The sequence below is a fragment of the Pseudomonas sp. P135 genome, assembly GCF_020312125.1.
Taxonomy (GTDB): Bacteria; Pseudomonadota; Gammaproteobacteria; order Pseudomonadales; family Pseudomonadaceae; genus Aquipseudomonas; species Aquipseudomonas fragariae.
Window position 1 is genome coordinate 169,139 of record NZ_JAGPYR010000004.1, and the last position, 56,215, is coordinate 225,353.

General features: G+C 59.8%; 51 protein-coding genes and 1 pseudogene (2 of these 52 cut by a window edge). 14 read left to right on the forward strand and 38 right to left on the reverse strand.

Translation table 11 applies throughout. From position 1 onward, the window contains the following. Positions 1-923, reverse strand: partial view of a phosphate acetyltransferase gene (gene pta, locus KBY08_RS07715; RefSeq protein ID WP_003408730.1) — the beginning only. It extends 1,168 nt beyond the left edge of the window; the window shows 923 of its 2,091 coding nt (coding positions 1-923); the start codon lies at positions 921-923; its stop codon lies off the left edge, out of view. A gap of 77 nt (positions 924-1,000) precedes the next feature. Continuing rightward, a pseudogene (locus tag KBY08_RS07720) lies at positions 1,001-1,306 on the reverse strand (DUF3565 domain-containing protein). Between the two features lie 14 nt (positions 1,307-1,320). Between KBY08_RS07720 and KBY08_RS07725 the strand changes: the two are divergent. The 3 genes from KBY08_RS07725 to KBY08_RS07735 all read left to right on the forward strand — a co-directional run bounded on the left by KBY08_RS07725 (position 1,321) and on the right by KBY08_RS07735 (position 3,687). Then, a complete protein-coding gene (locus KBY08_RS07725) occupies positions 1,321-1,806 on the forward strand; it encodes an FKBP-type peptidyl-prolyl cis-trans isomerase (RefSeq protein WP_004406868.1) in 486 nt (161 codons plus the stop codon). A 131-nt stretch (positions 1,807-1,937) separates the two neighbouring features. Continuing rightward, positions 1,938-2,426 carry a glutathione peroxidase gene (locus KBY08_RS07730; protein WP_004406866.1) on the forward strand — a complete coding sequence of 163 codons (489 nt, stop codon included), beginning with the start codon at positions 1,938-1,940 and terminating at the stop codon, positions 2,424-2,426. 157 nt (positions 2,427-2,583) lie between these two features. Continuing rightward, positions 2,584-3,687: an NADH:flavin oxidoreductase gene (locus KBY08_RS07735; protein ID WP_111522473.1), complete on the forward strand. Its 1,104-nt coding sequence runs from the start codon at positions 2,584-2,586 to the stop codon at positions 3,685-3,687. Here KBY08_RS07735 and KBY08_RS07740 read toward each other — a convergent pair. The 4 genes from KBY08_RS07740 to cysZ all read right to left on the reverse strand — a co-directional run bounded on the left by KBY08_RS07740 (position 3,656) and on the right by cysZ (position 6,995). Further along, a complete protein-coding gene (locus KBY08_RS07740; RefSeq protein ID WP_024640127.1) occupies positions 3,656-4,876 on the reverse strand; it encodes a glycosyltransferase family 4 protein in 1,221 nt (406 codons plus the stop codon). The two genes, KBY08_RS07735 and KBY08_RS07740, sit on opposite strands and share 32 nt — an antisense overlap. 180 nt (positions 4,877-5,056) lie before the next feature. Next, positions 5,057-5,353: a hypothetical protein gene (locus tag KBY08_RS07745; protein ID WP_111522474.1), complete on the reverse strand. Its 297-nt coding sequence runs from the start codon at positions 5,351-5,353 to the stop codon at positions 5,057-5,059. Between the two features lie 340 nt (positions 5,354-5,693). Then, complete coding sequence (locus tag KBY08_RS07750) at positions 5,694-6,038, reverse strand: hypothetical protein (protein WP_024640126.1); 345 nt, start codon at positions 6,036-6,038, stop codon at positions 5,694-5,696. A gap of 195 nt (positions 6,039-6,233) precedes the next feature. Then, positions 6,234-6,995 carry a sulfate transporter CysZ gene (gene cysZ / locus KBY08_RS07755; RefSeq protein ID WP_111522475.1) on the reverse strand — a complete coding sequence of 254 codons (762 nt, stop codon included), beginning with the start codon at positions 6,993-6,995 and terminating at the stop codon, positions 6,234-6,236. Positions 6,996-7,370: 375 nt separating this feature from the next. On the opposite strand from cysZ, the gene trxB reads away from it, so the two are divergent. Further along, entirely contained in the window at positions 7,371-8,333 is a 963-nt protein-coding gene (gene trxB, locus KBY08_RS07760; RefSeq protein WP_024660894.1) for a thioredoxin-disulfide reductase, read from the forward strand. Positions 8,334-8,447: 114 nt separating this feature from the next. Here trxB and KBY08_RS07765 read toward each other — a convergent pair whose 3' ends face one another. From KBY08_RS07765 to KBY08_RS07795, 7 genes are all read right to left on the reverse strand, one after another. Continuing rightward, positions 8,448-8,789, reverse strand: coding sequence for a HopJ type III effector protein (locus tag KBY08_RS07765; RefSeq protein ID WP_004406855.1), 342 nt, complete (start codon positions 8,787-8,789; stop codon positions 8,448-8,450). Beyond that, complete coding sequence (locus KBY08_RS07770) at positions 8,782-9,081, reverse strand: DUF1244 domain-containing protein (RefSeq protein ID WP_024660895.1); 300 nt, start codon at positions 9,079-9,081, stop codon at positions 8,782-8,784. The genes KBY08_RS07765 and KBY08_RS07770 overlap by 8 nt, the downstream gene beginning before the upstream one ends. Before the next feature lie 43 nt (positions 9,082-9,124). Continuing rightward, the gene (gene folX / locus KBY08_RS07775) at positions 9,125-9,496 is read right to left on the reverse strand and encodes a dihydroneopterin triphosphate 2'-epimerase (protein ID WP_003316983.1); all 372 of its coding nucleotides are present in this window, start codon (positions 9,494-9,496) and stop codon (positions 9,125-9,127) included. Further along, positions 9,496-10,059, reverse strand: coding sequence for a GTP cyclohydrolase I FolE (gene folE / locus KBY08_RS07780; protein ID WP_003346200.1), 564 nt, complete (start codon positions 10,057-10,059; stop codon positions 9,496-9,498). The genes folX and folE overlap by 1 nt, the downstream gene beginning before the upstream one ends. A gap of 21 nt (positions 10,060-10,080) precedes the next feature. Then, complete coding sequence (folM, locus tag KBY08_RS07785; RefSeq protein ID WP_032656248.1) at positions 10,081-10,791, reverse strand: dihydromonapterin reductase; 711 nt, start codon at positions 10,789-10,791, stop codon at positions 10,081-10,083. Between the two features lie 234 nt (positions 10,792-11,025). Further along, positions 11,026-11,592 (reverse strand): antibiotic biosynthesis monooxygenase, encoded by a 567-nt coding sequence (locus KBY08_RS07790; RefSeq protein ID WP_003346204.1) that lies wholly within the window; start codon positions 11,590-11,592, stop codon positions 11,026-11,028. Positions 11,593-11,743: 151 nt separating this feature from the next. Then, a complete protein-coding gene (locus tag KBY08_RS07795) occupies positions 11,744-12,349 on the reverse strand; it encodes a hypothetical protein (RefSeq protein ID WP_004406840.1) in 606 nt (201 codons plus the stop codon). A gap of 206 nt (positions 12,350-12,555) precedes the next feature. Between KBY08_RS07795 and KBY08_RS07800 the strand changes: the two genes are divergently transcribed. From KBY08_RS07800 to KBY08_RS07810, 3 genes are all read left to right on the forward strand, one after another. Beyond that, the gene (locus tag KBY08_RS07800) at positions 12,556-13,008 is read left to right on the forward strand and encodes a flavodoxin (RefSeq protein WP_024652336.1); all 453 of its coding nucleotides are present in this window, start codon (positions 12,556-12,558) and stop codon (positions 13,006-13,008) included. A 111-nt stretch (positions 13,009-13,119) separates the two neighbouring features. Next, positions 13,120-14,031 carry an SDR family oxidoreductase gene (locus KBY08_RS07805; RefSeq protein WP_103754074.1) on the forward strand — a complete coding sequence of 304 codons (912 nt, stop codon included), beginning with the start codon at positions 13,120-13,122 and terminating at the stop codon, positions 14,029-14,031. Positions 14,032-14,244: 213 nt separating this feature from the next. Continuing rightward, positions 14,245-14,802, forward strand: coding sequence for a hypothetical protein (locus KBY08_RS07810; RefSeq protein ID WP_011266774.1), 558 nt, complete (start codon positions 14,245-14,247; stop codon positions 14,800-14,802). 229 nt (positions 14,803-15,031) lie between these two features. Here KBY08_RS07810 and KBY08_RS07815 read toward each other — a convergent pair whose 3' ends face one another. The 7 genes from KBY08_RS07815 to KBY08_RS07845 all read right to left on the reverse strand — a co-directional run bounded on the left by KBY08_RS07815 (position 15,032) and on the right by KBY08_RS07845 (position 25,519). Next, a complete protein-coding gene (locus tag KBY08_RS07815; RefSeq protein ID WP_054091414.1) occupies positions 15,032-15,835 on the reverse strand; it encodes a SirB1 family protein in 804 nt (267 codons plus the stop codon). Positions 15,836-15,916: 81 nt separating this feature from the next. Next, complete coding sequence (locus KBY08_RS07820; RefSeq protein WP_024643039.1) at positions 15,917-16,789, reverse strand: hypothetical protein; 873 nt, start codon at positions 16,787-16,789, stop codon at positions 15,917-15,919. 31 nt (positions 16,790-16,820) lie between these two features. Continuing rightward, positions 16,821-18,785, reverse strand: coding sequence for a bacteriophage N4 adsorption protein A (locus tag KBY08_RS07825; RefSeq protein WP_060409735.1), 1,965 nt, complete (start codon positions 18,783-18,785; stop codon positions 16,821-16,823). Continuing rightward, positions 18,782-20,902 (reverse strand): glycosyl transferase family protein, encoded by a 2,121-nt coding sequence (locus KBY08_RS07830; RefSeq protein ID WP_011266778.1) that lies wholly within the window; start codon positions 20,900-20,902, stop codon positions 18,782-18,784. The genes KBY08_RS07825 and KBY08_RS07830 overlap by 4 nt, the downstream gene beginning before the upstream one ends. A gap of 12 nt (positions 20,903-20,914) precedes the next feature. Beyond that, a complete protein-coding gene (locus KBY08_RS07835) occupies positions 20,915-23,131 on the reverse strand; it encodes a cellulose biosynthesis cyclic di-GMP-binding regulatory protein BcsB (RefSeq protein ID WP_060409736.1) in 2,217 nt (738 codons plus the stop codon). Positions 23,132-23,298: 167 nt separating this feature from the next. Continuing rightward, the gene (wecB, locus tag KBY08_RS07840; protein WP_024652341.1) at positions 23,299-24,549 is read right to left on the reverse strand and encodes a non-hydrolyzing UDP-N-acetylglucosamine 2-epimerase; all 1,251 of its coding nucleotides are present in this window, start codon (positions 24,547-24,549) and stop codon (positions 23,299-23,301) included. 703 nt (positions 24,550-25,252) lie between these two features. Beyond that, positions 25,253-25,519 carry a YebG family protein gene (locus KBY08_RS07845; protein WP_004406827.1) on the reverse strand — a complete coding sequence of 89 codons (267 nt, stop codon included), beginning with the start codon at positions 25,517-25,519 and terminating at the stop codon, positions 25,253-25,255. Between the two features lie 411 nt (positions 25,520-25,930). Here KBY08_RS07845 and KBY08_RS07850 point away from each other — a divergent pair, with 411 nt between their 5' ends. Next, on the forward strand, positions 25,931-26,419 hold the full coding sequence (locus tag KBY08_RS07850) for a phosphate-starvation-inducible protein PsiE (RefSeq protein ID WP_003316964.1): 489 nt from the start codon (positions 25,931-25,933) through the stop codon (positions 26,417-26,419). A 61-nt stretch (positions 26,420-26,480) separates the two neighbouring features. On the opposite strand, the gene KBY08_RS07855 is transcribed toward KBY08_RS07850, so the two are convergent. The 7 genes from KBY08_RS07855 to KBY08_RS07885 form a co-directional block, all read right to left on the reverse strand. Continuing rightward, positions 26,481-26,813: a YXWGXW repeat-containing protein gene (locus KBY08_RS07855; protein WP_011266780.1), complete on the reverse strand. Its 333-nt coding sequence runs from the start codon at positions 26,811-26,813 to the stop codon at positions 26,481-26,483. Between the two features lie 264 nt (positions 26,814-27,077). Further along, positions 27,078-27,410, reverse strand: a complete 333-nt coding sequence (locus KBY08_RS07860) for a DUF3509 domain-containing protein (RefSeq protein WP_011266781.1) — start codon at positions 27,408-27,410, stop codon at positions 27,078-27,080. 898 nt (positions 27,411-28,308) lie between these two features. After that, the gene (locus KBY08_RS07865) at positions 28,309-28,737 is read right to left on the reverse strand and encodes an HPF/RaiA family ribosome-associated protein (RefSeq protein ID WP_003365451.1); all 429 of its coding nucleotides are present in this window, start codon (positions 28,735-28,737) and stop codon (positions 28,309-28,311) included. A 273-nt stretch (positions 28,738-29,010) separates the two neighbouring features. Continuing rightward, positions 29,011-31,359: a TonB-dependent Fe(3+) dicitrate receptor FecA gene (gene fecA, locus KBY08_RS07870; RefSeq protein ID WP_054091417.1), complete on the reverse strand. Its 2,349-nt coding sequence runs from the start codon at positions 31,357-31,359 to the stop codon at positions 29,011-29,013. A 717-nt stretch (positions 31,360-32,076) separates the two neighbouring features. Continuing rightward, positions 32,077-33,054, reverse strand: a complete 978-nt coding sequence (locus tag KBY08_RS07875; RefSeq protein ID WP_058822488.1) for a FecR domain-containing protein — start codon at positions 33,052-33,054, stop codon at positions 32,077-32,079. After that, entirely contained in the window at positions 33,051-33,554 is a 504-nt protein-coding gene (locus KBY08_RS07880; RefSeq protein ID WP_004406806.1) for a sigma-70 family RNA polymerase sigma factor, read from the reverse strand. Before KBY08_RS07880 ends, KBY08_RS07875 begins: the two co-directional genes overlap by 4 nt. A gap of 210 nt (positions 33,555-33,764) precedes the next feature. Next, positions 33,765-34,640, reverse strand: a complete 876-nt coding sequence (locus tag KBY08_RS07885; RefSeq protein ID WP_024661102.1) for an AraC family transcriptional regulator — start codon at positions 34,638-34,640, stop codon at positions 33,765-33,767. A gap of 136 nt (positions 34,641-34,776) precedes the next feature. On the opposite strand from KBY08_RS07885, the gene KBY08_RS07890 reads away from it, so the two are divergent. Continuing rightward, entirely contained in the window at positions 34,777-35,679 is a 903-nt protein-coding gene (locus KBY08_RS07890) for a DMT family transporter (RefSeq protein ID WP_024661101.1), read from the forward strand. A gap of 46 nt (positions 35,680-35,725) precedes the next feature. On the opposite strand, the gene KBY08_RS07895 is transcribed toward KBY08_RS07890, so the two are convergent. Further along, on the reverse strand, positions 35,726-36,700 hold the full coding sequence (locus tag KBY08_RS07895) for a 2-hydroxyacid dehydrogenase (protein ID WP_004406787.1): 975 nt from the start codon (positions 36,698-36,700) through the stop codon (positions 35,726-35,728). An 87-nt stretch (positions 36,701-36,787) separates the two neighbouring features. Further along, positions 36,788-37,735 (reverse strand): LysR family transcriptional regulator, encoded by a 948-nt coding sequence (locus tag KBY08_RS07900; RefSeq protein ID WP_004406777.1) that lies wholly within the window; start codon positions 37,733-37,735, stop codon positions 36,788-36,790. A 183-nt stretch (positions 37,736-37,918) separates the two neighbouring features. Here KBY08_RS07900 and KBY08_RS07905 point away from each other — a divergent pair, with 183 nt between their 5' ends. Genes KBY08_RS07905 through KBY08_RS07920 form a run of 4 tightly spaced genes read left to right on the forward strand, consistent with a single transcriptional unit; the run spans position 37,919 to position 42,665 of the window. After that, positions 37,919-39,403, forward strand: coding sequence for an efflux transporter outer membrane subunit (locus KBY08_RS07905; protein ID WP_057457034.1), 1,485 nt, complete (start codon positions 37,919-37,921; stop codon positions 39,401-39,403). Further along, the gene (locus KBY08_RS07910; RefSeq protein WP_111522065.1) at positions 39,400-41,589 is read left to right on the forward strand and encodes an FUSC family protein; all 2,190 of its coding nucleotides are present in this window, start codon (positions 39,400-39,402) and stop codon (positions 41,587-41,589) included. Before KBY08_RS07905 ends, KBY08_RS07910 begins: the two co-directional genes overlap by 4 nt. Further along, complete coding sequence (locus KBY08_RS07915) at positions 41,576-41,779, forward strand: DUF1656 domain-containing protein (protein ID WP_004406774.1); 204 nt, start codon at positions 41,576-41,578, stop codon at positions 41,777-41,779. The genes KBY08_RS07910 and KBY08_RS07915 overlap by 14 nt, the downstream gene beginning before the upstream one ends. Before the next feature lie 25 nt (positions 41,780-41,804). After that, positions 41,805-42,665 carry an HlyD family secretion protein gene (locus KBY08_RS07920; protein ID WP_111522064.1) on the forward strand — a complete coding sequence of 287 codons (861 nt, stop codon included), beginning with the start codon at positions 41,805-41,807 and terminating at the stop codon, positions 42,663-42,665. Between the two features lie 71 nt (positions 42,666-42,736). On the opposite strand, the gene KBY08_RS07925 is transcribed toward KBY08_RS07920, so the two are convergent. Together KBY08_RS07925 and KBY08_RS07930 are read right to left on the reverse strand one after the other, a co-directional pair. Continuing rightward, positions 42,737-43,555: an SDR family oxidoreductase gene (locus tag KBY08_RS07925; RefSeq protein WP_111522063.1), complete on the reverse strand. Its 819-nt coding sequence runs from the start codon at positions 43,553-43,555 to the stop codon at positions 42,737-42,739. Between the two features lie 15 nt (positions 43,556-43,570). Then, the gene (locus tag KBY08_RS07930) at positions 43,571-44,035 is read right to left on the reverse strand and encodes a hypothetical protein (RefSeq protein ID WP_004406770.1); all 465 of its coding nucleotides are present in this window, start codon (positions 44,033-44,035) and stop codon (positions 43,571-43,573) included. Positions 44,036-44,246: 211 nt separating this feature from the next. On the opposite strand from KBY08_RS07930, the gene KBY08_RS07935 reads away from it, so the two are divergent. Continuing rightward, positions 44,247-47,030 carry an RHS repeat-associated core domain-containing protein gene (locus KBY08_RS07935; protein ID WP_225651101.1) on the forward strand — a complete coding sequence of 928 codons (2,784 nt, stop codon included), beginning with the start codon at positions 44,247-44,249 and terminating at the stop codon, positions 47,028-47,030. A 158-nt stretch (positions 47,031-47,188) separates the two neighbouring features. On the opposite strand, the gene KBY08_RS07940 is transcribed toward KBY08_RS07935, so the two are convergent. The 7 genes from KBY08_RS07940 to algG all read right to left on the reverse strand — a co-directional run. Then, entirely contained in the window at positions 47,189-48,640 is a 1,452-nt protein-coding gene (locus tag KBY08_RS07940; RefSeq protein ID WP_003415201.1) for a mannose-1-phosphate guanylyltransferase/mannose-6-phosphate isomerase, read from the reverse strand. Positions 48,641-48,759: 119 nt separating this feature from the next. Beyond that, complete coding sequence (locus tag KBY08_RS07945; protein WP_024640264.1) at positions 48,760-49,428, reverse strand: alginate O-acetyltransferase AlgF; 669 nt, start codon at positions 49,426-49,428, stop codon at positions 48,760-48,762. A 12-nt stretch (positions 49,429-49,440) separates the two neighbouring features. Next, on the reverse strand, positions 49,441-50,616 hold the full coding sequence (locus tag KBY08_RS07950) for an alginate O-acetyltransferase (RefSeq protein WP_011266794.1): 1,176 nt from the start codon (positions 50,614-50,616) through the stop codon (positions 49,441-49,443). 10 nt (positions 50,617-50,626) lie between these two features. Next, a complete protein-coding gene (locus tag KBY08_RS07955) occupies positions 50,627-52,183 on the reverse strand; it encodes an MBOAT family O-acyltransferase (protein ID WP_024643139.1) in 1,557 nt (518 codons plus the stop codon). Between the two features lie 190 nt (positions 52,184-52,373). Next, a complete protein-coding gene (locus tag KBY08_RS07960) occupies positions 52,374-53,510 on the reverse strand; it encodes a mannuronate-specific alginate lyase (RefSeq protein WP_004406765.1) in 1,137 nt (378 codons plus the stop codon). A gap of 8 nt (positions 53,511-53,518) precedes the next feature. Further along, positions 53,519-54,958, reverse strand: a complete 1,440-nt coding sequence (locus KBY08_RS07965; protein WP_003408874.1) for an alginate O-acetyltransferase AlgX-related protein — start codon at positions 54,956-54,958, stop codon at positions 53,519-53,521. Between the two features lie 14 nt (positions 54,959-54,972). After that, positions 54,973-56,215, reverse strand: partial view of a mannuronan 5-epimerase AlgG gene (gene algG / locus KBY08_RS07970; protein WP_024661230.1) — the 3' portion only. Its footprint extends 368 nt past the window's final position; the window shows 1,243 of its 1,611 coding nt (coding positions 369-1,611); the start codon falls outside the window, past its right edge; it ends in the stop codon at positions 54,973-54,975.

Below are 56,215 nucleotides of genomic sequence, written 5' to 3' on the forward strand. Positions count from 1 at the left end.
GCCTGCAGTGCGCCGCGGCACAGCTCCATGATGCGTGGGTCGGGCACGGTATCGCTGGTCAGCAGCAGGCCGGCCAGCGGTACACCGTTGATTGCCGCAAGGCTCACCGCCAGGATGATGTCGTCGCGGTCGCCCGGCGTCACCACCAGCACACCCGGCTTGAGCAGTGGAACCGTGTTGAGCACGGTCCGCGCACAAATGATGATTCTGGTCATGCGGCGCTGATCGTAGTCGCCTGCGTTCAGCACCTGCGCGCCGAGCAGCTCGGCCACATCGCGGGTACGCGGCGCGTTGAGTTCGGCGCGATACGGAATGCAGCCCAGCAGGCGAAAGTCGCCGCTGCGCAGCAAGGGGGAGTGCTCTTTCAGGCGCGAGGCGAAGACTTCCATGCTTTCTTCGGTGCGCACCTTGTTGAGTATCACGCCCAGCACCTTGGGATCCTTGGGGCCGCCAAACAGCTGGGCCTGCAATTCGACCCTGCCCGACAGGTCGGCGAGCACTTCGTTTTCCGGAGCAGAGACCAGAATGACTTCGGCATCCAGGCTCTTGGCCAAATGCAGATTGACCCGTGCGGCATAGCTCGCGCTGCGGGTCGGGACCATGCCTTCGACGACCAGCACGTCCTTGCCGACAGCTGCCTGCTGATAAAGATTGATGATCTCTTCGAGCAGTTCATCCAGTTGACCATCACCGAGCATGCGCTCCACATGCGCCAGTCCCAGAGGCTTGGGCGGCTTGAGGCCATGGGTGCGAGCCATCAGTTCGGTCGAGCGCTCGGGGCCCAGATCGCCGGGATGTGGCTGGGCGATCGGTTTGAAAAAGCCTACTTTCAAACCAGCGCGCTCCAGCGTGCGCACCAGTCCCAGGCTGATGGAGGTCAACCCCACGCCAAAGTCAGTGGGGGCGATAAAAAAAGTCTGCATACTGGCTTCTCGATTGAGCAGTGCAAGGGGCGCAGCAGATATGGAACAGCGGCCGGCCAAAAAAGTCAGGAAATCGTCTAACGCGAGTTCTCGGTGGCAAGACTATCGTTATCTGCGGCGTTCGCACACCAGCCGCAACGAAAGGCTTTACCGGTCATCTGTTGACGCTGTGCAGGGTCCAGTACCCAGGCGCGTGACTGCCAGGGAGGCTGATGACGCAGGTGCTGAGTGTGGCCGCAGGACAGTAGCGCAATCCAGTGCCCTTCTTCATCCTGGCTGAAACCGATAACGGTTGAACTTTCCAATCAGGGCCGTCCGTCAGAGTTGCGTTCGCTTTCGGGCGATTGCTTGGTTAAACTTGCCCGTTCTTCAATCTTAAGCAAAAGGTCTTGTCCCCATGCCGATCGCCGCCAATAAGGCTGTCTCCATTGACTATACCCTGACCAACGACGCTGGTGAGGTCATCGACAGTTCTGCCGGTGGTGCGCCGCTGGTTTACCTGCAAGGTGCAGGCAACATCATCCCGGGCCTGGAAAAGGCACTGGAAGGCAAGGAAGTAGGCGAGCAGGTGAAAGTCGCCGTCGAGCCCGAAGACGCCTACGGCGAGTACTCGGCCGAACTGGTCAGCACCCTGAGCAGCAGCATGTTCGAAGGCGTCGACAAGCTTGAAGTCGGCATGCAGTTTCACGCTTCCGGCCCGGATGGCGGCATGCAGATCGTGACCATCCGTGATCTGGATGGCGACGACGTCACTGTTGACGGCAACCATCCGCTCGCGGGTCAGCGCCTGAACTTCGACGTGAAGGTTGTGGCCATCCGTGATGCCAGTGAAGAAGAAATGGCTCACGGCCATGTTCACGGCGAAGGCGGTCATCAACACTGATTTGTGCTGCTAAGCTCAGGCACTGAAAAGGCGCCCTGGCTGTTCTGCGATGACGACTTTCGTTACGCGTGCGGTCACGGTGCCTTTTTTCGGGTTGTAGCCTGGGGCGACTTGTTTCAAAAGGGGTTCTCATGAGTGCTTTTCACGACATCAAATTGAAAGCGCTGGGTGGCCAGGAACTGCCGCTGGCGAATTTCAGAAAAAAAGTGGTTCTGGTAGTCAACGTCGCGTCCAAATGCGGGCTGACACCGCAGTACGCGGCACTTGAAAACCTCTATCAGCAGTACAAGGACCAGGGCCTGGAGATACTGGGTCTGCCGTGCAACCAGTTTGCCGGGCAGGAACCGGGTACCGAGCAAGAGATCGCCGAATTTTGCCAACTCAACTATGGCGTGACGTTTACGCTGGGTGAAAAACTCGACGTCAACGGCCCCAACCGGCACTCGCTTTACCGTTTGCTGGCGGGCGAGGGTGCCGAGTTTCCCGGGGATATCACCTGGAACTTCGAAAAGTTTCTGGTTGGCAAGAACGGCGGTGTAAGCGCACGTTTTTCTCCGCGTACCACTCCGGATGATCCTGCGGTGATCCAGGCCATCGAAAAGGCCCTGGCGCAAAGCTGATCGTAGAGCCGGGGTAGCATTTAGCATTCGCCCGGCTTTCTTGCGCGCTCGTCGCTTCTGAACTCAAATCAGCCAGATCAATAGTACTGGGCCGCCGCTGACGCCCGGCGATATTCTGCGCGCCTGATGGCAATCGACCATTTCACAGGAGTTGCGCATGTCGGCAGAAGCCTTGTTCACGCCTTTCCGTCTGGGCAGCCTGGAGCTGTCCTCGCGTGTGGTCATGGCCCCCATGACCCGCTCGTTCTCGCCAGGGCACGTGCCCAACTCGAAGGTCGTCGAGTACTACCGGCGGCGCGCTGCTGCAGGCGTCGGGCTGATTATCACCGAAGGTACGACGGTCAATCACAAGGCCTCCAACGGTTATCCGAACGTCCCGCAGTTTTTCGGCGAAGCGCCGCTGGCCGGCTGGCGCAAGGTGGTCGAGGCGGTGCATGCGGAGGGCGGCAAGATCGTCCCGCAACTCTGGCACGTCGGCGCAGTTCGCCGTCTTGGCACCGAGCCGGACGGCAGCGTGCCTGCCTACGGGCCGATGGAGAAGGTCAAGGACGGTCAGGTGCTGGTGCATGGCATGAGCAAGCAGGACATCGACGAGGTCGTAGCGGCCTTTGCCCAGGCTGCCGCCGATGCCAGGGCGATTGGCATGGACGGTGTCGAAATTCATGGGGCTCACGGTTACCTGGTCGATCAGTTCTTTTGGGAGGGCAGCAATCAGCGTAGCGACGAGTACGGCGGCAGCCTCGCCAACCGCTCACGGTTTGCTCTCGAACTGATCAAGGCCGTGCGCGGCGCAGTAGGCCCGGACTACCCGATCATTTTCCGTTTCTCACAATGGAAACAGCAGGATTACACCGCGCGCCTGGTGCAAACGCCCGAGGCGCTGGGCGAGTTCCTGCAGCCTCTGGCTGATGCAGGTGTGGATATCTTTCATTGCTCTACCCGGCGTTTCTGGGAGCCTGAGTTTGAAGGCTCCGACCTGAACCTGGCGGGCTGGACGCGCAAGCTGACCGGCAAACCGACCATTACTGTCGGCAGCGTCGGACTGGACGGCGAGTTCCTGCAATTCATGGTCAACACCGACAAGGTCGCTCAACCGGCCAGCCTGGAAAATCTGCTGAAGCGACTGGGCAACGACGAGTTCGATCTGGTGGCGGTGGGGCGCGCGCTGCTGGTCGATCCTGATTGGGCACTGAAAGTGCGCGAGGGGCGCGAGCAGGACATCCTGCCCTTCAGTCGAGACGCACTGACGACACTGGTCTGATTTTCTTGCTGGCTACCGACCTGATCTCTTTGACGCTTGCAGCGTTCTGGCTCGGGCAGGCCTCGCGCAATTGACGCTCGAACTGATCGATGACCGCTGTCCAGCCCTGGCGGCTGGCATGCTGCCGGGCGTTGAGACGCACGCGGCGCAGCGTCTCACTGTCCTCCAGCAACCAGCGTGCCGCGTCGATGAACGCCGCCTCGTCACCCGGCATGGCCAACGCACCGTTGTGGCCATGGCGGATATGCTGCCCGGCTGCGGCTTCATCGTAGGCGACCACCCCCAGGCCTGAGGCCAGTGCTTCGAGAACCACGTTGCCGAAGGTTTCGGTGAGGCTGGGGAACAGAAACATATCGGCCGAGGCATAGTGCGTCGCCAGCACCTCGCCGCGCTGCGTCCCGCAGAAAATCGCCTCCGGAATTTGCTGCTCCAGCTGCGCGCGTTGAGGCCCGTCGCCAACGACCACCAATTTCAGATTACGCTGCGGGTAACTGTCCTTGAGCGCCTCGAAACAGGCTTTGAGCAGGCTCAGGTTTTTTTCGGGGGCAAGGCGGCCGACATGCAGGACCGCGACATCATCGGCTTGCAGACCCCAATTCTCGCGCAAAGGCTGCGAGCGTCTGGACGGGCTGAACAATTGGCTGTCGACGCCTCGCGACAACAGCTCGATCCTCTCAAAGCCACGCCGCTCCAGCTCGACCTTCTGACTGATGCTCGGCACCAGCGTCATGCGCGAGCGATTGTGGAACCAGCGCAGGTAGTGCGTCAGCAAACGGGTGATGAAACCCATGCCGTACTGCTGCGTGTACTGTGGGAAGTTGGTATGGAAGCCACTGATCACCGCAATCCCCAGACGCCGCGCTGCGCGCAGTGCCGAGAGCCCCAGCGGCCCTTCCGTGGCGATGTACAGCACATCCGGCCGACGCCGCTGCCAGCGCCGCAGCAGCTTGTGCATCGAAGACTGACCCCATTGCAACCCCGGGTAACCTGGTATCGGCCAGCCCCGGCAGAGCAGCAGATCCTCTGCAGTGCCCGCGCCGATCTCGTCGTTCTGACGTGGCCGGACCAGCTCGACCCGATGCCCACGCAACCGCAACCCTTCACACAGCCGCCCCAGGGTATTGGCGACGCCGTTGATCTCGGGAGTAAAGGTTTCAGTGATCAGGGTGACATTAAGAATTTGGCTCATGAGAGCAGTGTCGACTGATTACATTTCGGTTATGTGGCGGTTGTGTGATGGATTGGTGATAGGGCATTGGTAAGGTGAGCAAGTTGGCGTGAGACTGCGCGGAATAGTTAATAGGTAAACGCATAGGCTGTACACCCGACGGGGTGACATTAGGAAATGGCACAGTATTGTCGGTGTGGGTCATTTGAAAGTCCCTCGCGCACGTTCCATTGCCGCAGGCGTAGGCACGAAGTCCTTATCCTCCACACTGGATCTGCGTTGTTCGATAGTCATGCTATCCATGAAGCGATTTGAGCGGGGGATTGCCGAGCTGCCGAGTGTTGCGGGTAATGCGACTGGAGGTTTTTTCTCCGTCTGTGTGATGGCAGCGTTCAACAGGCTTGCAAACTGACCTGAACGGTTTTCCGGTAGTCTTTCGAGGGATGCCGGTCGGTAGGAGGAGAGTTGTTCTGCGACAGGTTCTGTTTTTATCTCCATAGCGATTACTCCTGTTTTTTTTAATCAGGAGAGCAAGGACGATGCCATATTTAATATATTGCTTGTTCCTACACCGTTGCGATCTTGTATTAGAGGTCGGGAAGATATGCCCTACGCAATATTCCTACGTGTAATGTTTTTTCATATCTCGGCAAACAGTGTCTGCTTGCGGCAATTCGCTGCCGTTACACGGAATGGAATTATATAAGCTGGTTGTGGGAATACTGATATATAGCTGTAAGAAGCCTCCCTTTTAACGCCGAAGTGCCGAACAGATAACTCGTTATCTGTTCGGCACGCTCTCAGGCGTAGTCGTCACTCAGCCGGTCAAGCGGGGCACTCAGCCCAGATCACGAACCAGTTGGCCGATCACTTCGCCCACTTTGGCCAGATCCGGTGCCGCCAGACGATGTTCATCGGCATACGAATACGCCACGGTGAACAGGCCGGCGGTGCGGGTGGAGTAGGCAGGGGCGTCTTTCTCGAAAACACGGTTTTCAGCTTCGGCAGTCAGCGAAGTGGAGCTGATGACGATGCGCTCTTCGGGGTCGTTCACACCGTTGATGTACACGTTGTCCGGGTTGATCGACCATTCGGCCAGTTCACTGACCAGAAAGGCGCGGATCTTTTCCTGAACGGTAGCGTTGTCAGCGGCCAGTGCAGCAGGATTTACTTGAGCATTCATGATTTAACTTCCTTGTTAAGTTCATGTGTCGCCTGGTTTCATGGAAGGTGGCTTCACATGAACGGGTTGGTTGAGGCCCCATTTAGCCCCAACTGGCAGGTTGAGTTGCGGTGCATATTTATATGTGTGTGATTTTTTTCTTCGGGTGTGCCGAACCGCATGGCGCGGTCCGGCATGTCGCCATTCAGCCGCGTGTCAGCCGCGTGCGTGAGTCACCGGCAACGCATCCGCGCCGCGCTCGCGCACCCAGAACAGCGTTGCACCGGCCACTGCAGCAGGCATCATCAGCAGGTTGACCACCGGGATCAGCAAGGCAACGTAGACGATGCTGCCGAAGCTCAGGCTCTGCCAGCGTTTGCTCTTCAGCCAGCCGAGCATTTCGTTCCAGCCCAGTTTGTGGTTGTCGGCGGGGTAGTCGATGTACTGGATCGCCATCATCCACACCCCGAACAATAGCCACAGCGGGGCGGCGATGATGTTGGCGACCGGGATGAACGACAGGATGAACAGGCCGAGCATGCGCGGCAACATGTAGCCCAGCTTGCGTGCTTCGCGGGCCAGGGTGCGGGGCACCATGGCGACCAGTTCGGCCCAGCTGAAATCGGGCGATTCGTCTACGCCACGAACCACGGCTTCGACCTTTTCGGACAGAAAACCGTTGAATGGCGCCGCGATGATGTTGGCGACTACGGTGAAGGTGAAAAACACCATCAGCAGCACCAGCGCCACGAACAGTGGCCAGAGGATGTAACTGAGAAAGCTCAGCCAATGAGGCAGGGTCGGCATGAAGGTGTCGACCCACAGCTCGAACTGATGCACCGCCAGATAGATCAGGCCGCAGAACAACACCACATTGATGCTCAATGGCAGTAGAACGAACAAGCGCAAGCCTGGGCTGAGGACCAGTTTCAGGCCCTCTCTCAGGTATTGCGGGCCGGTAAGGGCGGGAGCGGGCATGGGAGTCTCCGAGTGCTTGAAAGGCGTGACCTTACCGGCTTTGTGATGGCCATGAAAGAGCTGAGCGCCGACGGTTTTTGAGCATGCCAGACTTGTGGCGTATCCTTGGCGAAGGAAGATTATCCGAATGGCTCGTCACCCATGCGCTGCTTTCAGGCGCCCACGCTATAGAAGTGACCTATAGGGTGGATTGTGAAACGATATTTCCTTAACCTCTGCGGCCCCGATAGGCTGTTCGGCAATCCAGGACCTGTCCTTCAGGTCAGAATTTTCAGGACCCGCCGAAGCAAATGACGCTTCCCCAAGCGTTTCGGTGGTCCTTTTTATCCAGCCGTCCCGACCGCGGCGTAAACGGTCGGTCGATAGGAGTGTGTCATGTCAGACGTACGTCATTCCCGAGTGATCATTCTCGGTTCCGGCCCTGCCGGTTACAGCGCTGCGGTCTACGCCGCTCGCGCCAACCTCAAGCCCCTGCTGATCACCGGCATGCAGGCTGGCGGCCAATTGACCACGACTACAGAAGTTGATAACTGGCCAGGCGACCCGCACGGCCTGACCGGTCCTGCCCTGATGGAACGCATGCGTGAGCATGCCGAGCGTTTCGAGACTGAAATCGTCTTCGACCACATCAATTCGGTTGATCTGGCCGGCAAGCCGTTCAGCCTGCGGGGCGATAGCGCGACCTACACCTGCGACGCCCTGATCATTGCCACCGGCGCCAGCGCCCGCTACCTGGGCCTGCCTTCGGAAGAAGCGTTCATGGGCAAGGGTGTTTCTGCCTGCGCCACCTGCGACGGTTTCTTCTATCGCAACCGTGAAGTCGCGGTGGTCGGTGGGGGTAACACCGCGGTGGAAGAGGCGCTGTATCTGGCCAACATCGCCAGCAAGGTGACCCTGGTTCACCGTCGCGAAACCTTCCGTGCCGAGAAGATCCTGATCGACAAGCTGCACGCGCGTGTCGCCGAGGGCAAGATCGAACTCAAGCTCAATGCCACGCTGGACGAGGTCCTGGGTGACAACATGGGCGTGACCGGTGCGCGCCTGAAGAACAACGACGGCAGCAGCAGCGAGCTGAAAGTCGACGGCGTGTTCATCGCGATCGGCCACACGCCGAACACCTCGTTGTTCGACGGCCAGCTGGCCTTGAAGGACGGTTACATGGTTGTGCAGGGTGGCCGTGAAGGCAACGCCACAGCGACCAGCGTAGAAGGCGTATTCGCTGCCGGCGACGTGGCTGACCACGTGTATCGCCAGGCCATTACCTCGGCCGGTGCCGGCTGCATGGCGGCACTCGATGTCGAGCGCTACCTGGACGGGCTGGCTGACGTATCGTTCTGATCGTTGCCGTCTGATTCACTTTCGTGCCAATGCTTTGCATTGGCACGAAGTTCGCTGCGCTCTGCTGGATATATGTGCGCCGCGCGACAAGGAGCAGCGGCGCTCAAGCTCTGATCAAGCCTTGCGCTTGAGCGGCTCGCCTGCAAACTTCACACCCGCCAGACCATTCGCCATCAGCGCACGGATATTGCCGTGGTCGCTGCCTTCAGGTGTGGCTTGCACCGAGCGGTAATGCTCGCCGAACGCCAGCAGTGCCTCTTCGTCAGTCAAGCCTTCCAGCAATGCCAGGCCCAGGGTCTTGCACGACCCTTCGTTTTGCCCGGCAGCATTGTCGACGTCGCCGTTTCTGAAGGCCTGAGGCTGATAGTCATAGCCGTCGGCGATGAATGCCAGGGTGTCGGCAAACGCATGCTCGCCGCTGCTCAGGCTGGTGCGCAGGGAATTCAGATCAGTCATTTTGTTTGGTTTCCTTGACGAACGCCGCCTGTTGTTCGGCGTTCGCTTCTTTCTGGTAGCGGGCTTTCCACTCGCTGTACGGCATGCCATAAACCACTTCACGCGCATCATCGAGGCTGAGGTCGATGTGCTTTTCGTCAGCAGCGGCCTTGTACCACTTGGACAGGCAGTTGCGGCAGAAGCCGGACAGGTTCATCAGGTCGATGTTCTGGACATCCTTGCGGCTGTCCAGATGCGCGACCAGTCGGCGGAAGGCTGCGGCTTCGAGTTCGAGGCGTTCTTGCTCGGTCATGACGGGCTCTTTTCAGTTGACGGTTGAGGTCATGATAAGAGTTTCAGCGTTGACCGGCGAGCGTGATCGATACCGATTCGGCAAAGCGCAGGGCGTGCGGCTTGTCGACTTCCACTTCAGCGTAGGTTACCGCCTCGTGGCTCATCACCAGGTCCAGCACTTCCTGGGTCAGTCGTTCCAGCAGGGCAAAGCGATTACCCTCGACATGCTGGATGATGGCCTTGGTGATGGTGCGATAGTTGAGGGCATGCTCGATGTCGTTATCCCGCACGGCTTCCTGAGCGGCATACAGAATCGTCAGGTTGATCAGCACGTCCTGTTTGTTGAGGATTTCGTCCTCGTTGATGCCGATGAACGTGCGCAGGCGCAGGTCCTTGACGCGGATGCGTGCGGTGCCAGGTTCGAGTCTTGCCATTATTGTCTGCTCCGTCCGATCAATTGCAGAAACTCCATGCGCGTGGTGCTCGAGTCACGGAAGGCGCCGAGCATCACTGACGTATTCATGGTCGAATTCTGCTTTTCGACGCCGCGCATCATCATGCACATGTGCTGGGCTTCGATGACCACCGCTACACCGGCGGCTCCGGTGACTTTCTGAATCGCATCGGCAATCTGTTTGGTCAGATTTTCCTGAATCTGCAGACGGCGGGCAAACATGTCGACGATGCGTGCGATCTTCGACAGACCCAGCACCTTGCCGGTCGGAATGTAGGCGACATGCGCCTTGCCTATGAACGGCAGCAGGTGGTGCTCGCAAAGCGAGTACAACTCGATGTTCTGGACGATGACCATCTCATCGTTATCGGAGGCGAACAGCGCGCCATTGACGATTTCTTCGACGCTCTGGGTGTAGCCATGACACAGGTACTGCATGGCTTTGGAAGCGCGTTTCGGCGTGTCCAGCAGACCTTCGCGGTCTGGATCTTCACCAAGGCCGAGCAGAATGTCTCGATAGTGCTGGGGCAGGGACGAACTCATCAGAATGATCCTCGGGGCGGCTTACTTGACGTGCCGTCCGCCGTTTACGGTCAGTGTTGTGCCGGTGACATAGGTGCTGTCCAGAAGATAACGCAGGCTCTGGTAAATCACCTCTGCACCAGGCTCTATGCCCAGGGCCGACTTGGCCAGGGCGTTGGCGCGGTAGGCCGCATCATCCTTGGGTTGAAACATCAACAGCGCCGGTGCTATGCCGTTGACTTTGACAAGCGGGGCGAACCTGGCAGCGAAGGACAGCGTCAGGCTTTCCAGGCCGGCCTTGGTTGCGCAGTAGGCGATGTGCTTGCTGCTGCCCTTGCGGGTCACGTCATCGCTGATATGCACGATGTCAGCGACCTCACTGGCGGTCAGCAACGACTCGCAATGCAGATTGATCAGGTAGGGCGCCAGCATGTGCACGTTGAACATGCGGGTGAAGTTGCCGGCTTCATCGCCCGGTGTTTCTGCCAGCCACTCGGAAGCATTATGGACAATGGCCCGCAGGCTTGAGGTCTGGGTTTTCAACAGCTCGATAAAGGCCATGATCCCGGCCTCGCAGGAAAAATCCCCGTGGATGGCCACCGCTCCAGCCTGACGCAATTCCGTCACACTTTCGTGCTCGGTGCGGTAACTGATGATCACCCGTTGCCCGTGTTCGAGCAGACGCAAGGCGCAATGCAGACCTACGCGCTGGCTGGCGCCGGTGATCAGGACAGGTGCAGAAGAGATTGCCATCGACAGCTCACGTATCGGTTATCGGGAGTGGACGGGGATTGTACGGTCGATTGTTTCTTCCAGATTACAGGCAAAGTTATACCAGAGAATTTTTTTGTACAACCCTGGGTATCATGAAACTCGTCAAGCCAGCGCGCGCAGCCGCTGGGCACGGGATGGCCGGGGAAATGAGAGGGAGCGAGGAGCGACCAAGACCTGTACCGAAGGGTAGGGGGTGTACAGGTCTTTATGAGCTTAGCGAGGGGAAGGTGATTGCGTCGGGCGTGCCGGTGCAGGCGTGCTCTGTAGCCAGGGTGCCAGCAGGCGCGTGGACAGCGGGATGAACAGGTAGACCATCAGCGGGGTGAGCACCGCGGTGCTGATCATGATGCGCGGCAACAGGTCCAGATGATTGAGCAACGGGCCCAGCAGAAAGTTGAAGATCAGCGACACGGGGAAGAACGCCAGCCAGATCGCGACGGCCTGTTTCCAGCGTGGCGGGCGCTGATCGATTGCGCCGAACCAGCCGTCGATACCGCTGACCCGATGCTCCGAGGGTTGTGCGAAAAGACCGCTGCCGCGCACCAGCCAGGAGCGCCGAGAGGCGGAATGCTCCCAGGCGTGCATGGTGTGCTCATCGGTGAAGCGGAAAATGATCTGAAATTCGTCATCGCCGGGCGGGGGAGCCAGTACCCCTGAACCCAGATACCCCGGAAAGTCCGTGGCCAACTGTTCGCCTTCGTGCAGCCAGGCCATCATTTCATGGTAACGACCCTGCGCCACGCGGCGGGCAACCATCAAGGTGACGGGTGAGGTAGACATTGTATATCTCCGGTAGAGGCGTGAAATTCCCGGGTAGGGAGGTCACATGCCGCGATCCGGGATGGTGGATAGCGACAGCTTCACGTGAACAGCAAGCAAGGATTATTCCTGAAACGCTGAGAGACCGGTAGAGCGTTGCCGGGCAGGCGGGTTACTTGTGCAGGGACGGATGTTTGCGACGATGCTCTTGCAGGATGTACTGACGCAGGCGCTCGGCATCGTCCTTGCCATGCTTGCTGAAGTGATAGGCACCGACGTTTTGCCCGATCATTCGCTCCAGCTTGCCGCGCATTGGAATAGGCGCTTGACCCGGCGGGTTGAACCAGGCTGAAAAGTTTCTCGGCAGCTTGCCTTCCTTGCGGTACTCGAGCAGTACGCCCTTGAACGACAACTCGTGGACCCACAGCGCTCTCAGTGCGCCCTTTTCGGTTTCGAGAGGGATCGGCTCTTCCAGCACGAGTCGCCATGGGCGGATCTTCGGACCTTCTTCGAAGATACTCGGCGCGCCGAGCTCCAGATGCAGTGCGTGGAATTCGTCCTCGACCAGATGCAGAGGGAAATTCATCTGCTGATTCTCGAACTGCGCATGAATCGTGACCTGCTCATGAGCGGCCAGCTTTGTCAGCAGATCCTGAATCTGGATGCCGCCATTGACCAGCAGACTGCGCGTACTGTCACGTACGTTCAACTGGGGGTTGCGCTGCATGCTCTGGATAAAATCCAGCTCAGCCTGGGTGAGAAGTGAATCAGGTTGCATGGGCGGAGGCTCGGTCTAACCGGTTATTGAGAACACAGACCATTGATTCCGCAAAGTGTTCTGGCCATCCGTCATATTTTTTCATTCAAGTGTTTCAGCTCTGCTGTGCTTCTTCGGGCAGACCGAAGGCAGAATGGTCCGTAGAAAATTCAGACGGCATTCTAAGGCATAATGTTTCACTTTTTTAAGCTGCTGCAGGAATAACCATGAAAGTCGCCATCGTGTGTGGAACGGTCTACGGATCGGCCGAGGAAGTTGCCAGACACGCCGCCGCGCTGTTGCGTGCCGCCGGCCATGAGACCCTCGTCAATCCGCGCCTTATGCTGCCGGATCTGCTCGCCTTCGAGCCTCAGGCGCTCCTTGCTGTGACGTCGACCACCGGGATGGGCGAGTTGCCCGACAACCTCATGCCTCTTTATGCAGCGCTGCGCGACGGTCTGCCAGGCGAGCTGCGTGGATTGCCTGGTGGGGTGATCGCACTGGGCGATGCCAGTTACGGCGACACCTTCTGCGCAGGCGGTGAGCAGATGCGCGAACTGTTCGCTGAGTTGGGCGTTAGCGAAGTGCAGGACATGTTGCGTCTGGACGGAAGCGAGAGCGTCACCCCGGAAACCGACGCCGAGCCGTGGCTGGAAGCGTTCATCAAGCATCTGGGCTGAAAATATCGCGCTCCTTTATGGGGAATGATTCAGCACAGCAGATGTTGATTGTGGCTGTGCAGGGCGTGGACGACACTCATCGCAACGTCTTTCTGAGGCATGGAGCCAGCGATGAGCGAGTCAGTGCGTTTTGACGATAAAGTCGTGATTGTGACCGGCGCAGGGGGTGGGCTGGGTCGGGCTCATGCGCTGCTGTTTGCGAAACACGGTGCGCGAGTGGTGGTCAACGATCTGGGCGGTTCTGCGCATGGCGAAGGGGCCAGCGCGTCTGCCGCCGATTGCGTCGTGGCCGAGATTCGCGCGGCAGGCGGCACTGCAATAGCCAACCATGATTCGGTGACCGAGGGCGGCCGCATTGTGCAGCATGCGCTGGACGCATTCGGGCGCATCGATGTGCTGGTCAACAACGCTGGCATCCTGCGTGACAAGACCTTCGCCAACATGGAGGACGCCGACTGGGACCTGGTCTATCGCGTCCATGTCGAGGGGGCCTATAAGGTCACCCATGCCGCCTGGCCTTATCTGCGCGAGCAGAATGACGGACGGGTGATCTTCACGTCATCGACGTCCGGTATCTACGGCAACTTCGGGCAAGCCAATTATGCGACGGCCAAGCTGGGGCTTTACGGGCTGACCCGCACCCTCGCGCTGGAAGGTCGCAAGCACCGCATCTTCGTCAACGCCATAGCGCCGACGGGCGGTACACGCATGACCGAGGGGCTGATTCCCGCCAATGTCTTCGAGCTGCTCAAGCCCGAGCTGGTCAGCCCGCTGGTGGTGTACCTGTGCAGCGCACAATGCCAGAGCAGTGGCGAGCTGTTCGAAGTGGGCGGTGGCTGGATCGGCAAGGTCCGCTGGCAGCGCAGTCAGGGAGCCTGTTTCGACCCGCAGGCAGGCTTCAGCCCGGAAGACGTCGCGGCGCAGTGGCAGGCGATGGGTGATTTCGCCAACGCAGCGCACCCTGCCGACACTGGCGAGGCGCTGAAGGAAATGATGGCCAACCTGCAGAAGTACGTTAAATAAACAGCCTCTGGCAGTTGCTGCAAGACCGCGGTTATCGGTTGCGCGTGCGCGCTTATTCACGCTGACGGCTTGATTATGTGTGAGAAGTTTCACCGAGTTATGTAAGTGCTGTCTTGTGGCACTGTAGGGCAGGTATGGATTTTTGCACGCCTATCAATCATGCCGTGCTGGCCCCGATATGAAGTTCGAACACATTCATATCTGGAGTGACACATGGCCAAATCAATATGGGGCGACTTTCCGCCGGTAAACGTCGCGGCGCCTCCTGAACGCGTCAAGGTCAAGAAAGCTGCGGCACAGGTGACCCAGGTGCTTCAGGAGGTGGGCGAAAATTCGATTGCGCTCAATTCCCTGGCGATGGAAAAACGCAAGATGAAACCGCTGTTCAAGGGCTTCAATCCTGAACAGATAAGCCCCAAGGATCTCAACAGAGCGGGGATGATCCTGTACAAGTTCGGCATGATCGATAATCACACCGCTGAGTTGATGAGTCGCGCAGGCGACGAGTTCGACAAGAAAGGCAAACTGGTCGACCCCAGCAAGGAAATCAATGCGCTGGAGTTTTTTGCCAGTCGGATCATCGACATGAAAGAGAAAGCGCTGAGCGGCGATCCATACGCCAACGCGCTCTTGCCTGATTACATCAAGACCATCCATATCCTGCAGAATCTTCAGGTGTTTGCCGAGTCGGGTGACAGTTACGAGATGCGCAAGATCAAGGACATGGAAAGCAAGGGGCTGATCAAAAAAACGCCGAATGCCAAGGGCTGAGGCACGCAGCACGCATGAAGGCTGAAGGCGTTAAACCTGCAGGCAATAAAAAAGGCCGCTGCGCAGAGACCTGCACGGCGGCCAAACAAAACGCAGGATCAAGGGAGCTTGCAAATCCACGTCGATTTAACGCGCGCAGGTTAACCGCCATCACGCGTCTGAAAAATCCCCGCGCAGGATATGCAGCATTACCCGGCAGGTAACAATTCGCCGCGAATGAGCAGGATGCTCAATGAACGCGGTGGTTTACCGATAAATGGCTCAGGCGCTCGGCAAGCTGGAGTCTTTGCAGTGGGTCTTCACTGAGCAACAGCGCGCGCTCCAGATCGAAACGTTCGGCCTGCGGGCATTCAAGAAACTGATACAGACTGGCGCGAGCCAGGTGATCGCTGCTGGTGGCCTGGCCCAGTTCGACGATGCGGTCGGCATCCTTGAGCGCCGCGAGGACATTATCGTTGATCTGGTGCAGGTGCCGCAGGTTGCGCGACAACCGTTGCAGCATGCTGGTCGGGGTGGCGCGTGTCATATGTTCGGCGCGCAGCTGCATGGTCGGGCCGAACTGCCGGATCAACAGCTCGCGGCAATCGGCGGGATAGAGCCTGCGCCCGCTGCAGGGGTCGAGCAGGTGATCGGCACCCGGCACGCGCAGCAGGAAGTGACCCGGGAAGTTAACGCCTTCCAGTGCGATATCCAGGCGTCGTGCGATCTCCAGCGCGATCATTGCCAGCCCCAGTGGCTGGCCTCGACGCTGCCGCACGATCTTGTGCAAAAGGGCCGAGTCGGGTTTGGGAGGGTTCCAGTCATCCTGCTGAAAACCCAGGGCGTTGAGATGCCGCAACAGCGGCTGGGCAAGTTCAGGCGCAGGCAGGACAGGCAGCGCTGAATTTATCTGGCGCTGCAACTGGTCCATTTCGCTCATCACCTCATGCCAGGCGAAGTGCGCGTCATGTTCGCTCGACACCCATAACGCAGCTTCAAACACCGCGGGCGGTGTCTGTTGCAGGCAGGCCAGGCAATGCTGACGTGGCGTCATTGACCACTCCGTGCGGCTCGAAATCCAGTACGAAGACTCTTTGTAGCCCTGTGCGCGAATTTCGTCCAGCGCCACTTGTTTCTACTTGTTCAGAGCTTCTATCAGGTCGGGTGTCACATAGTGCGGACCGTCGAACAGATACAGCGGATAGCCATCGAATGCGGCGATCTGCGGTTTCAGTTCGGCCGCCGTTGCCGGGCGGAAGCCGCCGCCTACCTGCGGACGAAAGGCTTCGACGATGATTCTTACGCGATTCTTGCCCAGCCTGTTGCGCAAGGCATCGGCATAGGTTCGGGCAACCGGGGCGGTGCGGGCATAAACACCCACACCATCCTGAAAGAACACGCCGATATCGTCCGGCAGCCAGGTTTTCAGCCAGTCTGCCGTGGCGGCGGGCCCGATATTGCCGCCATCGTAGACGCTGATCCATAACGGTCTGGGCAGTTTCGCCAACAGTGCGGGTAACTCCTTGGCCCGACTCCAGCTGGGATCGACCTCGGCGGGGAAGTACCAGCCGGTGACATTGAGCGGCGTTTTCACCTTGGCCAATTGCGCCGAAAGCACCGCCAGTTGCTCGATATTGTCCCGTGAGCGGGCTTCGCTGAAGTACCCGGCCAGCCCGAGGATCACCTCCTGCGCCCACGGCTCCTTGCCGATGCGTGTCCAGTCCGGCAACACGGGCACACTGGCCATCGGCGTGCCCGGTATGAACGCCTGATCATCGACCGCCGTCCACTGCACGAGCAATTGCCGTGCGCCGAGCCTGTCCCAGTTGCCGCTTATGCCTACGGTTGCGTTATCCGGTTGCCAGACGATGCCGACCACGCCCGGGCCCTTGGGCTGGATCAGCAGATACAGCTCGCTGGTGCCGAAGGCGATCGCCCCCACCAGCAGGGCGGCCACCGAGGTCTTGATCAATGTTGCCTGTCGCAGCAGTGCGGCCAGAGCCTTCAAACATTACTCCCTGATGGGTGACGGGCGCAGGTCACCACGAGAACGTCATGCGTGCGAAAACGCCTTCTGCGCGGTCATCGCCAAACACTTTCTCGCGATACTGCACGGAGAAGTCGACATACGACTGCGGCGCCTTGTACTTATCCTCGCGGAACCAGTAACGCACGCCCGTACCGACACCAAGCCCGCCAGCATTACCCGATGATGTGCTGCTACGGCCGAGACTGTCGACCTCACTGCGCATCTTCGAATCGTAGTCCACTGCGGCGACCACATGGGGAAACACCACCAGCCGCGGGCTGATGCTGTCCAGACGGAAGCTGCGTCCGACCTGCCACTCGCTGTTGAAATAGTTGCGCTTGTCCTGCAGATAGCGCCCGCCTTCAGCGTACAGCTGCGACGTCCACCAGCTCGGTACATCGACGCGCAGGTCGGTGCCGATGCTCGAGCCGTAGCCCAGGCGCACCAGCCAGTCGCCGTCGGCGTTCGAGTTGCCTAGCGGAAAGGTGCGTTCGAAGGCACCGATCACGTTGACTGCGCTGAACGGCTTGACCCGGATACCGAGCGCGCCCTGCAAAGCGTCCGCGCCTGTGTCGGAGTCGCCTTCCTTGCTCCACAGCGTGTCGGTGACGCGTCCGTAAAGCTCGACGAAGCGCGCATTGCGGTAACCGAAGGGTCGCCAGAACACTTCGGTGCTGTTCTGCACGCTGTCATTGCTGCCGCCGGGTGCGCCGCTCAGGCCGCTGCTGGTGCTGGCGCCCCGATAAGTCGTGGTGTTGGTCAGGCCCCATTCACGGGACAGATCAGAAACGGCACGTCGCGTATCGAACACCTGTTCCGCGGGCATCTGCAGATCGCCGGTCTGCTGGTAATCGAGCACGCGCTTGAAGTAGGCGATGGCCTGCGCATCGTTCGACGTGCGCATCGCGCTGTAAGCGGCATCCTGCACTTCGCGGGGCTTGAGGCCGGACTGACGGTCAACACGCTTGAACGTATCCAGCGCGCCCTGATCATCGCCCGCCTGGCTGAGGAAATAGGCTATCTGCACTTCATCGCCGGGTTGCAGTTCGCCCGCGTCGCGTGCTTTCTGCAGACGTTGCAGCGCCTCACTCGGCTGGCCCATGGCGGCATACAACGAGGCCTGTTCACGCAGTGGCAGGTTGCCTACCGCCATGGCCTGGGCGAAGTCCTGACGCGCACCGTCCTGATCGCCCAGGCGCTGACGCATTTGTCCGCGCTGGACGAGCAGGGTGGCGTCGTTGCCATTCAGCGCCAGCGCTTCGGTGGCCGCAGAGCGCGCTTCGGCATACTGCCCTTGGGCAATCAGGGCGCTGACCAGTAATTTCCGGTAGGCCATCTGCTTTGGGAAACTGCGGACAGCCTCCCGCGCCTCGCTGACCGCGGTGTCGTTATCTCCGCGAGCCAGTGCCTTGTAGCCGGTGGCCGCCTTGTTGACCGCCACCTGCTCCTGAATCGCCTGCCGACGACGCGTCAGCACCTGTTGCGGCCCCAGTGCCTGCTCGGCATCGTTGATCGCTGCCTGTGCTTCATCCAGATGCTGCTGACGTTGCAGCGCCTCGATCAGCATCATGCGGTAATCGAGGTTCTTCGGTGCCTGGGCAATGGCCTTGCGCGCATGACTGGCCGAGCCGTCGTAGTCGCGGTTGGCGTAGGCGCGCAGCGCCTGATTGCCTTCCAGATAGCCAGGTTGCGGACGTGTCTTGTAAGCGCGTTGCGGATGATCGCGGCGGTACTTGTCGCGTTCGGCCAACGTAATGAGGTCACGCAACTGCTGAGCGTCACCGCGCTGACGCAACGCTTCGTTCGCTTTGGCGATGGCCAGGTCGTAATCCTTGCGGTTGTAGGCCATGTAGGCTTCGTTGGCGATGGCATACGCCGGGCCGGTCAACGGCAAAGGCAGGGTTTCTGCCTGGCTGAACGGCGAAGAAAGACTCAGGCCGGTCACCAGCAGCGACAGGATGAAGGGGCGCTTCATAGTGGCTGCTCCGTTTGATCGTCAGATCGGTAATGGTTGTGCTGACGTGCCACAGCCTGTTCGATGGTTTCTCTGGGCAGCACGCCAATGTCGACCAGGTAGTCGCCGATCCGGCCATGCACATGCGGGCGGTAGCCGAGCATGGCTTTCTGGAACACTTCGCGGTCCAGCAGGCCTTGCTCGATCAGCAGATCGCCCAGCAGTGGCGCTCTGGCTGGAAGCGGCTGACCCTCGACCACCTGAAGCTGACGCAACTGCGCGACGATGTCGCTTTCACGGGCAATCAACTGCACCGGCTCGGCACCCAGCTGTTCGCTAATCTGCTGCAGACCGTCAGGCGGCAGCGGGCTGGCCACTGCGATTTCCTGGCGGCCCAGCGCATTCATTTGCAACGGCACGACACGCCAGCGCAGGCAGAACTCATCCGCCAGCACACTGTTGTCGGCACGCTTGCTGGCGATGTCGAACACCCGCGGCAGGTCATTCTGGAAGGCGATGGCCTCAGCCAGGGTTTCATCGTCGAGCCAGCCGTGGCTAAGCAAAATCCTGCCCAGGGGCACCTGACGGGTTTGCTGTTCAGTCAGTGCGGTCTGCAGTTTTTCGTCGTTGATGGCTTGCCAGGACAACAGCACGCTGCCCAGACGGCGGGGCGCGACGGCAATCAGGTCGGAAGACGGGAAGTCGTGCATGGTCTTGTCCCAGACCAGCTTGCGGTTGAGCACCTTGCCCACCAGAAACATCCGCCAGGCCCGAGCCGCAGCCATGAAGTTGACGAAGTTGCCGACCACCATGCGCGGTATCGACAGCAAACCGTGCTGCCAGCCGTAAAGCACGGTGGTGAAGTAGCAGCGATGCAGGATCCGCCACAGCAGTGCGATGCCGTTGGCCACCAGCAGATACTGAATCAGTCCGGTGGTTTCAAACGGTGTCGGGAAGCTGGTATTCCACAGCCCGCTGGAGCGCAGAACGATCAGTGCCAGCAGCTGGATGAGGATCAGGTAGGCAATGATGCTGATAAACGATGTCACCACACCCTTGCGGTCGCGAAACAGCAGGTAACGGTTTGCCAGCGAGCCGGTCCAGCCCATTTGCTCCCAGCCTTGCAAGCCGATACCCAGCGTCCAGCGCGCTTTCTGGCGAAAGGCAGTGCGGAAGGTGTCCGGGAAGAATTCGCGCACGCACAGCGGCATTTCCAGCGTCGATTCGTAAGGCTTGCGGAACCACGATTTGCGCAGCACCCGAAATTGCACCGGGAAGCGTACGAAGATCGCCTGCATGCCGTACTTCGCCAGTCGCGCGCCGACGTCGTAGTCCTCGGTCAGGCTTTCGGTATTGAACGGCTGGTTCTGGTTTTCATCCGCCAGCACCATCAGCGCACGTCGCGAGAAGCAAGTGCCGACACCGGCCGAAGGCACGGTGTCAGTCATGCTTTCGCGTACCACCAGGTCCTTGCCGTGCCATTCGGCGAACTCGTCCATGTAGGTGCCGGCTACCCATTCGTACCAGTTGCGTTCCAGCGACACGACCGGCAACTGGATCATGTCCTTGCGCGGCAACAGGTAATTGAACAGGCGCAGTTCAAGCGGGTGCAGCACGTCTTCGCTGTCGTGCAGGATAGTCCCGGCGAACTGTACGGCGTGGGTCTTCTCGTACAGGAAAATCGCCTGGATCACCCAGTTCAGGCAGTCGGCCTTGCAGGTCGGGCCGGCGTGCGGCACCTCCACACGGTGCAACTGCTTGTAGCGGCGACGCATGCGCTCCACTTCATCGATGGTGCGCTGGTCGTTGATGTAAGTGCCGACGAACACCACGTAGTTCTGATAGTCGAGCGTCGACACCATGTTTTCGATCATCGGCGCGATGACGTCGTATTCCAGCCAGGCCGGGACCATGATTGCCAGCGGCTGCTCGTCACGGGCAGTCAACTGCTCGGCAGTCAGTGGCCGGTAGCGACGTTCGGCGGTGAACTTGCGGTACAGCCGGCGCGACCAGTACCAGATATCGATGAACAGGTCATCGATACTCGATACCAGGATGATTAGCCCGACAACGATCGTCGCGACTTCCAGCACGCTGTAGTAATGGGCCAGCCAGTAAGGCCAATAGAGCGACGTCATTGCGGCGGCCTGTTACGAGCGATTGCGACGGGCGCTACGGCCAGCCAGCAACAGAATGAGAAAAAGTACGATGCCGGCCGGGATCAGCCACAGCAGTGATGGTTTGCGCCAGGCCTCGATGCCGGTGCTTTCCTCCTCCTCGATCATCTGGCTGCCGGTCGGGTCCTTGGCGTCGAAGGTGGCGATCGGGCCGCTGTCAGCCAGCAGCGCGGCGTTGCCACGTTCCAGCAGTAGCGGACGTTCGAACACAGGAGCCTGACCGCCCAGCGAGCGATAGACCATGCCGTGCTGGCCGCCGGCTTCGATCACTTGCAGCGAAGCCAGGTGGTTGAGCGACTTGAGGTCGAGCAGCGTCTGCTCTTTGTGGTTGATCAGCAGGTGTCCGTCGTTGCTGGCCTTGACCGACTCGGCGCCGTCCTTGACGGGCAGTTCGAAGGCCAGGAAAGACTTGGCCGGTGTCACGGCGACGCTGGCGTCGTCGCTGACGCTGAGCTGTGCGCGCAAAGGCGAGACGCCGGAGGCGCTGGCGATACGGATGACTTGCGGCAGGCTGCTGGTCGGGTGCTCAAGGTAGCCCTTGGGCACCATGATCTGCGTATCGGTGGCGAAGCGTGCCGCCATGCCCGAGAAGTTTTCGTCAGGCGTGACCTTGTCCAGCACGATGTGGCTGGTTGGCAGTACCGAGATCGGGAACGCCTGCGGCGTTTCCAGGCACTGGTTGCTGACCGGCTGACGCTGGAAGGACACGCGCAGGACGTTCTGCGCCGCCAGTGCGTATTGCGGAATGCGGGCTTCGATGCGCTCTTTCTTGCCATCGGGAGTCAGTTGCATCGCACCGATCAGGTAATCGTTGAGGAACAACGTGGCAACCGGCGGGGTACCCGATGCACCGGGGGCGGCAGCGATATCGATCATCGCAGTCACCGGTACGCGACCGTCATAGGCAACGCTGCCCAGCGGGAACGAGGCGCTCCAGTCGGTTTTTGCCAGCACGTCCACCGTGCCGGGCTTGCCGCCCAGACGGGTCAGTGCGACACGACCGTCTTCGCTCAGAGGCATGGCGGCTTCTTCGCCAATGGTCAGCTGGCGATTGCGCGCCAGTTTATTCCACGCCGAGCTGAACAGGCCGATGGCCTTGTTGGCCGACTCCGGCTTGATCATCAGCAGCGCGCGATTGCCCAGCAGGGCCAGACTCACGTCATCCCCGGCGCTGTTGGCAAGCGGCTTCTTGATGTGACGCTCGCGCCACTGGGCCAATGCACTGGCCGCCGAAGCATCCAGACCCTGCACCTGCGCCTGGAGAGCGTCCATGGCGTCGTCGATAGCCTTGAGCAACTGCGGATCGCTGATCGCCAGGTCGGCCTGCAATGCAGGTGTCTGGCCGAGCATCAGCAATGCACCGATTTCCGCCGGGTCGCGCAGGGTGTACTGGCCCTTGCCTTCGAGCCCTGCAAACGCCGGAATCTGCTTGAGTTCCGCCGGAATAGTCAGGCCGCTCAGGTCTACGCTGTCCTGCACCGCAGGGAACGGCAGGATGCGTGCCTGCTTGCCGATGCGCTCCAGCGCTACGCCCAGACGCCAGGCGGCATCGTAGCTGGCGTTCGACAATGTGCCGGGTGCGACCAGCAGGCCGGGTTTGCCGGGCAGTGCGTTCCATACCGCGCCGACGTCCTGCAACTGGCTGGCGTCATAGCTGTAAGTGAGGCGTGTGTGCGGATCGATGCGCAACACGTTGCCGATCGCGCGTTCATCCTCGCAGAGCGCTTTCGAGATCACCGACGACCAGGCAATCCCCAGCCGTACCGAACCGCTTTCCCGCGCTGCCTTGTCGACGCCCAGCGTCGCACTGGCGTTGCCCTGTTCTTCATTGAGGCCCAGCGCACGTACCGGATAACCATCCAGCGACAGCAGCAGCGTGTTGCGGCCGGCCTCGCCGTTCAGGTAGCTGGCATCGAAATTCAGCGTGGCCTCGGTCAACGGCACATTGGCAGGCACCGGCAGATACAGCTCGCGGCGGGCATCGGAGGCATTGAGGATGATCGGGCGATCGATACCCAGCTCCCTCAACTCGATCACGCGCTCCTGGCGATTGTCGGCAGTGATTCGGTTGATCGCTTGGGTCAGCGGGCTTTCGGCAGCCAGGGCGAATGCAGGCATCAGCGCCAGCAGGCTCATCCCGCAGGCAAGTACGCCAAACGCGCCCATGTTTACGGCAACGGAAGATTTCATCGTGCAGATCTCGGTAAAGGCTCAAGGCCATTGGGTCTTGATACAGGCTGCCGGTCTGCTACAACGTTTTTCGGGCACTCGGTCTGAACCGGGTGCCCGTATCGTTTGCGGACTGCTTCCTGCGGAGTTTTTTGGGGTTCGTTTGCGCTACCTGCGCGGCCTTTTGGCTAACTGGCCATCGAGCGCAACTCTGCATGTTCCTGCTGGGGCTTGATTCGTGTATCCAGGTGTCTGTCCACCGGGTCCTGGCGCTGACGCGGCAGCTCGGCGACAAACTCATCCACCGGACGGCCCATCAGGGCATCGACGATCCGTGAACTGGCTTTGCCGTCGCCATAGGGGTTGGCTGCACGGGAGGCGTTCTGCCACAGCGCATCATCGTCAAACAGGGCGTTCACACCGCGAATGATGGCGTCCGTCTCGGTGCCCACCAGGCGCACAGTGCCTGCCGCGACCGCTTCCGGGCGCTCGGTGACATCGCGCATGACCAATACCGGTTTGCCCAGCGACGGCGCTTCTTCCTGCACGCCACCGGAATCGGTGAGGATGACGTGAGCGCGTTGCATCAGGCGCACGAACGACAGGTAGTCCAGCGGCTTGATCAGGTGCACGTTGGGCAGATCGCCCAGGTGCTCGGTCACCGGCCCAAGTACATTGGGATTCAGGTGCACCGGGTAAACGATCTGTATGTCATCGCGTCTGGCCAGTTCGCCCAGCGCCTTGCAGATGTTCAGGAAGCCGTCGCCGAAGTTCTCGCGACGATGCCCGGTCACCACCAACACCCGGCGCTCGGGCACCAGGAACGAAAACTGGCGATCAAGTGCATGGCGCAGTTGGCGGTTGCTGTCGATTCGCTGTGCCGTCAGGTGCAGGGCGTCGATCACGGTGTTGCCGGTTACGAACGAGATACCCTGCAGGCGCTCGCCCAGCACGTTGCGGCGCGACTCGGCGGTGGGGGCGAACAGGTGATCGGAAATCAGATCGATGCAACGACGGTTCATCTCTTCAGGCCATGGCTGACGGATGTCACCGGTGCGCAGACCTGCTTCGACGTGGCCGATGGGGATCCGGCGATGAAAGGCCGACATGGCCGCCACCATTGCTGATGTGGTGTCGCCGTGAACCAGCACCCTGTCCGGTTTCATCTCGTCCAGAATCGGGTCGATCGCCGCGTAAAGCGCAGCGGTCAGCGAGTTCAGCGTCTGATCCGGGCGCATCACATCAAGGCTGTAGTCGGCTTTGAGCTCGAACATGTCCAGCACCTGTTGCAGCATGCTTTGATGCTGCCCGGTAATGCAGATTCTTGAGTCGATACCCGGCTCTGCAGCCAGTGCTCTGACCAGAGGAGCCATTTTGATGGCCTCCGGACGAGTACCGAAAATGGAAAGGACCTTCATTCTGGGGTGCAGACCAGCCATTATTTCCTCCCGCGCCCTGAGCGCGTCGCACGGCAGCAAAAACCAGACTGAGAGCAGCGTGGTCAGCTTGCGAGTTGATGAGTTTCTCGGGCGGAAAGATCGGAGTTTGTGGCTCGATGTTCACTTCAGTGTGAATGTAGCAATATGCCTTGTTACCCGGAGTTGTCGGGATTATTAACAGAACAAGGTAATAAAGCAAAACGTTTATTAAGTATTTTTCAAAGTAACAATGGCCAGGAACTTTGGAATTTCACCACGGTCAGTACAGGGTTAAATTTTTTGAGAAATAGCGTTTTGGCCAATGAATACGGGGGGTTCATGGGGTTTTTGCAACACTTTTCCAGCTGTTTTGAATGCCGGATTTCCAGCGGTAGTTATGGATGATGGCAAAAAGTTTCAACAAAGGCAGTCGCGCTGGGGCGTGCGTCACTACAGCAGAATCCTGACGCCTGTTTAATGACAGGAAGAGAGAAGGGGTTCACAAAAATGACGCTGATATAATGACGGTCGGGAACTTTGATTAGGTATCGAGTTTGACACGCTGACGGGCAAGCGGGAGGTTAGGAGTTGGCTTAGATACTGTTCAAGTTGTGCGGTATATACAGTATTGAGTTGTAGCAGCAATACGGGTGATTGCCCAGCCATTAAATGAGAATGATTGGCGACCCCCTCGCAACGAGGGGAGTCGCAGCCCACAACGGAATCAGTCTTTCGCCTCGGCCGGCTCCGACAGTTCGCTGAGTGCGCTCGCGTTGTTCTTGAACGCCGCTGCGAACACGGCGCGATTCTTGGCCATGTAAATGCTCGCGTCCTCTGCATGCTTCTCCGAGATCCCCGGCACGTTCTTGATCAGGACGTCGGTGAGAAGCTCGGCCAGCTCGAGCATTTGGTCGTGCGCATCGGCGAGTTTACGGTCCACGAAAGTAGTCTCCAGATCGCGGGTACTGCGGTAAAGGGTTTCAACAGCCATTTTGGCCTCGTCGTCTTATCCAGTGTTGAAAGGGCTAGACCCGGACGTTCAGCGCTTTGTGCTCTGACCAGCGGGTATGCAAAGCATTGATCGTGCATGACCAGCGCGCCGGTCAGGTGTAGCGGGGCACTGCGTGAAAGCCTTTAGGGAAGCTGGCCTGCGACGCAACAGCGAAAGCGATTTCTCGATTACTGTGTTTTTATACAGTAAAAGCCATGTGCCAATCAAGCCCTGCCTGAATAGTGGCGTTTACGCATCTTTTTTGCGCTGCAAATGTGCCTTGCGACAACCCGCCGCGCTCTCAACCATAGCCTATGGCCCTGTTCCTGCTTTAAAAAGCAGGCCACAACAGTGTCACGCGTACCCGGCATCATCCGGTCGGCATAAACGAAGGTTCAGAGGTAGCGCTTCATGGGAAACAAATGGGCAGTAAAGATAAGACACCGCGTGCATGCGCAGGCCGAGTCGCTGGGCAACCTGTGTGTGGAGAGCTTCCACTTTCTCGCCCTGTTCGCGATCGGCGCGATCACGGCATGGGCGTCAGTGGTTGCATTCCTGGGGATGGTCGAGAAAGGCAACGTCACGGTCGATGACATCCTGCTGCTGTTCATCTATCTCGAGCTGGGGGCGATGACCGGGATTTATTTCAAGACCAACCACATGCCCGTGCGCTTCCTCATCTATGTGGCGATCACTGCACTGACGCGGCTGCTGATTTCCGACGTGTCCCACCACAACCCACCGGATATCGGCATCATCTACCTGTGTGGCGGCATTCTGTTGCTGGCGTTTGCGATTCTGGTGGTGCGCTATGCGTCTTACAAATACCCTTCAGCGAAGATTCCCGACTCGTCCAGCACCGTCAAAGGCGCGGTGACGGAAGAGAAGGGCGAAATCTGATCGAGGCAATGGCGGCATCTGTGCAAGATGCCGCCAGCACGCTGCTTATAGAAGAAGGCAATCAGTTCAGCCAGACCCCGGCACGCCAGTGCCAGCCATCACCAGCGCTTTCCCAGTGCGGATGCACATAGTGATAGCCGGGTCGCTCGGCTTCCCAGTGGCCATGCACCGGCACGAAACGCTGGCCGTTCCAGTGCCAGTAACCGCGTGCCCATACATAGCCTGGGCGAGGGGCCGGTTCCACCTCGACGACGCGTTCGGGTGGCGGTTGCGGCGCGATCACTTCTTCGACGTATTCATGATGGACGTGCGGTCGTTCATGGACTACACGCTCCTCGACACAGCCTGACGCGATCGCAAGTGATGCGATCAATACCCCATAACGTAAATACATGTTGCCTCCTCGGAATAACCCGCAGGTGCAGTGGCGCTGAACTCAGTGCCCAGTCGCTCGAATGTTTCTGCGCAAGGATTGTTGTAGCAGGATGTATCTGTACTTTTGCTGAAGAGGAGGGAGGGGGGAATGATAGCTAAAGGCCGGTCTTACGAGGGGAGGAGGTCATTCAAGCCGTCTGGAGACGATGGCGTGGTATCAACATATTCTGGCTCTGTGCAGCGCCATTAACGGCGCTGCACAGAGGGGAAGGGCAGGTGTCCATCAAGCTCCGGCATTCACCGTTGCCTGACTCTGCGGCCATGGACCATTGGCCGGGGCAGGTGTCTTTTTCAGGGTCGCGCCGTCGGTCAACGCCGCAAGGATCTTGATTGCGCTGTCGCCACGTTCGATGGCGATGCCAAATTGCACGCTTTCTATCAGCTTGCGCAGGCGTTGTGGGTCATTGCGTTGGGCGGCGCTGATCAAGCGCTTGGCAACGACGCCGCATTCGTTGGACAAGGTCAGCATGATGCTGCCGTCCAGCCCTTGAATGCTCAGATTCACCCGATAGTCGGGGTGAAACGTGTCCGTGATCATTTGAAAAGGATTGTCCATATCATTCACCTGCTCAATGGTCTGCATAAGTTGACCGGGTCGTAGTCCTTTTGGTTCTCGACGACTGATCAGCGGTTGCGTTACTCCTGCGCCTGCTGCTGACCGTTTTGCTGTCGTCTTTCGCGTTAATGACAGGTTCGTTTAAGACGCTTTGACGCACTCTCGACGTGAGTCAGCGCCAGGAAGTGGCCGTCCTGATGGCCTGCCTCGTGGTGCGTAGTACAGGGCTTTGCATGGTTCGGGCCATATTGCCGGGGCGATACGCTAAAAGCTGCCGAGCGGGAGTGCTGCGCAGCCGCTTTCTGGCTTGCTTTGCGGCAAGACAAGCCAGTCAGTCCGGTTGAAAAAAGCGCTCTCCAAAACGTGCCGGGGGTGCGTCCCGGACATGATCTGGTTGTCTCGCGAATGACGTTTTGCAGGGTTTTTTCGAGTGATTGTCTGACACTCGGACAACCGATTCTTGACGCCAGAGATTCGTAACGACGGGGTCGAAACCGTCCTCGCGTGCTGTTCAGGTTCCGGTGTTGAGCGCGGTGCTGCGGAACGGCGAGATGCATATTGAGCGCTTGTGGGCATGCATGGCTGACCAGCACACTCACAGAGGTGAGCGGCGTGCTTTTTTTGCTCGCCGATGGCTTTGCGGTGCCGCTCGACGGGCGCCTGGTGCGGCGTGTTAAATTCGATGGACGGCAACCGGCGATCGAAACGGCTGCAAGGCGAGCGGTGGATCAGGGTGGCCAAAGCTGTGCAGCGACCTTTTGTGGTGCGCACCGATTGGGGCATACAGACGTGTGTCGGCCACGCTGTCGGTGTGCACTGCGCTTGCCGGCCTATGGCGAACAAAAAGGGCGAACCGTTGCCGGTTCGCCCTTTTTTTGCAAAACGTGTCAGTGGAACATCAGGTCAGACGAGCGGCTTCTTTCTCCTGCTCTTTTTCCAGAAATTCTTCTTCGAGCAGCGCGTCCGGGCTGACCGGATCTTCATCCTGTTCGGCGATGGTCGGTGCGGCGCCTCGTTTGCCGCGCAGTTTGCCAAACAGATGCTCGAGGGCGTGATCGAGTTTTACAGCAGCGCCATCCACAGCCTGATCTACCGTATCGGCCTTGTGGGAAACAGAAATGGGTTGGTGTCCTTTGGGGCGAGCTTCCATCTGGCACTTGATGTCGTGTGGGCCAGGCTTGTCGCCGTTTTCATCGCGGATGTGGACTTCCACGCGGGTCAGGTTTTCATCGTAGTGTTCGAGCGTGCTTTCAACGGTGGTACGAACCCACTCCTCCAGTCGGATACTGCTTTCGATGTGATTATCGCTATTGACCTGGATTTGCATAGTTAATCCTTATTAGGGCTTGCTCGTGCGAGGCTGGACTGCATGATTCCTGTCGGAATCGTTTTCGTTTGCGCTCATTCACAGTGTTGGCGGCAATCGCCTGACAATTCAACCCCAATGTGTAAGAAATATTTCGCAGCAAAAAATTGCTTCCCTGGCGCGAGGTTACGAATCAGCAGCGGACGCAGAGCGTCCAGAACGGCATTCCCACGCGGATAGTGAGGAACGAGAGGTGTCCGGAAGAACACTGCTCTCGCGCTCTGGCGTCCGAAACTAGAACGCGACCGACGTCTGTACGTACACCGTGCGTGGTTCGCCGACGTATTTGCCGCGGTTGTTGTCGTCGAACGAGCGGGTGTAGTACTGGCGGTTGAAGATGTTCTTCATCCCGACCGCAACGTTGAGGTCAGACAATTGCGGGCCGAAGTCGTAGTTGGCGCGGGTGCTGAACAGCATGTACCCAGGGATCTTGCCGGTGCTGCCGTCGGCGCTTTCAGCCGAGGTATTGGCGTTGTCGGCAAACTGGTCGCTCTGGAAGGCGCTGTCGAAATTGAGCTTCCACGGCCCTTCGGTGTAGCTGACGCCCATGGTTCCCTTGTGCTTTGACGAGAACGGCACGCGATTGCCCTTGTTCGGGCCGTCTTCGCGAATCGTGGCGTCGACGAAGGCGTAGGTCGCGTAGACATCGTAGCCGGCCAGCACCGGGCTCAGGCCCTCCAGCGCATAGTTGACGCTGGTCTCGATGCCCTGATGACGCGTCTCGCCGCGTGCGATCACCGTGTCATTGGTCTGGTTGCTGTCGTACTGGTTGTCGAAATTGATCAGGAACGCGCCGATCTCGGCCCGCAGGTTGCCGTTGTCGTAGCGTGTGCCCAGTTCCCAGGTGCGGGCTTTTTCCGGTTTGACTTCATCGCCGGTGACGCGGTTGGGCATCTGGCTGTACTGCACACTGCCGAACGAGCCTTCGGTGTTGGCGTACAGGTTCCAGGTGTCGGTCAGGTGGTAAAGCACGTTCAACGCGGGCAGTGCGGTGCTGTAGTCGCCCTGGTAGCGGGCGTTGGTCAGGTTGTTGTTCTGCGCGGTGTCGATCATCTCGTAGCGAATGCCCGGCGTGATGGTCCACTTGCCGATATCGATGCGGTCGTCGATGTAGAACGCATGCGCTTCGGTCGCGCCGCGTGTGTCGCGGTCGTTGCGACTGGCGGTGGTTGGCAGCTCGCCCGTCACCGGTTCGCGATAGCGCAACTCATGACCGGCCTCGTTGACGTAGCGGTAGCCAACGCCGACTTCATGCCAGGTCTCGCCCAGCGCAAAGCCTTGCGAGAAGCGTGTTTCCAGGCCGCGCACCCAGTATTCGCGGGGCGACAGGGAAACGAAGCTGCCCTGATCCAGATAGCCGCTGCGCAAGGTCTTGGTGAAGAACGTGTTGGCGGTGAAGACGCGCGCGTCCTGCTCATAGCGATAGCCGAAGTTGAACAGGGTGCGACGGCCCCAGAACTTGTCCTTCAGGCGTGTCGACTGGTACGGGTCGGCATCGTAGTCCGCGACGCTGAGGCCTCCAGGCATCTGTGCTTCGCCATCGTAGTACTGCGCCATGGCGTTGAGGCTGTTGGCGTCGTCGATCTGGTATTTGCCCTTGAGAATCAGGTCGTCGATTTCGGTGTCGCTGTGCTCGCGCCAGTCGCCGCCGCGCACGCCGGAATACAGAATCGCGCCGCCCAGGCCGTTGTCCGCGGTACCGCCTGCCAGCAGGTTGCCGGTGGTCTTGAAGCCGTCGTGGCTGGACGACGGGCTGGTCTCGGTTTGTATGCCGCCCTTGAGAGTGGGGGCGTCGGGGATCGCGCGGGTCACGAAGTTGACGATGCCACCCACGTTCTGCGGACCGTAACGCACTGCGCCACCGCCACGTACCACATCGACTGCGTCCATGTTGCCCATGCTGATCGGCGCAAACGACAGTTGCGGCTGGCCATAGGGCGCGAACGGCACCGGGATACCGTCCATCAGCACGGTAGAGCGCGACGCCAGGCGTGGATTGAGGCCGCGAATGCCGAAGTTCAGCGCCATGTCATGGCTGCCGGTGCCGTTGTTGTCCGGCGCATTGACGCCCGGAATGCGATTGAGCACTTCACGCGCCGATGTCGCACCGACCCGCTCGAATTCCTCACGACGAATCACGTCACGCGCGCCCGGATGCTCGAAAACGTTGGTTTGCTGCGCAGCGCCCAGCCAGTCACCGACCACCGTAGAGACACCCAGTTCGATCGGCGCGCCAGCGGTATTGGCCGGTTGCAGGGTAAAGCCGTTATTGCCATCGGCCATGGCCTGCAGGCCGGTGCCTTCGAGCAAGGCATTCAGGCCCTGCTCGGGCGTGTACTGACCTTCCAGGCCACGGCTTTTCAGGCCGCTGGTGATCTGCGAACCATAGGAAATCAGCACGCCAGACTCACGACCGAACTGGTTCAACGCCGCTTCAAGCTCGCTCGGCGCAATGTGATACACCTTGGGTGCGACCTCGGCGGCCTGCGCCATCGACAGGCTGCCGACCGAGAGGCTGGCGCCGAAAATGACATGGCGCAATGTACGCACCAGCGGCGAAAGTTGGGTAGGGCGGGCTGACATGCAGGAGTCCTTTGACCGGAAGGTTGAGAGAGGCTTTCCCTGTCTGTCACGCGAGGATCAAAAAACGGCTCACGCTTTTTGAAAAATTTTAGCCGGCCAGTGCAAATCTACCTGACATCCCCAAACCGCTGTGTGACGCAGAGCGTCACGAACGGCATTCCCACGCTGGAGCGTGGGGACGATAGTCAAAATCGCGTTCACTACCATCGAAATGCTTTTCGACCACGATGGCACTGACGACGCAGAGTGCGACGTAAGTGACGGCTGAGTCCTGGCGCTGATCCGGGGGTAGCCTGGCAGGACGCCAGGCTAGCCGCACCGTGCCATGGATGGCGCGTTGCGGCGACCCCCGGATCAGTGACAGGGCGAAGGAACCCGACGAAGTCGGGCCGGAAACGGAGCTAAGGACTTTGCTCACTTTGGTCCCTCAAAGTGAGTCGCCGAGGGGCGAAAAGGTGACCTGAGCCGACCCCCAATCTACCTGACAAAGAAAAACCGCCGTGTGACGCAGAGCGTCACGAACTGCATTCCCACGCGGAGCATGGGAACGATAGTCATCGCTGACGCCACAGAACCGCCGTGTGACGCAGAGCGTCACGAACTGCATTCCCACGCGGAGCATGGGAACGATAGTCATCAATGACGCCACAGAATCGCTGTGTGACGCAGAGCGTCACGAACGGCATTACCGCGCTGAGTGGGAACGAGCAATCACGATCAAACCCGCGCCTGCACGTTCACCCAATACCGCGTGAAGCGCTGCACGCGTACCGGGAGGGCGAGTTCGAGCATGTCGAGGATGCGCTCGCTGTCGGCCAGCGGGTAGCTGCCGGAAATCAGCAGCCCTGCAACCCTCGCATCGCAATTCAGACGACCGCGGCGGTAGCGACTCAACTCTGCGAGAAAATCCGTCAGCCTCATGCGCGACGCCACCAGCATCCCGTCCGCCCAGGCACCACTGCCTGCGTCCAGCGGACGAACCTTGTCCCAGGCATCGCGGCTGAACGTCACCTGCTGGCTGGCGCGCAGCATCAAGCCCGCTCCGCTCTTGCCGGCAGGGGCTATTTCAAGGGCTCCGGCAAACACGGCCAATTGCGTACGCCCATCCAGCTGACGCAGGTTGAAACGACTGGCGCCTGTCGACGCCCTGACCGTGCCTTCCGCGCTCAACAGGTTCAGCGAGCGCGTGTCCGCCGAGGCCGTCATGAGGATTTCGCCCTGCAGCAGTTCAATCAGGCGCTGCTGCGCATCAAAACGCACATCCACCGCGCTGGCAGTATTCAACTGCACCTGACTGCCGTCGCTCAACGCCACCTTGCGCTGTTCGCCCACACCACTGTCGTAGTCGGCCAGCAAAGGTTGCAGGGCAATCTGTTCGCGCAGGCTCCAGCCCGCTGCCGAGCCTGCGCCGAGCAGCAATAGCAGTTTGAGCGCATGCCGACGGCTGGCGGACTTCGGCGCATTGAGTGCCGCATGCGCCAGCGGCGAGGACAGTCCACTCAGGCGCTGGTTGACCCGCTGCATGTGCGCCCATGCCCGTTGGTGCTCGGCGTTGCCATTGAGCCACAGCTGCCAGGCGTGCTGACGGCGGGCATCCAGCGTGCCTTCCTGCATTTCCAGCAGCCAGCCAACGGCCTGCTGTGCCACGGCAGGCGAGATGTCGGATTTGTTCAGGGACTCGCTGTTCGGATTCATAGGGCGAAATAGCAGCGCAGGGCGGCCTTGTGCAGATGACGCTTGACCGTGGCGATGGAGATACCCAGTTCGGCAGCGATCCGGCCATGGCTCAAGCCGTCGACCTGCGACAGCAGAAACGCCCGCTTGACCAGTGCTGGCAGGCCGTCCAGCAGTTGATCGAGTTCGACCAGGGTTTCGAGAATGATCGCCCGCTCTTCTTCCGAAGGCGCCACGCGCTCCGGCAGTTCGGCCAGTGCCTGATAGTAGGCATGCTCCAGGTCCTGACGCCGGTAGTGATTGCACAGCACACGCTTGGCAATCGTCGTCAGAAAGGCTCGCGGCTCGACGATTTGCGCTGTATCGCGTGCGCCCAGCACCTTGATAAAGGTGTCCTGCGCCAGGTCCGCCGCGCTGTGCGGGCAGCCGAGCCTGCGCCGCAACCAGGTCGTCAGCCAGGCGTTGTGAGCCCTGTACAGGCCTTCGACAGTGTGATTGAGAGCGGAGTGGGCGACGGGCATCACGGGGAAACAATCCACGGGGACTCATTGGTGGCGTGGATTCTGGCAGACTCTTTTGCGTATGAGAATATTTATCATTAATATTGCGGTTCATTTTTCCCGCCCGGGATCGAAAAAACGCACGGCAAAAGCCAGAACCAGTGTCGTAATGCGTGGTGAGAGCAACTGCGGCTGGGTGGCGGTTGATGAGCATGGGCAGCGGTGAGTCAGCTATTGGCCTAAAGCCGTTCTGTACTCACCTGGTGTCGCCCCAGTGGCCTGACGAAAACGGTTGCTGAAATGGCTGGCGCTGGCGAACCCGCAAGCCAGCGCGATTTCGCCCAGTGGCTTGCCGGTACTGCGCAGCAATTGGCGCGCCTGCTCGATGCGCCGCGCCAGCAGGTACTGGTGCGGCGGCAACCCGAAGCTTTCGCGAAACATGCGTGCGAAGTGGTATTCCGACAGCGCGCACAGGCCGGCCAGTTGGCCAACGCTCAGCGGGTCGGCGAGATGCATTTCGATGAAGTCCACCAGATGTCGGCGCAGATGCGGCGCCAGGCCGCCTTTCAAGCGCAGCCCGTCGCGCAGGCCTGCCTGATTGAGCAGCGCATGGCTGACCATCTCGTGCGCCAGGCTGCTGGTCAGCAGGCGCTCGCCGGGTTCTGCCCAGTTCAGGCGAATCAGCTGCCGGAAGCGTGCCGCCTGTACGGGGTCTTCCAGAAAGGTGTTTTCCCGCAGCTGCATCTCGCGCGGCTCGCGATCCAGCAGGGTGACGCAGCCCAGCGCAAACTGTTCCGGGCTGAAATACAGATGCGCCAGACGGATCTCGCCGTTCACCACCCAGGCGGACTCATGACCGGCAGGCAAGATGCACAGCTTGCCCGGCGCGCCTTTCTGGTCGGGTCTTCCGCGGCGAAAGGTCCCGGTACCGTCCTCGATATAGCACGACAGGGTATGGTGGGTCGGTGCGTGATATTCCTGCGAGTCGTGCCGATTGTTCCACAACGCCGCCACCAGCCCGTCGCCCAGCGGCGCGCTCTGCTCCAGATTGGCATTGGGTGAACTGTTCAGGGCCTGAAAGACCTGGATGGATTCAATGGCGGACATGACGATTCCTCTAGGATTTGTATCCTACTCGCTGGTGACGCCGCTGCCAGTAGCGCTTGAATCAAATGCGCAAGATTGTGCAAGCGATGGCAGGCCGGCACGCCGCAGACTGATGGCTCATCAAGGAGCCTGCACCATGAACCTCTCGCTTTATCTGCTGACCGTGCTGATCTGGGGCACCACCTGGATCGCCCTGAAACTTCAACTCGGCGATGTCGCGATTCCGGTATCGATCGTCTATCGCTTCGCATTGGCGGCCTTGGTGCTGTTCGCGTTTTTACTGCTGAGCAAGCGGCTGCAACCAGTCAATCGTCGTGGCCAGTTGATCTGTCTGGCGCAGGGCGTGTGCCTGTTCTGCGTCAACTTCATGTGCTTCTACACGGCCAGCCAGTGGATACCCAGCGGCCTGATCGCGGTGGTGTTCTCGACCTCGACGCTGTGGAATGCGCTGAACGCACGGGTGTTCTTTCGCCAGAAAATCGCTGGCAACGTCATGGCCGGTGGCGCGATGGGCCTGCTTGGGTTGGCGTGTCTGTTCTGGCCCGAACTGTCCGGGCACAGCGCCAGCCGCGAGACCCTGATCGGGCTGGGCTTGGCCCTGCTGGGCACGCTGTGCTTCTCGGCGGGCAACATGCTGTCGAGCCTGCAGCAGAAAGCCGGTCTGCGTCCGCTGACCACCAATGCGTGGGGCATGCTCTACGGTGCGACGATACTGGGCATGTATTGCCTGCTGAGTGGCACGCCGTTCAGCTTTGAATGGAACACGCGCTACGTAGGCTCACTGCTGTTCCTGGTGATCCCCGGCTCGGTGATTGCATTCACTGCCTACCTGACCCTGGTAGGACGCATGGGCCCGGAACGCGCGGCTTACTGCACCGTGTTGTTCCCGATTGTGGCGCTGAACATCTCGACGTGGGTCGAAGGCTACCAGTGGACGCTGGCGGCCCTGCTGGGGCTGGGGCTGGTGATGGTCGGCAACGTGCTGGTGTTCAGGAAGGTCAGACCGGTTGCCGTCGTGGTCGGCGGCAAACTGGCCTGAGTCGGTGGTGATCGTGCATTGCCTGCAGATCGGCAGAGGCGTGGCCTCAGCCTTTCCACACCTGCGGGTTGACCAGATCCTGCGGTCGTTCACCGAGCAGCGCACTGCGCAGGTTGCCGTAGGCGCGGTCGGCCATGGCCTGGCGGGTTTCGGTGGTGGCTGAGCCGACGTGCGGCAGGGTCACCGCGTTCTTGAGCTGGAACAGCGGCGATTCGCTCAGCGGCTCTTTTTCGTAGACGTCCAGACCGGCACCGCGAATGGTGCCGTTCTGCAGCGCTTCGATCAGGGCGGGTTCATCGACGATCGGGCCGCGGGCGATGTTGACCAGGATGGCACCGGGCTTCATCAGGCTCAGCTCGCGGCGGCCGATCAAGTGCTTGGTCTTTTCGCTCAGCGGTACCACCAGGCAGACGAAATCCGCTTCGGCCAGCAACTGGTCCAGGCTGCGAAATTGTGCGCCCAGTTCCTCTTCGAGTTGGGTCTTGCGGCTGTTGCCGCTGTACAGAATCGGCATGTTGAAGCCCAGACGCCCGCGGCGGGCAATGGCCGCGCCGATGTTGCCCATGCCGACGATACCCAGCGTCTTGCCATGCACATCGGTGCCGAAGTGCGGCGGTTCGATGCTGCGCGTCCACTGTCCGGCCTTGGTATAGGCGTCCAGTTCGGCGACTCGGCGGGCGCTGCTCATGATCAGCGAGAAGCCCAGGTCGGCGGTGCTTTCGGTCAGTACATCCGGCGTGTTGGTCAGCAGAATGCCGCGCTCGCTCAGGTAGTCGACGTCGTAGTTGTCGTAGCCGACCGAGATGCTGGACACCACCTCCAGCCTGGTGGCGCTCTGCAGTTGTTCGCGACCCAGCTTGCGGCCTGCGCCTATAAGTCCGTGGGATTCAGGCAAGGCTTCTGCAAACTGCGCGTTGATATCACCCTGCTTGGGGTTGGGCACGATCACGTTGAAGTCTTGCGCCAGGCGCTCGGCCATTTCAGGAGAAACACGGCTGAAGGCGAGTACGGTTTTTTTCATTGGGCAGTCACTCTCGAGCGGTTGAATGAGTAGCACGCTAACATTCCTCCCCGCTCTTTGGCAGCCGCTTTTTGCAGTTGTACGATGTCAGTACGAGGACTTGAGCGCCTGCACATGCAGATCGGCTTCGTCGGCTGCGAGAATTTCCGGCAACGAACCGCGCAGGTATTCAACCCAGGTTCTGATCTTTGCATCCAGATACTGGCGGGACGGGTAGATGGCGTACAGGTTCAGCTCTTGCGAGCGGTAATCGGACAACACGCGCACCAGGGTGCCGTTGCGCAGCCCCTCGATCGCCGAGTAGATCGGCAGGATGCCGACCCCCATGCCGCTGGAAATCGCGGTCTTCATCGCATCCGCAGAGTTGACCAGCAGCGGCGAGCTGTTGATGGTGACCATCTCCTGACCTTCCGGGCCATCGAACAGCCATTTGTCCAGCGGGAACACCGGGCTCACCAGACGCAGGCACGCATGATTCAGCAGGTCGGCAGGCTTGTGGGCCATGCCGAACGTTTTCACGTACTCGGGGGACGCGCACACGATGCTGTAGGTAATGCCCAGGCGCTGAGACACAAAGCCCGAGTCGGCCAGTTCGCTGGCGAGCACGATCGACACGTCATAGCCTTCTTCCAGCAAGTCCGGCACGCGGTGGGTCATGGTCAGGTCGAATGCCACGTCCGGGTGGTTGCGCCGGTAACGGGCAATGGCGTCGATCACATAATGCTGGCCGACGCCGGGCATCGAATGCATCTTGAGCTGTCCGGCCGGCCGGGCATGAGCGTCGCTGGCTTCGGCCTCGGCCTCTTCCACCGAGGCGAGAATCTGCTCGCAGCGCAACAGATAACGCTTGCCTGCTTCGGTGAGGGCAATGCGCCGGGTGGTGCGATTGAGCAGGCGCGTCTGTAAATGCGCTTCAAGGTTGGAGACCGCACGCGAGACGTTGGCGGTGGTGGTATCCAGCACGGCGGCGGCAGCAGTGAAGCTGCCCGCTTGCGCCACGCAGCTGAAGGCACGCATGTTTTGCAGGGTGTCCATGGGTACTTCTCTGAGTAGATGGCAAATTGTGACATGAAGTAACGGATGCATGTATCCAGACCAAAGGATTATCGCCGTTTCAGTAACAAAGATTCACAAATCTCCCTGCTTATCGCCGCATCGAGCGCCGCCTAGAATCGCCGCCATTCAAGGTGTGTCACCTTCGTTCGGGAACTTGCAGCTGTGCCGCGTCGCATCATCAGAGGGCTCTGGCCCGTCGGTATTCTGGCTTTTACGCTGGTCATCAGCGGCTGTATCGGAACACATGGAATCAAATCGCAGGGCAGTCTCCTGCACGCTGACAGCCTGGTCACCGATCAGGCGATTCAGAGCGCTGCCCTCGACGCCCATTGGCCCGCAGCGCAATGGTGGCGTGCCTACGGCGACGCGCAACTGGACTGCTGGGTCGAGATGGCGACGCTGGGCAGCCCGAGTCTGGCACTTGCTGCGGCTCGTGTGCGCCAGGCAAGGGCGATGGCGCAGGTCGCCGAGTCTGCCGAGTCCGTGCAGCTGCAGGGCAACGCCAGCCTGATGCGTCACGACTGGCCCGAGGATCAGTTTTATGGTCCCGGAGCGCTGGCCGATACTCGCACCTGGGACAACAATGCGTCGCTGGGCTTGAGCTACGCGCTGGACCTGTGGGGACGTGAACGCAACGCCAGCGAGCAGGCCGTTGATCTGGCGCATGTGAGTGCTGCCGAGCAGCGTCAGGCGCAGCTCGAATTGCAGGAAAACGTGGTCCGCGCCTATATCCAGCTGTCCCTCGACTACGCCCGACTGGATATCGCCGAAGCGGCCCTGGCCCAGCAGCAACAGATACTCGACCTGGCGCAGCGCCGCCTCAAGGGCGGGATCGGCACGCACTTCGACGTCAGTCAGGCCGAAACCCCGCTGCCTGAGGCGCATCGGCAGATCGATGCGCTGCAAGAGGCCATTGCCCTGAGTCGCAACCAGTTGGCCGCGCTGGCAGGCAAGGGGCCGGGGCAGGGCGCGGCCTTGCAGCGGCCTGCGCTGTCGTTGCACACCGCACTGACATTGCCCTCGGCACTGCCTGCCGAACTGCTGGGTCAGCGACCTGACGTGGTGGCTGCGCGCTGGCAGGTGGCGGCGCAGGCGCGCGGTATCGACGTTGCACATGGCGGCTTTTATCCCAATGTCGATCTGGTCGGCAGCCTGAGTTACATGGCCACGGGCGGCGGCGTGCTGGAGTTTCTGACCGGCAGCAAGCTGGGCTATAAGGTCGGGCCGGCCATCAGCCTGCCGATCTTCGACGCTGGACGCTTGCGGGCGGAGCTGGGCCGGGCGTCGGCTGCTTATGATCAGGCCGTGGCGCATTACAACCAGACGCTGGTGATGGCGCTGAAAAGTGTCTCCGACCAGTTGATTCGGCGCGCCTCGATGGACAAGCAGCAGGCACTCGCCGCCGAGTCGGTGGCGTCGGCGCAAAAGACCTACGACATTGCCCTGATCGCCTGGCAGCGCGGCCTGACCGATTACCTGAACGTGCTCAATGCGCGCACGCAACTGTTCCGCCAGCAACAGGTTCAGCAGCAGGTCGAGGCCGCGCGACTGGAAGCCTACGCCGGGCTGGTGGTGGCGCTGGGCGGTGACGGGTATGGCAATGGTCATTCCGCACACACCGCCGCCGAGTCCGGGGGCGGGCAATGATCGCCGCTCTGCAACGCATCACCGACCTGCCGTGGCGTCGCGAGTTGCACAGTTGGGCGCGCAGTGACGGGGTGACCTGGGTTTACATCTTCAAGGTGTTGCTCGCCGCATTCCTCACCTACTGGCTGGCACTGCGCCTGGAACTGCCACAGCCGCATACGGCGATGATCACTGTGTTCATCGTCATGCAGCCGCAGAGCGGACAGGTGTTCGCCAAGAGTTTTTATCGCCTGCTGGGGACGCTGGCCGGATCGGCGATGATGGTGCTGTTGATGGCCCTGTTTGCGCAGAATCCGCTGCCGTTTCTCGGCAGTCTCGCGCTCTGGGTCGGCCTGTGTTCGGCCGGCGCGGCGCGCTATCGCAACTTTCGCGCTTATGGCTTTGTGCTGGCCGGGTACACGGCAGCCATGGTCGGGCTGCCTGCGCTGGCGCATCCGGAAGGTTCGTTCATGTCGGCGGTGTGGCGGGTACTGGAAATCACCCTGGGGATCCTGTGTTCCACGGCCATCAGCGCCGCGGTGCTGCCGCAGAGTTCCAGCGCTGCGATGCGCAACGCGCTGTATCTGCGCTTCGGCGGGTTCGCCCGCTTCGTGGTCAACGGCCTGCGCGGCGACATTTCACGCACTGAATTCGAAACCGGCAACGTACGCTTTGTGGCCGAAGCCATCGGCCTGGAAGGGCTGCGCAGCGTCACGGTATTCGAAGACCCGCACATGCGTCGCCGCAACGGTCGACTCAACCGCTTGAACAGCGAATTCATGGCGGTCACCACGCGCTTCAATGCCCTGCACCAATTGCTCGAGCGTCTGCGTCTCGAACAGGCCGATCAGGTGTTGACGCATATCGATCCCGGTCTTGAACACCTTGCAGAGCTGCTCGACGGATTCGCCGACCGCGCCTTGACCAACGATGACGCGGCGCTGCTGGTCACGCGTCTGGAGTCGTACAGGGCGCAGTTTCCCGAGCAGGTCAGAAGCCTGCGCGCCGAGCTGGAGCGCACCCTGCCCAGCGACGCCGAACGACTGGATTTTCACACCTCGTTCGAGCTGCTGTACCGGCTGCTCAGCGAGTTGCTCGACTACGCACGAACCCACGCATCGCTGGCCGACCACAGCCATGAGCGTGAACAGTGGAAGGGCTCGTTCGTACCGCGTACCCACTGGATGACCGCGCTGGCAGCCGGCGCCCGGGCGACCTGCGTGGTCGGGCTGATGAGTGTGTATTGGGTGCTGACGGCGTGGCCCAGCGGCGCGAGCATGGTCCTGGCCTCGGCGGCCACCGTTGCGCTGTCGTCGACCACTCACAACCCCAGGCGTATGTCGCTGCAGATGGCCGGCGGTACGTTGCTCGGCGCGCTGTCGGGCTTTCTCGAAACGTTTTTTCTGTTCCCGCACATCGACTGTTTTCCGCTGCTATGCCTGCTGTTGACCCCGGTGTTTGTGCTCGGCGCGTACCTGGGCTCACGTCCACAGTGGACGGGATACGGCCTGGGGTTGCTGATTTTTTTCAGCCTGGGCTCGGTGCCGGACAACCTGACGGTCTACGACCCCTACACCTTCATCAACAACTACATCGCGATGGTCATCGGCATGCTGATCTGTGCCGCTGCCGGGGCAATTATCCTGCCGCCCAACAGCCGCTGGATGTGGCGGCGCCTGGAGCAGGCCTTGCGCAATCAGGTGGTGTTTGCGATCAGCGCGCCGCTCAAGCGTCTGGGCTCAAGCTTCGAAAGCCAGACTCGCGACCTTATGCATCAGGCGTACGGCCTGGCGATTGGCAAGCCGCTGGTTCAGCGCGAGTTGTTGCGCTGGATGTTCGTGGTGCTGGAAATCGGCCACGCCATTATCGAGCTGCGCCATGAACAGGCGATTCTGCCAATTCACCCTGCCTACGCCGAGTACCAGCCCTGGCGCATCGCGCTGCGAGTCATGGGGCGCGCCTTGGTGCGCCTGTTCATCCAGCCTGACGCGGTCAATCTGCAGCGCTGTCTGCTGGCCGTCGATCAGGCCATCAAACGGGTGCAGGAGGCCGATGAACCCTTCGCCTCGCATTTCGATACGTCGGTGCTGCGCCGGGTAAAAAGCTACCTGCACTTTATCCGCACGTCGCTGCTGGACCCGCAATCGCCGCTGGCCGCTTACAGCGTTGCGCGAACCGCTTCAGGAGTCGCCCATGCCGCCGCGTGAAATAGCCTTCCACGGCCTGTACATGCCGACCCTTACGTTGATCTTTCTGCTGGCCGTGGTTCTGGCATGGGCGCTGGATCGTCTGTTGGCCGGTTTTGACCTGTATCGGCATTTCTGGCACCCGGCCCTGCTGCGTCTGAGCCTGTTTATCTGCATCTTCGGCGCGTTGGCGCTGCCCCTTTATCGTTGACGCCTGAGTCGGGAAAAATCTCTGGATGAAAAAGTTCTTCAGTCTGTTTGCCACGTTGCTGGTGCTGGCAATCGCGCTCTGGATCGGTCGCGCGTTATGGGTCGACTACATGGATACGCCCTGGACTCGCGATGGTCGGGTACGCGCCGACATCATCAACGTGGCTGCCGATGTGTCTGGCACCGTGGTCGATGTCCCGGTACATGACAACCAGTGGGTGAAGCGTGGCGATCTGCTGATGCAGATCGACCCTGAGCATTACCGGATCGCCGTGAAGCAGGCGCAGGCGTTGCTGGCTTCACGCAAGGCGACCTGGAAGATGCGCAAACTGAATGCCAGGCGGCGTGCCGATATGGATGAGCTGGTCATCTCGGCAGAAAATCGTGACGACGCGAGTAACGTAGCGACCTCGGCCCTGGCCGATTACCAGTTGGCCCAGGCGCAACTGGAGGCGGCCGAACTCAACCTGTCCCGCACGCGGGTACTGGCGGCGGTGGACGGTTACGTCACCAACCTCAATGTGCATCGTGGTGACTATGCGCGCATCGGCGAAGCGAAGATGGCCGTGGTCGACATGAACTCGTTCTGGGTCTACGGCTTCTTCGAGGAAACCAAGTTGCCGCACCTGAAAGTGGGCGACCCTGCGGATCTGCAACTGATGAGCGGCGAGGTGCTCAAGGGCCATGTCGAAAGCATCGCCCGCGGCATCTACGACCGTGACAACCCGCAAAGCCGAGAACTGATCGCCGATGTGAACCCGACCTTCAACTGGGTGCGCCTGGCCCAGCGCGTGCCGGTGCGTATCCACCTCGATCAAGTACCGCAGGATGTATTGCTGGCGGCGGGGATGACCTGCACGGTGATTGTCAGGCCGGTAGACGGCTGATACTTGAGGACGCAGAGCGTCCAGAACGGCATGCCAACGCGGAGCATTGGCACGATAGTGACAAGGCTCGGCTACAGATCAGCGTTCAGCCCAAAGCGTTTTCTCAGGCCCATATCCAGCAGCCCTTTGGGCAGCAACCACGCCATCAGCGGCAGTAGGCGTGAGCCGTTGCCCAGGCGCAGCAGGCGCGGCGGATGGGTGTGTTGCACGGCCTTGAGCAGGTCGCGAGCGAATTCGGTGACGGGAGTAGGATTGTCCAGAGAAGCCCTGGCGCGTGTACGAATGCCTTCGCGAATCGGCCACCACGGCGATTGTTCGCTGATCAACTGCTCGGCTTCGTGGCTGGCGTTCTGTGCAAAGCTCGACGCGATCGCGCCGGGCTGAACCTCCATCACCTGTACGCCGAACGGCGCCAGTTCCAGACGCAGTGCATCACTGAGCGCATGCACCGCCGCCTTGGAGGCGCAATAAGCCCCCGCGAACGGCGTGACCAGCACGCCGGATACGCTGCCGATGTTCACCACCAGACCCTTGTTGCGGCGCAGTGCCGGAAACAACGCCCGGGTCACCCCCACCACGGAAAATACATTGGTTTCGAACTGCCGCTGCAAGGCCTGCACACCGCCGTCGAGCAGGGGACCCATCGCGCCATAGCCCGCGTTGTTGATCAACACATCCAGGCCGCTGTGCGCCAGACCGGCGGCCAGTTGCTCCAGCGCCAGGCTGTCGTTGACGTCCAGTTGTACGGCGATGAAACCGGCTGCACTGAGTGCCGCGACATCGTCGGCTTTGCGCGCAGTGGCCCAGACTTCATAGCCGGTGGCCTTGAACGCGTCGGCCAGAGCACGGCCGATTCCGCTGGAACAGCCTGTAATCAAAGCGATGGGCATGGGAGATCCTTGTGGTCAGTCCGAGAAACTGCCTTGTAGATGTTCTGCGCGAAATTCCAGGGTTTGCGGGCGGTACCCGTTGCGCAGTGCCGGCACCGGCACGCAATCCTGCCACGTGCCATTGGCCTGAAGTTCACCGGGGCCGCGATAGCGTGCGGACGCGTAGGTGTTGTCGGTCAGATTCACCGAATCACCGGGCGCATAGGCCGCGATCCGCCAACGCAGTTCCTGCAGGGTGACCTGATTGGTATTGGTGATGCTGACCTGCAACGGACGATCTGCCGGGCAGCCTTGCGGATCGTAACTCAGGCGGATATCCAGACGCTCAAGCTGGCGTGTTTCCCGACTGTCCTGCCAGATGACGATGGCCGCCACCGCGCCGAGCGCGACCGCCGCAGCCAGCGAGACGGGCAGGGCCTTCGCCGGATAACGGAGCAGAAGGATCAGCCAGGTGAGGATTAACAGGATGCCGATCAACATGCGGCGGGTCTCCAGCAAGATGCAATGTCAGAGATACTACAGACATTGGGCAGGCGTTGACCAATGGGCAAGGCATCGGCGCGGAGAGCGCTGCAGTCTGCCCTTGTTGTTCCACTGTCATAAGTGTCAGTAGGCGCTACGGCCCCACTTATCTAGAGTGTGGGACAGCGCGGAATCTTCCAGCTTCGTCGGACTTATGCAGGTGCCAGTCATGGTTGAACGCTCGATTGCCCTTCATCAGCACACGCCGGCATTACAGTTGGTGGACCCGCGTGGCTTGCCTGTGGCGTCGATTTTGCTGCATCGCTCAAGCATCGACCACGAGCCGGAACTCCGTACCAGCCAGGCGTCATTCGACCTTGCCAGTCGACCTGTCAGCCATTGGGATCCGCGCCTGTGGGCTGATCGGGCACCTGCCAATCTCAGCGTCATTCATTCGCTCGGCGGTCGGGTTCTGGCCAGCGACAGTGTGGACGCTGGCTGGCGAGTGTTGCTGGCGGGGGAGGCCGGGCAGGTAGTGGAAGCCTGGGACGCTCGGGGCGTTGTGCGACGTACTCAGTACGATGCGCTGCTAAGGCCCACCGAAGTTTTTGAAGATGAGCACTGCGTTGAGCGCTTGCTTTATGGCGGCCCTGACTCGACCGCATATAACCAGTGCGGTCAGTTGATTCGTCATGATGATCCGGCAGGCACGCGGCTTGATGATGCGTACGGTCTTTCGGGAAGTGTTATTCGTCAAACGCGGCGCTTTCTGCACTCTGCCAATGAGCCTGACTGGCCCGCGTCGATGGCCGGGCGTGATGTCTTGCTGGAACCCGGCGACGGCGCAACCACCTGCTGGCACTACAACCCGTTGAACGAAACAATTCGGCAAATCGATGCGCAGGGCAATGTTCAGTTGCTGGATTACACCGTTGCGGGGCAGTTGAAAAACAGTCGTTTGCAACTGAACTGTCAGGCTGAACAGGTTTTGGTCAGTGCCATTCAATACGACGCGCAGCAGCGGGTGGTGTCGGAAACGGCTGGCAATGGTGTGATCAGCACGGCGCTCTATGCCACTGAAGACGGTCGTCTGCTGGCGTTGAGTGCCAGACGGGCCGATGGGCTGATGCTGCAGGACTTGCTGTACGACTACGACCCGGTCGGTAATGTCATCCGTATCGAGGACCGCGCTCAGTCAACGGCTTATAACCGCAATCAGCGCATTGATCCTGTTTCGGCCTATGGCTACGACACGCTGTACCAACTGATCGAAGCCACAGGTCGGGAATCAGCGGTCGTCAATCACGGTCCGGTGTTTCCGGGTTTTCAAAGCCCTGCCGACCCTGCGCAACTGGCCAATTACACCCAGACCTACCGCTACGACGCGGGTGGCAACCTGCAACAGCTTACCCATACAGGCGCGCAGTCCCATTCGCGAACGCTGGTGACTGCGCGTTACAGCAACCGCAGTCTGCCGGTGATCAATGACCATATACCCGATGAAGCAGAAATCGCTGCAGCCTTCGACGCCAATGGCAATTTGCTCGCCCTGCAAGCCGGGCAAAACCTGAGCTGGGACCGGCGCAACCAGTTGCAGCAAGTGCGTCCAGTGGTTCGCGATGACGCTGCGGACGACAGCGAACGCTATATATACGACGCCAGCGGCCAGCGCCTGCGCAAGGTGCGTACCACGCAAGCCAAAACCATTACCCATACGGCCGATGTGCGTTACCTGCCCGGTCTTGAAGTCCGTACCGATACGGCCACTGGCGAAACCCTGCACGTTGTTGTGGCCCAGGCCGGGCGCAATAACGTGCGCGTGCTGCATTGGGCGTCTGGAAAGCCCGACGCGCTTGAAAATGATCAGACTCGCTACACAGTGAACGACCACTTGGGGTCCGGCACGCTTGAACTGGACGCGCAGGGGCAACTGATCAGTCAGGAAAGTTACTACCCGTTTGGCGGAACATCATGGTGGGCAGGTCGAAATGCCATCGAAGCGAACTACAAGACCGTGCGTTACTCGGGCAAGGAACGCGATGCGACGGGGCTTTATTATTACGGGATGCGGTATTACGCGCCGTGGTTACAGCGCTGGATCAATCCGGACCCGGCTGGGCTTGAAGACGGGCTTAATCTATACGGTATGTTGAGAAACAATCCGCTCACCTTCATCGACGCTGCGGGAGAAGTCGCTGAAATCCCCAAGCATATTCATTACATCTGGTTGGGCGCTGCGGAACCACTGATGAAGCACCTGGGAGGGATTGAAAACACTTCTGTGCTGAACCCTGACTATCAATTGACGCTGCATCTGCATCTGGACCTGCGAAAGGGTGATGAAACGGAAATAGTTGCAGCGCTGCGCGGGCGAAGGAACGTCCATATTTCCGATCTCAGGGAAGAAGAATTTTTCAGAAAATTCCAGAAAACCCCGTCGTACGAGATTTATAAGGATTTGTATGGGGATGACCCTCGACACTACTCTGCAGCCAGTGACGTGCTTCGCTACAGCTTGATCAACCATTATGGCGGTATTTATTCGGACACGGACGACATGTTCAAGCGCGGTGTCAGGGATACCGATTTCATTCCCAAGCCCAAGAGGATTTTCACGATGCGCCCGACGGACACACCTTGGAACCGGGATGAAATCGTGATTAACAATAATTCGTTCGCGTCACCTGCCAACAATCCGGTGCTGAGCACCTTGGAAAAGGAGATCGTCGACCGGTACAGCGTTTATCGTGAGACTGGCCTTGGCGCAGTGCTCAGTAGCACCGCCGATGTGAATGACAGGATGAGAATCGTTTCTGCTGTCACGGGGCCCAGGGTGTTCACAGAGGTATTGCTTAAAGAGGGGCGCGGGCTGAGCAAGCTGTTTTCAACGATGATCGATCACCATATTAAAGGTAAACCATTAAAAAACCCGAAGCGTTATCAGGCAGAAGCCCAAAAAAGAATGCCACTCTCGAACTTCATAAACATGGGAGGCAGCCACTCATGGAAATAGCGCCGGTGAGGCCGTATGAGCAACCTGAATATGAGAACCATCTGTTACAGGGCAATGATGGTCTGGATCTCACGATAAAAAGCCCTCGACAACACGTTGCGGGTAAGGCTACGCAACGTGTTGCCGAGGGCTGTCTCACTTGCAGCTAAAAGCGTCTGTCAGCGAGCGATTGTCTGTGTTTTCACACCCGCTTCAAGCGCGTTCGAGCGACCGTAGATGTCTTCGAAACGCTCGATGTCGTCTTCGCCCAGGTAGCTGCCCGATTGCACTTCGATGATTTCCAACGGGATCTTGCCCGGGTTGCGCAGGCGATGGACCGAGGCGATCGGGATGTAGGTGGACTGGTTTTCAGTGAGCAGGAACACGTTCTCGTCACAGGTGACCTGCGCAGTACCGGATACCACGATCCAGTGTTCGGCGCGGTGGTGGTGCATCTGCAGCGACAGGCAGGCGCCCGGCTTGACGGAGATACGCTTGACCTGGAAACGACCGCCCATGTCCACCGAATCGTAGGAGCCCCACGGACGGTACACTTCGAGGTGGTTCTGGGTCTCGGTGCGGCCCTGTTCGTTCAGGGTGGCGACCATCTGCTTGACGCCCTGGACCTTGTCCTTGTGGGCAATCATCATCGCGTCCTTGGTTTCGACGACCACGATGTTGTCCAGACCGATCACCGACACCAGTTTACCGTTGCCGTGGATCATGCAGTTGCGGCTGTCCTGGATGACGACGTCGCCCTTGGTGACGTTGCCGTTGGCGTCCTTGGCGTTGACTTCCCACAGCGACGACCAGCAGCCGACATCGCTCCAGCCGGCCGACAGCGGTACAACGCAGGCGCGCTGGGTTTTTTCCATGACCGCGTAGTCGATGGAGTTGTCCGGGCAGCAGGCGAAGGTCGAGGAGTCGATTTCAAGCGCGTCGCCGTCCTGCACGCTGCGCTCGAGGGTCAGCAGGCAGGTGTCGTAGATGTCCGGATCATGCTTTTTCAGCTCTTCGAGGAAGCGGCTGGCGCGGAACAGGAACATGCCGCTGTTCCAGTAGTAACCACCGGCTTCAACGAACTCCTTGGCGCGTTTTTCGTCAGGTTTTTCGACGAACTGCGACACGCGGCTGACGCCTTCCGGCAGCAGGGCATCGGCGGTGGACTTGATGTAGCCGTAGCCGGTTTCAGGCTTGTTGGCCGGTACGCCGAACAGCACCATTTCGCCGCGTTCTGCGGCGACGGTTGCCAGTGCCAGTGCACGTTGCAGGGCTTTCTGGTCTTCGATGACGTGGTCGGCTGGCAGCACCAGCATCAGGCCGTCATTGCCTTCATTGACCAGCTTCATGGCGGTCAGTGCAACGGCGGGTGCCGTGTTGCGGCCGAACGGTTCCATGAGGATCGCCTGGGTTTCCAGGTTCAATGCAGCGAGCTGCTCGTTGACGATGAAACGGTGGTCCTTGTTGCAGACCACGATAGGCTCCTGCATGCCCTCGAACACCAGACGCTCCAGGGTTTGCTGGAACAGGGTGTGCTCGCCGGTCAACGCCAGGAACTGTTTAGGGAATTGTTTACGCGAAAGCGGCCAGAGTCGTGAACCACTACCGCCTGACAAGATAACTGGAATCATTTTGTTTCTCCAAAAGCATTCAATTAGGGCTGTACGAGGTGTCTGTCGTTTCTGTCTTGTTCTTGTTCCGCGCGGGCCGGTTCAGTGCTGATGCCCTGAACCGGCCGGCATAATCCGTATTAGCGGGTTGCGACCGGTGGCTTGACCCACACTGGCGAGAGGCTGCTGCCGCTGCCGGTGATGTAGAGCACAGCGGCTTCGCCACGCTCCAGTGCCACAGGTTTCACATCGGTGACTTTCTTGTCGCCGTCGTACAGCGCCAGGCTGACCTTGACCGGGTTGATTTCACGCTCGCCGGTGCCTTTTGCCGCTACAGCCTTGACCACATCGGTCTTGCCGTCAGCGGTTTTCAGGGTCAGGGACTTGTCGCTCAGGTTCTGCACACGAACCAGGGATTTCTGCTTGTTCTTGAACGGTGGCTCTTCGACCAGCTGTGGTTTGCCGCTGGCGTTGTTGACGATGGTGTAATAGTGATCACCGGCCAGTTTCACCGGCAGGCTCTGGCTGCCCAGCTTGGCGGTGTAGTCGCCCTGCGGCATGAAGCTGAACGCAGTGCTGCCCAGTGGCGCCACTTCGTTGAGGTTGGTGTTGCCAACGGTGGCGTTGATTTCGGCGTTGCTGGCGTTGTAGACACGCACGAAGGTCGAGCCTTTTGGTGCGGTCGGGCCGTACAGGGCGGAGTCGCCGGCGAAAGCCTGCAGGGACATCAGGCCCAGACCTGCGGCCATTGCGCAGGTTTTGAACAGGCGTTTTGCGGCCGAACGGTTGGCAGTAGTGTTGAAAGTCATGAGTCAGTCCTCTCAGTTTTGCGCCCGGTTGGGCGACTCGGATTGTTTGGCGTTGAGCGCCACGTTTTCTTGGGTGTCACGCGATTTCTTCAGCTCGGCGATCCACTTCGGATCGAACTCGCCAAGATCGTTGTGTGCCGGCAGGTAGCGCTCCGGGAATTCCCAGATCACCACTTGCGGCGGGGTGTTCTTGAAGGCATCGGTCTGCAGGTACTTGAGCATCGGCAGGATCGGGCCATGGCCGTCTTCGGCGTAGTTGACGACATCGCTGCGCAGCGCTTCTTTCAGGGCGCCGACGAAGTTCCAGTTAGGGTTGGCGCTGTAGCTGGTGCCCACCAGACCCACCGGGATGTCGCTGTCTGCGAACAGTGCTTCACCGCCTGCCGCTTCGCCTGCTACCGGATCGGTACTGCGTTTCTGCAACTCGTCCGGCTTGGGCAGCATGTTGCTGAACAGCGGATCGAGCGGCAGGAATGTAGTCAGGTCACCTTTGTAGGCTTCGGTTCCTTTGGCTTGTGTGACGAACTGCTCAGGTTCGCCTTCCAGTGGCGTTTTCTGGGCAATCGCGGCGCTCAGTTGCTGCGCGGCGACTTCGGCACCCATTGGCGTCCAGTGCGTGTCGGTGCGCAGGAAAACCTGGCCCTGTTGCTTGGCAGCTTGCAGCGGCGCCAGCAGGTCCGGGGCAAAGATCCCGGCCTTGGCCACCTGGGCGTGGAACTGCTGATACAGGTCGGCGTGCAGGCTGGCAGGCTTGGTGTTACCGATGTGTTCCGGGTACAGACGGGTCTTTGCCGGAACGATCGCCAGGACCAGTTTGGTGCCCTGTTTTTCCAGTGCGTCACGCACACCCTGAATGATCGCCAGGTTGTCGGCTTCGTTCTGCTCGCCGTTGGCAACCGCGTCGAACTCTTCGTCGGTGTACAGCCACTGGTCCTTGCCGAGCACGACCCCCGGACGACCTTCGTTGAACAGTTTGAAATCCAGCGCCGCCCAGAGGTTGGTGCCCAGGCGCTTGATCGGGAACTCATCGTCGTAATGAGTTTCCGCCGCCTTGGTCCACTTGCCGTTGAGCACAGTGGTTTCCGCCGACGTCGAGAAGGTGCTGAAACTGCGCAGCGACCAGATCCCCAGGACCAGCAGAATGCCCAGAAAGAGGGCGATATAGAGGATTCGTAATGAACGGGTCATGTCAGGCTCCTCAGAACTGGAAGTAAAGGAACGGCGAGAAGCTTTGCGCCGAAAGTTTGAGAATCGAAGCCACGAACAGCAGCAGGATCAGTGCGCGCATGGCGTAACGTGGCCAGTCGGCTTCCCAATAGGCCGGTTGCACCTGAGCTTCGCTGCCCACGGTGTAGCCAGGCATATGCAGGCTGCCAGGCGCGTCGCCAGGAACTGCCTTGATGGTGCCCGGTTGAGCGGTTGCAGGACCGTCGGCCTTGGTGCTCTTGCCGGTGTCTTTTTCGCGGTTCTGGTAGAAGTCACGCAGACCGAAGAACGCCAGCGTCAGATAAGCCACCACCAGCGTTGCCACTTGCAGACCGGTCAGGCTGGCGCGGTTGAGTTCGGACAATTGCCACTCGCCGAAGCTGAACATGGCGCTGTACATACGACCGGCGACGTGCAGGTTTTCAGCGCGGAAGATGACCCAGCCTATGACCACCAGCAGGAAGGTCAGTGCCCAGCGAATCACATTGAAGCTGTAAGGCTTGGTGTTGATACCGACCGCTTTTTCGATCGCCAGCCACATGCCGTGCCAGGCACCCCAGATGATGTAGGTGACGTTGGCACCGTGCCACAGACCGCCGAGCAGCATGGTCAGGAACAGGTTGCGATAGGTCGCGACCTTGCCGCCACGGTTGCCGCCCAGGGTGATGTACAGGTAGTCACGCAGCCAGGTGGACAGGCTGATGTGCCAGCGACGCCAGAACTCGGTGATCGACTGGCTGATGTAAGGCTGTTTGAAGTTTTCCATGAAGCGGAAACCCATCATCAGACCCAGGCCGATGGCCATGTCGCTGTAACCGGAGAAGTCGAAGTACAGCTGCGCGGTGTAGGCCAGCGCCCCCAGCCAGGCATCGCCGGTGGTCGGGTTCTGCAGGGCGAAGCAGTGGTCGGCGACCACGGCCAGGGTATCGGCGATGAACACTTTCTTGATGAAGCCCTGCATGAAGCGCGTGGCACCTTCGGAGAACTTGTCCAGCGTGTGGGTACGGTTGTTGAACTGGTCGGCCAGATCACGGAAACGCAGTACAGGGCCGGCGATCAGGTGCGGGAAGATCGCGACGAATGCAGCGAAGTCGATCAGGTTGCGCGTGGCCGGGGTGTCGCCGCGGTACACATCGATGATGTAGCTGATGGACTCGAAGACATAGAACGAGATACCGATCGGCAACAGTACGTGAGTCAGGATGAACGGTTCCAGACCCATCGAGGTCATGGCTGCGTTGATGCTGTCCACGCCGAAGTTGGCGTATTTGAAGTAGCCCAGAATGCACAGGTCCACAATCACGCCAAGCAGCAACCACTTCTGTGCCGGCTTGGTCCGCACACCTGCTGCGCCCACCTTGAGACCGATCCAGTAGTTCCAGACGGTCACGCCGATGAACAGCGCCAGAAAGTCCACTCGCCACCAGGCGTAGAAGATATAGCTGGCAATCAGCAGCAGCAGATTGCGATAGCGTTGCCCGCTCAGGTAGTACAGGCCGAGGAAGATCGGCATGAACAGGAACAGGAACACGTTGGATGAGAAAACCATCCTTATCTCTCCGTTTGTCCAACATTCAAGGGCTCAAAGCCCCCCCAAACCCCCCGTTGAAATTGGGGGGTAAAACACGTCGCGTTACGGCTTGTCGGTGAAGCAGCTCAGGCGAGGTCCGGTCTTACGGATTTAGCGCCTGGGCGTGCCTCTTCGCGAGCAAGCTCGCTCCCACAAAGAACTCTGTGAATCACGAACCGTCGTTATCGCCCTTGTCGCCTTTCTCGTGCGAGGGGTCGTAGACCTTGGTCAGGTCACCGCCCAGGCGGAACGTCTTGAACGGCTGCTTTTCGTGTTTCTCTTCCAGCACATCCGGGCTGCAGGTGTAGAGCGAGCAGTACGGTTCGAGCCAGGCGAATTTCGGATCTTTCTTCAGGTCCGTCATGTCCTGTTTCTCGCCGTTGTGTTCAGCGAATATCGAAGGGTCTTTGACGCCGGCCAGAACCCGGTCACCCAGACGCTTCAGGGCGCCATTGTTTTCCGGACGCAGGTCCACGCCGTTGGCCTGGGCGAAGCTGGCAATCATCGCGAGCGGTGGCAATGCGTAGTTGTGATACGACAGTGCACGCTGACGGCGCTTCATCTCGTTGGGCAGGAAACCGTCCTTGTCCACTTGATTGGCAGCGACCTTGTATTCCTTCACGGCCCAGTCGAACAGGTCCTGACGATTGGTGGCGACAGCGGTTGCCATCACTGACCAGGCAGCCCAGTACGAGTGGTTGTTGATCTTGTCCAGCGGCAGATTGCTCCAGTCGCTGACCACCTGATCGGCCAGCTTGCTGAACCAGGCTTCGATGATCTTCGCGTCCTGCTGACGATTGGCGAGCGGGTGCGACTCGGAGAACTTCAGGCGCAGGTAGGCGGAGGACATGCTGCCCAGAGCCCATTTGCGCATGGATTTACCGGTGTGGTTGAACTCGCGCGACTCCAGCGCATCGGCCTTGGCCCAGGTGGTCATCATGTTCAGCGCGCAATCGAGTTGTTCCGGACGACCGTCGCGCATGTACTGCATCACGACTTTGCTGACGCCACGCTCAAGGGTGGTGATGTCCTTGGTCGCATCACGGAACGCTTCTTCGGATACCGCATTGAGCGTTGCGCGTGCCTTGTCCGAACCCTCGTACTTGCTGCGGAACACCAGCTTGTCGGTGTAGGGCTTTGGAATGGCTTCACAACTGAAGCTGTGATCGCCAGTCTTGATTTTTTCGATCGGGGCGTCATAGCCCTTGGGTGGAACCAGTGCGGCGGATGCGCCCGTGGCCCAGGCCATCGATGACAGGATTGCCATCGACAGCAGGGTAGGGCGAATCAGTTTAGGAGTCTGCATAAGTCACCTCATAGTCCGGCTTGAGCGGTGTGTGTCGCAGCGCTCGGGAACACGTTGCGTTTGCATACTTTGGCTTCGACTTTTTGTGGTGCCGTGCCTGCTTCCGGTCCCTGGATTTCCAGCGCCAGCAGTTGCTGGTTGGCCCAATCCTCATCCTCGCGCAATTCAAAGGCGAAGCGTCCATCGGTGTCTGACGTTTCCGGTTTCTCGATTTTCAGATCCTCGTGGCGACCGTTCATGTACCAGAGCCTGGCCTGAAGGACTTTCACCGAGGTGTCGTCAAACTTGATGTCGATCTGATTGCTGCCGTTGCGAATGTCCTTGATGCCATTCTTGCCGTTGACCAACACTTCGTTGGTGCCCGGCTTGAGGGTGGTGCTGGCGCTCATCACGGCAGGCTTGCCTTCACAGCCGTTGTCCAGCAGCGACATCATCTGGCGATAGATGGTCTCCTGATCCAGGCGATACAGCGGCGAGAATTCCCAGATGAGAATTTTCGGCGGACGCTTCTGGAAGTCTTCACTGCCCAGGTACTGCAGCATCGAACCTTCCAGGCCACCACCAGGGAACGCCACGTTCAACACGTCAGCGCCCATGTATTCCTGGAGGAAGCCAGCGAAGTTGTAGTTCTTGCCGCTGTGGCTGGTACCGACCAAGGTGATTTCCGGGTTACCGGAATCGCCGAACAGGTCGCCGTCGCCTGCCTCACCCTTGGGCTCGGTGGTGAACTGGTCCATGTACTGGATCGCGTAGCTGGTGCCGCACAATTGACCCGCCATATTGTGCAAAGTGCCCGTCTTGCCCATGCGTCCGGAGATATGGCTTTCGAACTCACGCTTGGGGATGTCGCTGTAACCCGGAACTTTTTTCACGGTTTCGGCAACGATCTTCGCCGTACGCTGCGCGCCATACGGCGTCCAGTGCTGGTCACCGCGGAAGTAGAAGTCATGCGCCTGCTGCTCGTTGGTCAACGGCGACAGGTCAGGGACCCAGTAGCCCATCTTGCTGAAGCGGCCGAGCATGGCCTGATAGTTTTTCAGCGCCTTGTCGTAGTCGAACTTGTCGCGTTCGGCCGGGAACAATTTGTTGCGATCCACCAGACCACGGGTCGGCTGATAAACCACGACCAGTTCGACGCCTTTGCTCTTGAACGCATCGTGCAGTTCTTTCATGCGGCGATAGCCGGCAGGCGTGGTGTCGAACTCGGTGCGCAGGTCTTCCTGAGTCCGGAACAGCCAGTCGCCCTGAGCCTGGACCAGCGTGGTGAAGTTCTGCTGATAGCGCGTGGTGTAGTTTTTCGCGTCATGCGCGGCCGGGCACAGCGAGCAGCAAGGCTCGGCCTTGAACGTCGGCGCTTGCGAGTCGTCTGCCCGAGCGACACCCGCGGCGGCCATCAAGGCGGCGGTGAGGCTGGACAGGCTCAACAGCTTGATCAGATGTGCGTGCATAACAATACCCTTCCTCATTCCCGCAGCTCGGTCTGGCTTTCGACGGGGTCGATCAATACGGCTTTTTTCTGGCGTACCAGCAGGTCGAGGATTTCGTCCTGGCGCTCACCGAGGACGCCGTTGAGGCTGATGCCGACTTCTTTGGTAGGCATCAGCATCGAGACGCGATACAGCTCGACACTCAGTGGCGAGTCGATGGACAGCGGGCCGGAGCCATTGCTGGACAGTTCGCCGCCAACCATGATCAGCGATACCTGAGCGTCGAACGGGTCAAGCTCGATGTCGCGGTCGGTGTCGCTCAAGTCCTTGATGTGGCCGTAAACGCCCATCAGGCCGTTGCCCATGGCGACGTTCTCGTACAGCTTGATGTTCACACTGTTACGTACGCGGATACCGTGGCGGCGGTTGGCGATCACGCGATTGCCCCACAGCAGGTTGTTGCCGCTTTCGTACAGGGTGATGCCGTCAGTGTGGTTCTGGTAAATCTCGTTGTAGGCGACGATGTTGCCGACGCTGTTACGGTCCAGAACTACGCCGGACAATTTGTTGTTGTGGCTCTTGTTGCGGAAGATGAAGCTGTTGTCCACTTCCCGGGAAATGATGATCCCGTGCTTCTTCTTGGTCCCGTAAACATCGTTTTCGGCGATGATCAGACCGTGCGAACGGTCGTGCGGGTCAATGCCGTAAATGATGTTGTCGCGGTAGGTGTTGCCCTTGACCACGAAGTCGCGGGTTTCATAGCAGTAGAAGCCGTACCACATGTCCGAGAACTCTGAATCGATGATCCAGCCCGTCGGTTCGGGACGCTTGAGCACCTTCGCGGTGTTGGGCGTGTACTGAGAAATACTGATGCCATAGGACTTGCTCTGGTCGTAGCCCAGGCTCGCCATTTTGGTGTTGGCGATCCAGGTTTCCGAGCCACCCCAGGTCAGCAGGAACGGGCGAAACTCGTCAGGCTTGCGATAGGTCGCCAGGCCGTTGCGGGTTTCACTCCAGGCGTTGACCTGGGTGTGAGTGATCAGCATCTTGCCTTCACTGACGATGAACGAGCCCTTTTCCTGAGACAGACGCAATTCCTTGGTCTTGCTGTCGATCTCGAAGGTCCCGGTTTCCTTGATCAGGATCGGAAGGCGCGCCACGTAGACACCTGGCGAGACTTCGTTGAGGAACTGCTTGGGCACCTTCCTGGCCAGGTCCTGCAGGTTCACGTAGCCGTCGGAAATCATGATGGCCTGGGGGATACCGCGCTGACGGTTA

What these genes read in the sequence shown, in the direction of transcription:
- KBY08_RS07725 (WP_004406868.1), top strand. Translation starts at nt 1,321, where the DNA reads ATGCCGATCGCCGCCAATAAGGCTGTCTCCATTGACTATACCCTGACC.
- KBY08_RS07730 (WP_004406866.1), top strand. Translation starts at nt 1,938, where the DNA reads ATGAGTGCTTTTCACGACATCAAATTGAAAGCGCTGGGTGGCCAGGAA.
- KBY08_RS07735 (WP_111522473.1), top strand. Translation starts at nt 2,584, where the DNA reads ATGTCGGCAGAAGCCTTGTTCACGCCTTTCCGTCTGGGCAGCCTGGAG.
- KBY08_RS07740 (WP_024640127.1), bottom strand. Translation starts at nt 4,876, where the DNA reads ATGAGCCAAATTCTTAATGTCACCCTGATCACTGAAACCTTTACTCCC.
- KBY08_RS07745 (WP_111522474.1), bottom strand. Translation starts at nt 5,353, where the DNA reads ATGGAGATAAAAACAGAACCTGTCGCAGAACAACTCTCCTCCTACCGA.
- KBY08_RS07750 (WP_024640126.1), bottom strand. Translation starts at nt 6,038, where the DNA reads ATGAATGCTCAAGTAAATCCTGCTGCACTGGCCGCTGACAACGCTACC.
- cysZ (WP_111522475.1), bottom strand. Translation starts at nt 6,995, where the DNA reads ATGCCCGCTCCCGCCCTTACCGGCCCGCAATACCTGAGAGAGGGCCTG.
- trxB (WP_024660894.1), top strand. Translation starts at nt 7,371, where the DNA reads ATGTCAGACGTACGTCATTCCCGAGTGATCATTCTCGGTTCCGGCCCT.
- KBY08_RS07765 (WP_004406855.1), bottom strand. Translation starts at nt 8,789, where the DNA reads ATGACTGATCTGAATTCCCTGCGCACCAGCCTGAGCAGCGGCGAGCAT.
- KBY08_RS07770 (WP_024660895.1), bottom strand. Translation starts at nt 9,081, where the DNA reads ATGACCGAGCAAGAACGCCTCGAACTCGAAGCCGCAGCCTTCCGCCGA.
- folX (WP_003316983.1), bottom strand. Translation starts at nt 9,496, where the DNA reads ATGGCAAGACTCGAACCTGGCACCGCACGCATCCGCGTCAAGGACCTG.
- folE (WP_003346200.1), bottom strand. Translation starts at nt 10,059, where the DNA reads ATGAGTTCGTCCCTGCCCCAGCACTATCGAGACATTCTGCTCGGCCTT.
- folM (WP_032656248.1), bottom strand. Translation starts at nt 10,791, where the DNA reads ATGGCAATCTCTTCTGCACCTGTCCTGATCACCGGCGCCAGCCAGCGC.
- KBY08_RS07790 (WP_003346204.1), bottom strand. Translation starts at nt 11,592, where the DNA reads ATGTCTACCTCACCCGTCACCTTGATGGTTGCCCGCCGCGTGGCGCAG.
- KBY08_RS07795 (WP_004406840.1), bottom strand. Translation starts at nt 12,349, where the DNA reads ATGCAACCTGATTCACTTCTCACCCAGGCTGAGCTGGATTTTATCCAG.
- KBY08_RS07800 (WP_024652336.1), top strand. Translation starts at nt 12,556, where the DNA reads ATGAAAGTCGCCATCGTGTGTGGAACGGTCTACGGATCGGCCGAGGAA.
- KBY08_RS07805 (WP_103754074.1), top strand. Translation starts at nt 13,120, where the DNA reads ATGAGCGAGTCAGTGCGTTTTGACGATAAAGTCGTGATTGTGACCGGC.
- KBY08_RS07810 (WP_011266774.1), top strand. Translation starts at nt 14,245, where the DNA reads ATGGCCAAATCAATATGGGGCGACTTTCCGCCGGTAAACGTCGCGGCG.
- KBY08_RS07815 (WP_054091414.1), bottom strand. Translation starts at nt 15,835, where the DNA reads ATGACGCCACGTCAGCATTGCCTGGCCTGCCTGCAACAGACACCGCCC.
- KBY08_RS07825 (WP_060409735.1), bottom strand. Translation starts at nt 18,785, where the DNA reads ATGAAGCGCCCCTTCATCCTGTCGCTGCTGGTGACCGGCCTGAGTCTT.
- KBY08_RS07830 (WP_011266778.1), bottom strand. Translation starts at nt 20,902, where the DNA reads ATGACGTCGCTCTATTGGCCTTACTGGCTGGCCCATTACTACAGCGTG.
- KBY08_RS07835 (WP_060409736.1), bottom strand. Translation starts at nt 23,131, where the DNA reads ATGAAATCTTCCGTTGCCGTAAACATGGGCGCGTTTGGCGTACTTGCC.
- wecB (WP_024652341.1), bottom strand. Translation starts at nt 24,549, where the DNA reads ATGGCTGGTCTGCACCCCAGAATGAAGGTCCTTTCCATTTTCGGTACT.
- KBY08_RS07845 (WP_004406827.1), bottom strand. Translation starts at nt 25,519, where the DNA reads ATGGCTGTTGAAACCCTTTACCGCAGTACCCGCGATCTGGAGACTACT.
- KBY08_RS07850 (WP_003316964.1), top strand. Translation starts at nt 25,931, where the DNA reads ATGGGAAACAAATGGGCAGTAAAGATAAGACACCGCGTGCATGCGCAG.
- KBY08_RS07855 (WP_011266780.1), bottom strand. Translation starts at nt 26,813, where the DNA reads ATGTATTTACGTTATGGGGTATTGATCGCATCACTTGCGATCGCGTCA.
- KBY08_RS07860 (WP_011266781.1), bottom strand. Translation starts at nt 27,410, where the DNA reads ATGGACAATCCTTTTCAAATGATCACGGACACGTTTCACCCCGACTAT.
- KBY08_RS07865 (WP_003365451.1), bottom strand. Translation starts at nt 28,737, where the DNA reads ATGCAAATCCAGGTCAATAGCGATAATCACATCGAAAGCAGTATCCGA.
- fecA (WP_054091417.1), bottom strand. Translation starts at nt 31,359, where the DNA reads ATGTCAGCCCGCCCTACCCAACTTTCGCCGCTGGTGCGTACATTGCGC.
- KBY08_RS07875 (WP_058822488.1), bottom strand. Translation starts at nt 33,054, where the DNA reads ATGAATCCGAACAGCGAGTCCCTGAACAAATCCGACATCTCGCCTGCC.
- KBY08_RS07880 (WP_004406806.1), bottom strand. Translation starts at nt 33,554, where the DNA reads ATGCCCGTCGCCCACTCCGCTCTCAATCACACTGTCGAAGGCCTGTAC.
- KBY08_RS07885 (WP_024661102.1), bottom strand. Translation starts at nt 34,640, where the DNA reads ATGTCCGCCATTGAATCCATCCAGGTCTTTCAGGCCCTGAACAGTTCA.
- KBY08_RS07890 (WP_024661101.1), top strand. Translation starts at nt 34,777, where the DNA reads ATGAACCTCTCGCTTTATCTGCTGACCGTGCTGATCTGGGGCACCACC.
- KBY08_RS07895 (WP_004406787.1), bottom strand. Translation starts at nt 36,700, where the DNA reads ATGAAAAAAACCGTACTCGCCTTCAGCCGTGTTTCTCCTGAAATGGCC.
- KBY08_RS07900 (WP_004406777.1), bottom strand. Translation starts at nt 37,735, where the DNA reads ATGGACACCCTGCAAAACATGCGTGCCTTCAGCTGCGTGGCGCAAGCG.
- KBY08_RS07910 (WP_111522065.1), top strand. Translation starts at nt 39,400, where the DNA reads ATGATCGCCGCTCTGCAACGCATCACCGACCTGCCGTGGCGTCGCGAG.
- KBY08_RS07915 (WP_004406774.1), top strand. Translation starts at nt 41,576, where the DNA reads ATGCCGCCGCGTGAAATAGCCTTCCACGGCCTGTACATGCCGACCCTT.
- KBY08_RS07920 (WP_111522064.1), top strand. Translation starts at nt 41,805, where the DNA reads ATGAAAAAGTTCTTCAGTCTGTTTGCCACGTTGCTGGTGCTGGCAATC.
- KBY08_RS07925 (WP_111522063.1), bottom strand. Translation starts at nt 43,555, where the DNA reads ATGCCCATCGCTTTGATTACAGGCTGTTCCAGCGGAATCGGCCGTGCT.
- KBY08_RS07930 (WP_004406770.1), bottom strand. Translation starts at nt 44,035, where the DNA reads ATGTTGATCGGCATCCTGTTAATCCTCACCTGGCTGATCCTTCTGCTC.
- KBY08_RS07935 (WP_225651101.1), top strand. Translation starts at nt 44,247, where the DNA reads ATGGTTGAACGCTCGATTGCCCTTCATCAGCACACGCCGGCATTACAG.
- KBY08_RS07940 (WP_003415201.1), bottom strand. Translation starts at nt 48,640, where the DNA reads ATGATTCCAGTTATCTTGTCAGGCGGTAGTGGTTCACGACTCTGGCCG.
- KBY08_RS07945 (WP_024640264.1), bottom strand. Translation starts at nt 49,428, where the DNA reads ATGACTTTCAACACTACTGCCAACCGTTCGGCCGCAAAACGCCTGTTC.
- KBY08_RS07950 (WP_011266794.1), bottom strand. Translation starts at nt 50,616, where the DNA reads ATGACCCGTTCATTACGAATCCTCTATATCGCCCTCTTTCTGGGCATT.
- KBY08_RS07955 (WP_024643139.1), bottom strand. Translation starts at nt 52,183, where the DNA reads ATGGTTTTCTCATCCAACGTGTTCCTGTTCCTGTTCATGCCGATCTTC.
- KBY08_RS07960 (WP_004406765.1), bottom strand. Translation starts at nt 53,510, where the DNA reads ATGCAGACTCCTAAACTGATTCGCCCTACCCTGCTGTCGATGGCAATC.
- KBY08_RS07965 (WP_003408874.1), bottom strand. Translation starts at nt 54,958, where the DNA reads ATGCACGCACATCTGATCAAGCTGTTGAGCCTGTCCAGCCTCACCGCC.